This is a genomic window from Pseudomonas sp. FW305-25 (assembly GCF_017351415.1).
GTDB classification, from domain to species: domain Bacteria; phylum Pseudomonadota; class Gammaproteobacteria; order Pseudomonadales; family Pseudomonadaceae; genus Aquipseudomonas; species Aquipseudomonas chlororaphis.
This window is the reverse complement of sequence record NZ_JACNDE010000043.1, coordinates 1-56,022: the sequence shown is the minus strand read 5'-3', so window position 1 is coordinate 56,022 and position 56,022 is coordinate 1. Positions and strand designations below refer to the sequence as shown.

Annotated in this window: 54 protein-coding genes; 25 read left to right on the top strand and 29 right to left on the bottom strand. The window is 63.2% G+C overall.

Annotated features, from left to right (window positions below; all coding sequences use genetic code 11):
* The 11 genes from pcaC to pcaR form a co-directional block, all read right to left on the bottom strand.
* The coding region (gene pcaC, locus J4E58_RS27840) for a 4-carboxymuconolactone decarboxylase (RefSeq protein ID WP_207255343.1) at window positions 1-375 on the bottom strand (375 nt) is incomplete at its 3' end.
* A gap of 10 nt (window positions 376-385) precedes the next feature.
* Entirely contained in the window at window positions 386-1,186 is an 801-nt protein-coding gene (pcaD, locus tag J4E58_RS27835; RefSeq protein ID WP_087089199.1) for a 3-oxoadipate enol-lactonase, read from the bottom strand.
* Between the two features lie 11 nt (window positions 1,187-1,197).
* A complete protein-coding gene (locus tag J4E58_RS27830; RefSeq protein WP_087089200.1) occupies window positions 1,198-2,562 on the bottom strand; it encodes a 3-carboxy-cis,cis-muconate cycloisomerase in 1,365 nt (454 codons plus the stop codon).
* A 47-nt stretch (window positions 2,563-2,609) separates the two neighbouring features.
* The gene (locus J4E58_RS27825; RefSeq protein ID WP_009042502.1) at window positions 2,610-3,905 is read right to left on the bottom strand and encodes an MFS family transporter; all 1,296 of its coding nucleotides are present in this window, start codon (window positions 3,903-3,905) and stop codon (window positions 2,610-2,612) included.
* A 199-nt stretch (window positions 3,906-4,104) separates the two neighbouring features.
* The gene (pcaG, locus tag J4E58_RS27820) at window positions 4,105-4,671 is read right to left on the bottom strand and encodes a protocatechuate 3,4-dioxygenase subunit alpha (protein WP_087089202.1); all 567 of its coding nucleotides are present in this window, start codon (window positions 4,669-4,671) and stop codon (window positions 4,105-4,107) included.
* Between the two features lies 1 nt (window position 4,672).
* Window positions 4,673-5,377 (bottom strand): protocatechuate 3,4-dioxygenase subunit beta, encoded by a 705-nt coding sequence (pcaH, locus tag J4E58_RS27815; RefSeq protein WP_087089205.1) that lies wholly within the window; start codon window positions 5,375-5,377, stop codon window positions 4,673-4,675.
* Between the two features lie 29 nt (window positions 5,378-5,406).
* A complete protein-coding gene (gene pcaF, locus J4E58_RS27810; protein ID WP_172963054.1) occupies window positions 5,407-6,612 on the bottom strand; it encodes a 3-oxoadipyl-CoA thiolase in 1,206 nt (401 codons plus the stop codon).
* Window positions 6,609-7,391, bottom strand: a complete 783-nt coding sequence (locus J4E58_RS27805; RefSeq protein ID WP_172833204.1) for a CoA-transferase subunit beta — start codon at window positions 7,389-7,391, stop codon at window positions 6,609-6,611. Before J4E58_RS27805 ends, pcaF begins: the two co-directional genes overlap by 4 nt.
* Entirely contained in the window at window positions 7,388-8,245 is an 858-nt protein-coding gene (locus tag J4E58_RS27800) for a CoA transferase subunit A (RefSeq protein ID WP_009042497.1), read from the bottom strand. Before J4E58_RS27800 ends, J4E58_RS27805 begins: the two co-directional genes overlap by 4 nt.
* A gap of 298 nt (window positions 8,246-8,543) precedes the next feature.
* On the bottom strand, window positions 8,544-9,890 hold the full coding sequence (locus tag J4E58_RS27795; RefSeq protein ID WP_087089210.1) for an MFS transporter: 1,347 nt from the start codon (window positions 9,888-9,890) through the stop codon (window positions 8,544-8,546).
* Window positions 9,891-10,200: 310 nt separating this feature from the next.
* Window positions 10,201-11,043: a pca regulon transcriptional regulator PcaR gene (gene pcaR, locus J4E58_RS27790; RefSeq protein ID WP_007926599.1), complete on the bottom strand. Its 843-nt coding sequence runs from the start codon at window positions 11,041-11,043 to the stop codon at window positions 10,201-10,203.
* 633 nt (window positions 11,044-11,676) lie between these two features.
* Here pcaR and J4E58_RS27785 point away from each other — a divergent pair.
* Both J4E58_RS27785 and J4E58_RS27780 read left to right on the top strand, forming a co-directional pair.
* Window positions 11,677-11,877 carry a hypothetical protein gene (locus J4E58_RS27785; RefSeq protein ID WP_009042495.1) on the top strand — a complete coding sequence of 67 codons (201 nt, stop codon included), beginning with the start codon at window positions 11,677-11,679 and terminating at the stop codon, window positions 11,875-11,877.
* A gap of 353 nt (window positions 11,878-12,230) precedes the next feature.
* The gene (locus J4E58_RS27780; RefSeq protein WP_007926602.1) at window positions 12,231-13,706 is read left to right on the top strand and encodes an inorganic phosphate transporter; all 1,476 of its coding nucleotides are present in this window, start codon (window positions 12,231-12,233) and stop codon (window positions 13,704-13,706) included.
* A gap of 269 nt (window positions 13,707-13,975) precedes the next feature.
* Here J4E58_RS27780 and ccoM read toward each other — a convergent pair whose 3' ends face one another.
* The 3 genes from ccoM to J4E58_RS27770 form a co-directional block, all read right to left on the bottom strand.
* A complete protein-coding gene (gene ccoM / locus J4E58_RS32130) occupies window positions 13,976-14,092 on the bottom strand; it encodes a cytochrome c oxidase subunit CcoM (RefSeq protein WP_007926603.1) in 117 nt (38 codons plus the stop codon).
* A gap of 145 nt (window positions 14,093-14,237) precedes the next feature.
* The gene (locus J4E58_RS27775; RefSeq protein ID WP_023968072.1) at window positions 14,238-14,396 is read right to left on the bottom strand and encodes a hypothetical protein; all 159 of its coding nucleotides are present in this window, start codon (window positions 14,394-14,396) and stop codon (window positions 14,238-14,240) included.
* A gap of 227 nt (window positions 14,397-14,623) precedes the next feature.
* Window positions 14,624-14,971, bottom strand: coding sequence for a hypothetical protein (locus J4E58_RS27770; RefSeq protein ID WP_007926605.1), 348 nt, complete (start codon window positions 14,969-14,971; stop codon window positions 14,624-14,626).
* A 219-nt stretch (window positions 14,972-15,190) separates the two neighbouring features.
* Here J4E58_RS27770 and rapA point away from each other — a divergent pair, with 219 nt between their 5' ends.
* Window positions 15,191-18,037 carry an RNA polymerase-associated protein RapA gene (gene rapA, locus J4E58_RS27765; RefSeq protein ID WP_007926606.1) on the top strand — a complete coding sequence of 949 codons (2,847 nt, stop codon included), beginning with the start codon at window positions 15,191-15,193 and terminating at the stop codon, window positions 18,035-18,037.
* Window positions 18,038-18,112: 75 nt separating this feature from the next.
* Here the strand turns inward: rapA and J4E58_RS27760 are convergent, their stop codons facing one another.
* Entirely contained in the window at window positions 18,113-19,459 is a 1,347-nt protein-coding gene (locus J4E58_RS27760) for an MFS transporter (RefSeq protein ID WP_087089212.1), read from the bottom strand.
* Window positions 19,460-19,797: 338 nt separating this feature from the next.
* Between J4E58_RS27760 and J4E58_RS27755 the strand changes: the two genes are divergently transcribed.
* Window positions 19,798-20,157, top strand: a complete 360-nt coding sequence (locus J4E58_RS27755; protein WP_007926609.1) for a YkgJ family cysteine cluster protein — start codon at window positions 19,798-19,800, stop codon at window positions 20,155-20,157.
* Between the two features lie 143 nt (window positions 20,158-20,300).
* Window positions 20,301-22,589 (top strand): bifunctional diguanylate cyclase/phosphodiesterase, encoded by a 2,289-nt coding sequence (locus J4E58_RS27750; RefSeq protein WP_087089216.1) that lies wholly within the window; start codon window positions 20,301-20,303, stop codon window positions 22,587-22,589.
* Here the strand turns inward: J4E58_RS27750 and J4E58_RS27745 are convergent.
* On the bottom strand, window positions 22,480-23,376 hold the full coding sequence (locus J4E58_RS27745; protein WP_087089218.1) for an NAD(P)-dependent oxidoreductase: 897 nt from the start codon (window positions 23,374-23,376) through the stop codon (window positions 22,480-22,482). The two genes, J4E58_RS27750 and J4E58_RS27745, sit on opposite strands and share 110 nt — an antisense overlap.
* Window positions 23,377-23,568: 192 nt before the next feature.
* Between J4E58_RS27745 and J4E58_RS27740 the strand changes: the two genes are divergently transcribed.
* Entirely contained in the window at window positions 23,569-25,752 is a 2,184-nt protein-coding gene (locus J4E58_RS27740; RefSeq protein WP_087089220.1) for a hypothetical protein, read from the top strand.
* A 327-nt stretch (window positions 25,753-26,079) separates the two neighbouring features.
* Here the strand turns inward: J4E58_RS27740 and J4E58_RS27735 are convergent, their stop codons facing one another.
* Window positions 26,080-26,391 (bottom strand): DUF2288 domain-containing protein, encoded by a 312-nt coding sequence (locus J4E58_RS27735; RefSeq protein WP_007926613.1) that lies wholly within the window; start codon window positions 26,389-26,391, stop codon window positions 26,080-26,082.
* Window positions 26,392-26,730: 339 nt separating this feature from the next.
* Here J4E58_RS27735 and J4E58_RS27730 point away from each other — a divergent pair, with 339 nt between their 5' ends.
* The 9 genes from J4E58_RS27730 to J4E58_RS27690 all read left to right on the top strand — a co-directional run bounded on the left by J4E58_RS27730 (window position 26,731) and on the right by J4E58_RS27690 (window position 34,541).
* Complete coding sequence (locus J4E58_RS27730) at window positions 26,731-27,858, top strand: branched-chain amino acid ABC transporter substrate-binding protein (RefSeq protein ID WP_007926614.1); 1,128 nt, start codon at window positions 26,731-26,733, stop codon at window positions 27,856-27,858.
* A 231-nt stretch (window positions 27,859-28,089) separates the two neighbouring features.
* Window positions 28,090-29,013, top strand: a complete 924-nt coding sequence (gene livH / locus J4E58_RS27725; RefSeq protein ID WP_007926616.1) for a high-affinity branched-chain amino acid ABC transporter permease LivH — start codon at window positions 28,090-28,092, stop codon at window positions 29,011-29,013.
* On the top strand, window positions 29,010-30,266 hold the full coding sequence (locus J4E58_RS27720) for a high-affinity branched-chain amino acid ABC transporter permease LivM (RefSeq protein WP_007926619.1): 1,257 nt from the start codon (window positions 29,010-29,012) through the stop codon (window positions 30,264-30,266). Before livH ends, J4E58_RS27720 begins: the two co-directional genes overlap by 4 nt.
* Window positions 30,263-31,030, top strand: coding sequence for a high-affinity branched-chain amino acid ABC transporter ATP-binding protein LivG (livG, locus tag J4E58_RS27715; protein WP_009047385.1), 768 nt, complete (start codon window positions 30,263-30,265; stop codon window positions 31,028-31,030). The genes J4E58_RS27720 and livG overlap by 4 nt, the downstream gene beginning before the upstream one ends.
* Window positions 31,031-31,732, top strand: a complete 702-nt coding sequence (locus J4E58_RS27710) for an ABC transporter ATP-binding protein (RefSeq protein ID WP_007926621.1) — start codon at window positions 31,031-31,033, stop codon at window positions 31,730-31,732.
* 302 nt (window positions 31,733-32,034) lie between these two features.
* A complete protein-coding gene (locus J4E58_RS27705) occupies window positions 32,035-32,340 on the top strand; it encodes a DUF2282 domain-containing protein (RefSeq protein ID WP_007926622.1) in 306 nt (101 codons plus the stop codon).
* 28 nt (window positions 32,341-32,368) lie between these two features.
* Window positions 32,369-33,253 carry a DUF692 domain-containing protein gene (locus tag J4E58_RS27700; RefSeq protein ID WP_238437528.1) on the top strand — a complete coding sequence of 295 codons (885 nt, stop codon included), beginning with the start codon at window positions 32,369-32,371 and terminating at the stop codon, window positions 33,251-33,253.
* Window positions 33,250-34,035, top strand: coding sequence for a DNA-binding domain-containing protein (locus J4E58_RS27695; RefSeq protein WP_087089331.1), 786 nt, complete (start codon window positions 33,250-33,252; stop codon window positions 34,033-34,035). Before J4E58_RS27700 ends, J4E58_RS27695 begins: the two co-directional genes overlap by 4 nt.
* A 2-nt stretch (window positions 34,036-34,037) precedes the next feature.
* Window positions 34,038-34,541, top strand: coding sequence for a DoxX family protein (locus tag J4E58_RS27690; RefSeq protein ID WP_087089222.1), 504 nt, complete (start codon window positions 34,038-34,040; stop codon window positions 34,539-34,541).
* 190 nt (window positions 34,542-34,731) lie between these two features.
* Here J4E58_RS27690 and J4E58_RS27685 read toward each other — a convergent pair whose 3' ends face one another.
* On the bottom strand, window positions 34,732-35,640 hold the full coding sequence (locus J4E58_RS27685; RefSeq protein ID WP_085530004.1) for a LysR family transcriptional regulator: 909 nt from the start codon (window positions 35,638-35,640) through the stop codon (window positions 34,732-34,734).
* Between the two features lie 106 nt (window positions 35,641-35,746).
* Between J4E58_RS27685 and J4E58_RS27680 the strand changes: the two genes are divergently transcribed.
* The 3 genes from J4E58_RS27680 to J4E58_RS27670 all read left to right on the top strand — a co-directional run bounded on the left by J4E58_RS27680 (window position 35,747) and on the right by J4E58_RS27670 (window position 38,923).
* On the top strand, window positions 35,747-36,346 hold the full coding sequence (locus J4E58_RS27680) for a short chain dehydrogenase (protein ID WP_007923343.1): 600 nt from the start codon (window positions 35,747-35,749) through the stop codon (window positions 36,344-36,346).
* 169 nt (window positions 36,347-36,515) lie between these two features.
* Entirely contained in the window at window positions 36,516-37,199 is a 684-nt protein-coding gene (locus tag J4E58_RS27675; protein WP_009042479.1) for a COG3650 family protein, read from the top strand.
* Between the two features lie 110 nt (window positions 37,200-37,309).
* Window positions 37,310-38,923, top strand: a complete 1,614-nt coding sequence (locus J4E58_RS27670) for an NAD(P)/FAD-dependent oxidoreductase (protein ID WP_087089224.1) — start codon at window positions 37,310-37,312, stop codon at window positions 38,921-38,923.
* A 66-nt stretch (window positions 38,924-38,989) separates the two neighbouring features.
* On the opposite strand, the gene J4E58_RS27665 is transcribed toward J4E58_RS27670, so the two are convergent.
* Entirely contained in the window at window positions 38,990-40,084 is a 1,095-nt protein-coding gene (locus tag J4E58_RS27665; RefSeq protein ID WP_087089226.1) for a PLP-dependent cysteine synthase family protein, read from the bottom strand.
* Between the two features lie 324 nt (window positions 40,085-40,408).
* Between J4E58_RS27665 and nhaA the strand changes: the two genes are divergently transcribed.
* A complete protein-coding gene (nhaA, locus tag J4E58_RS27660; protein ID WP_087089228.1) occupies window positions 40,409-41,596 on the top strand; it encodes a Na+/H+ antiporter NhaA in 1,188 nt (395 codons plus the stop codon).
* A 79-nt stretch (window positions 41,597-41,675) separates the two neighbouring features.
* Here the strand turns inward: nhaA and J4E58_RS27655 are convergent, their stop codons facing one another.
* Entirely contained in the window at window positions 41,676-42,140 is a 465-nt protein-coding gene (locus tag J4E58_RS27655) for a glycine zipper 2TM domain-containing protein (protein WP_007923357.1), read from the bottom strand.
* A 174-nt stretch (window positions 42,141-42,314) separates the two neighbouring features.
* On the opposite strand from J4E58_RS27655, the gene J4E58_RS27650 reads away from it, so the two are divergent.
* Entirely contained in the window at window positions 42,315-42,551 is a 237-nt protein-coding gene (locus tag J4E58_RS27650) for a hypothetical protein (RefSeq protein ID WP_087089231.1), read from the top strand.
* A 13-nt stretch (window positions 42,552-42,564) separates the two neighbouring features.
* Here the strand turns inward: J4E58_RS27650 and pdxH are convergent, their stop codons facing one another.
* The 5 genes from pdxH to dinG all read right to left on the bottom strand — a co-directional run bounded on the left by pdxH (window position 42,565) and on the right by dinG (window position 50,592).
* Window positions 42,565-43,212, bottom strand: a complete 648-nt coding sequence (pdxH, locus tag J4E58_RS27645) for a pyridoxamine 5'-phosphate oxidase (protein WP_007923081.1) — start codon at window positions 43,210-43,212, stop codon at window positions 42,565-42,567.
* 31 nt (window positions 43,213-43,243) lie between these two features.
* Window positions 43,244-44,422: an OmpA family protein gene (locus J4E58_RS27640; protein WP_087089233.1), complete on the bottom strand. Its 1,179-nt coding sequence runs from the start codon at window positions 44,420-44,422 to the stop codon at window positions 43,244-43,246.
* Between the two features lie 140 nt (window positions 44,423-44,562).
* Window positions 44,563-45,708 carry an EstA family serine hydrolase gene (locus J4E58_RS27635; RefSeq protein WP_009042473.1) on the bottom strand — a complete coding sequence of 382 codons (1,146 nt, stop codon included), beginning with the start codon at window positions 45,706-45,708 and terminating at the stop codon, window positions 44,563-44,565.
* A gap of 220 nt (window positions 45,709-45,928) precedes the next feature.
* A complete protein-coding gene (locus tag J4E58_RS27630; protein WP_087089235.1) occupies window positions 45,929-48,352 on the bottom strand; it encodes a beta-galactosidase in 2,424 nt (807 codons plus the stop codon).
* A gap of 95 nt (window positions 48,353-48,447) precedes the next feature.
* Window positions 48,448-50,592: an ATP-dependent DNA helicase DinG gene (gene dinG / locus J4E58_RS27625; protein ID WP_087089237.1), complete on the bottom strand. Its 2,145-nt coding sequence runs from the start codon at window positions 50,590-50,592 to the stop codon at window positions 48,448-48,450.
* Between the two features lie 99 nt (window positions 50,593-50,691).
* Here dinG and J4E58_RS27620 point away from each other — a divergent pair, with 99 nt between their 5' ends.
* Window positions 50,692-51,156, top strand: coding sequence for a CopD family protein (locus tag J4E58_RS27620; RefSeq protein WP_087089239.1), 465 nt, complete (start codon window positions 50,692-50,694; stop codon window positions 51,154-51,156).
* 118 nt (window positions 51,157-51,274) lie between these two features.
* Here J4E58_RS27620 and J4E58_RS27615 read toward each other — a convergent pair whose 3' ends face one another.
* The 4 genes from J4E58_RS27615 to J4E58_RS27600 all read right to left on the bottom strand — a co-directional run bounded on the left by J4E58_RS27615 (window position 51,275) and on the right by J4E58_RS27600 (window position 53,937).
* Window positions 51,275-52,033: a hypothetical protein gene (locus J4E58_RS27615; protein ID WP_087089241.1), complete on the bottom strand. Its 759-nt coding sequence runs from the start codon at window positions 52,031-52,033 to the stop codon at window positions 51,275-51,277.
* Window positions 52,026-52,304 carry a DUF1145 domain-containing protein gene (locus J4E58_RS27610; protein ID WP_007923058.1) on the bottom strand — a complete coding sequence of 93 codons (279 nt, stop codon included), beginning with the start codon at window positions 52,302-52,304 and terminating at the stop codon, window positions 52,026-52,028. Before J4E58_RS27610 ends, J4E58_RS27615 begins: the two co-directional genes overlap by 8 nt.
* Before the next feature lie 118 nt (window positions 52,305-52,422).
* Window positions 52,423-53,142 (bottom strand): OmpA family protein, encoded by a 720-nt coding sequence (locus J4E58_RS27605; RefSeq protein WP_053259850.1) that lies wholly within the window; start codon window positions 53,140-53,142, stop codon window positions 52,423-52,425.
* A gap of 102 nt (window positions 53,143-53,244) precedes the next feature.
* Window positions 53,245-53,937 carry an OmpA family protein gene (locus J4E58_RS27600; protein WP_007923054.1) on the bottom strand — a complete coding sequence of 231 codons (693 nt, stop codon included), beginning with the start codon at window positions 53,935-53,937 and terminating at the stop codon, window positions 53,245-53,247.
* Window positions 53,938-54,132: 195 nt separating this feature from the next.
* On the opposite strand from J4E58_RS27600, the gene J4E58_RS27595 reads away from it, so the two are divergent.
* The 4 genes from J4E58_RS27595 to J4E58_RS27580 all read left to right on the top strand — a co-directional run bounded on the left by J4E58_RS27595 (window position 54,133) and on the right by J4E58_RS27580 (window position 55,876).
* Window positions 54,133-54,630, top strand: coding sequence for a DUF6231 family protein (locus J4E58_RS27595; protein ID WP_007923053.1), 498 nt, complete (start codon window positions 54,133-54,135; stop codon window positions 54,628-54,630).
* A gap of 4 nt (window positions 54,631-54,634) precedes the next feature.
* Window positions 54,635-55,111 carry a YchJ family protein gene (locus tag J4E58_RS27590; RefSeq protein WP_009042467.1) on the top strand — a complete coding sequence of 159 codons (477 nt, stop codon included), beginning with the start codon at window positions 54,635-54,637 and terminating at the stop codon, window positions 55,109-55,111.
* 73 nt (window positions 55,112-55,184) lie between these two features.
* Complete coding sequence (locus J4E58_RS27585; protein WP_087089243.1) at window positions 55,185-55,679, top strand: LEA type 2 family protein; 495 nt, start codon at window positions 55,185-55,187, stop codon at window positions 55,677-55,679.
* Entirely contained in the window at window positions 55,676-55,876 is a 201-nt protein-coding gene (locus J4E58_RS27580) for an SEC-C metal-binding domain-containing protein (RefSeq protein WP_007923047.1), read from the top strand. Before J4E58_RS27585 ends, J4E58_RS27580 begins: the two co-directional genes overlap by 4 nt.
* Window positions 55,877-56,022 lie beyond the last annotated feature (146 nt).

Below are 56,022 nucleotides of genomic sequence, written 5' to 3'. Positions count from 1 at the left end.
GCCCAGTTCGTCCCACACCGACTCGGCGAGGTGGAAGGTCGCGTTGGCCGCCGGAATGCCGCAGTAGATCGCGCTCTGCATGATCACTTCCTTGATCTCGGCGCGGCTCACGCCGTTGTTGGCGGCGGCGCGCAGGTGCAGCTTGAGCTCTTCGTTGCGGTTCATGCCGATCAGCATGGCGATGGTGATCAGGCTGCGGGTATGGCGTGGCAGGCCCGGACGCGTCCAGATATCGCCCCAGGCGTGCCGGGTGATCATTTCCTGGAACTCCGAGTTGAACTCGGTCAGGGTGCTCAGGCTGCGATCGACATGGGCATCGCCCAGCACCGCGCGACGCACTTGCATGCCTTCGGCGTAACGTTGTTTCTCGTCCACGGGGGGCTCCTTAAATACGCTGGTCGGCCAGCAAAAATGCCACGACCCGCTCGCTGAACGCAGCGCCAGCCTGGACGTTGGACAGGTGCGCCGCATGGAACTCGGCATATTCGGCGCCGCGCACGCGCTCCTGGATGAAATGCCCGCCCGAGGGCGGCGTGACCGCGTCTTCAGTGCCGGACACCACCAGGGTCGGCGCCTCGATCGCCGACAATTGATCACGGAAATCCGCATCGCGCACCGCCGCGCAGTTGGCGGCATAACCCTCGGGCGAGGTGGCCGCCAGCATGTCGGTGATCAGCTTGGCCTGGTCCGGGTGCGCCGCGGCGAAGTCCGGGGTGAACCAGCGGGCGATCGAGGCGTCGCGCAATGCGACCATGGCCGCCTGGCCGTCGCGCAGCACGGTTTCGATGCGTGGATTCCATACCGATGGGTCGCCGATCTTCGCCGCGGTGTTGCATACCACCAGCTTGTTCAGGCGCTCGCCGGCATTGATGCCCAGCCACTGGCCGATCAACCCGCCCATGGACAGGCCGCAGAAATGCGCGCGCTGGATATGCAGGGCGTCCAGTAGCGCCAGCACATCGTGCCCCAACTGCTCGATGCTGTAGGGGCCTTCGGTGACCAGGGATTTGCCGTGGCCACGGGTGTCGAAACGCAGCACCCGGAAGTGCTTGGTAAAGGCCGGAATCTGGATGTCCCACATGTGCAGGTCGGTACCCAGGGAGTTGGACAGGACCAGCACCGGCGCATCGGCCGGGCCGTCCAGTTGGTAATGCAGTTCGCCATCGGCGAGTTGTACGAATCCCACGGCAGTCTCCTTCAGGCGTTCAAGGCTAAATGTTCGGCCACGGCGCGCTCGACCCAGGCGTGTGCCTGACCGAGGTAATGCGCCGGGTCCAGCAGGCGATCCAGTTCCGCCGCCGACAGCTCGGCGGTCACTTGCGGCTCATCCCCCAGCACCGCGCGCAGATGCCGCTGTTCGGCCACTGCGCGCTTGCAGCATTGCTCCAGCAGATGGTGCGCGGTCTCGCGGCCCAGGCGCTGGGCCAGAGCGATGCTCACGGCTTCCGCCAGCACCAGCCCCTGGGTCAGGTCGAGGTTCCTGGCCATACGCGCGGCGTCGACTTCCAGCCCATCGGCCACCAGCAGCGCCTGTTGCAAGGCGCCGGACACCAGGCAGCAGATCTCCGGCAGGGTTTCCCATTCGGCGTGCCACAGGCCCAGGCTGCGTTCGTGCTCCTGGGGCATGGCGCTGAACATCGTCGCCAGCAGCCCGGGAACCCGGGTCGCCGCGCCGATCAACACCGCCGCGCCCACCGGGTTGCGCTTGTGCGGCATGGTCGAGGAACCGCCCTTGCCCGGCGCCGACGGCTCGAAGACTTCCGCCGCCTCGGTCTGCATCAGCAGGCTGATGTCACGGCCGAGCTTGCCGAGGCTGCCGGCGATCAGGCCGAGCACCGAAGCGAACTCCACCAGCCGGTCGCGCTGGGTATGCCAGGGCTGTTCCGGCAAGCTCAGTTGCAACTCCTCGGCCAGGGCCTGGGCAATCGGCAGGGCCTGCTCGCCCAGGGCCGCGAGGGTGCCGGAGGCCCCGCCGAACTGCAGCACCAGCAGGCGTGGCTTGAGCTGCGCCAGACGCTCGCGGCTGCGGGTCAACGCCCCCAGCCAGCCGGCGATCTTCATACCGAGGGTGACCGGCGTGGCATGTTGCAGCCAGGTGCGGCCGGCCATGGGCGTGTCGGCATAGCGCTGGGCCTGGGCGGCCAGGATGCCGCCCAGGCGCGCCAGGTCATTGTCGATCAAGCTCAGCGCCTGCCGCACTTGCAGGACCAGCCCACTGTCCATCACATCCTGGCTGGTGGCGCCCAGGTGCACATAACGCTCGGCGCTGGCGTCGCTCTTGGCGATCTGTTTGCCCAGGGCCTTGACCAGTGGAATCGCCGAGTTGCCCGCCGTGGCGATGGCCTGGCCCAAGGCGGAAAAATCATAGAGCCCGGCCCGGCAGGCCGCCTCGATCGGCGCCACCGCAGCGGCCGGGATCACCCCGACCCGGGCCTCGGCCCGGGCCAGCGCGGCCTCGAAGTCGAGCATGGCCTGGACCCGCCCCTGGTCGCAGAACACCGCGCGCATATCGCGGGTGGTGAAGTAGGCATCGAACAGTTGGTTGCTCGCCGGTGTGCTCATAAACAATCCTTTGGGGCGTGCGTCCGCGACGGACGCACGCGGACAGGTCACAGATCGTGGTGCAGGTACGCCGCCTGTTTCGGCAGGCGCAGGCTGAACAGGAAGGCAATCGCCATCATCGCCGTCACGTACCAGTAGAAGGTGTTTTCCATGCCCAGGGATTTCAGGCCCAGGGCCACGTATTCCGCCGAACCGCCAAACAGCGCATTGGCCACCGCATAGGCCAGGCCGACCCCCAGCGCCCGCACTTGCGGCGGGAACATCTCGGCCTTTACCAGGCCGCTGATGGAGGTGTAGAAACTGACGATCGCCAGGGCCAGGGTGATCAGCACGAAGGCCAGGAACGGGCTGGTGATGGTTTTCAGGGTCAGCAGGATAGGCACGGTGCACAGCGTGCCCAGCGCGCCGAACCAGAGCATCGAGTTACGCCGACCGATCTTGTCCGCCAGCATGCCGAACAGCGGCTGCATGCACATGTACAGGAACAGCGCGCCGGTCATGATGTAGCTGGCGGTCTTGGCATGCATGCCGGCGGTGTTCACCAGGTATTTCTGCATATAGGTGGTGAAGGTGTAGAAAATCAGCGAGCCGCCGGCGGTGTAGCCAAGCACGGTGACAAAGGCCTTCGAGTGATGCTTGAACAGCGCGGCCACGCTGCCGGCGTCCTTGTCTTCACGCATTTCCTTGCTGGTGGTTTCTTTCAGCGAGCGCCGCAGCAGCAGGGAGATCAGGGCAGCGATGGCGCCGATCACGAACGGAATCCGCCAGCCCCAGGCCTTGAGTTCCGCCTCGTCGAGAAACTGTTGCAGGATCACCACCACCAGCACCGCCAGCAATTGCCCGCCGATCAGGGTCACGTACTGGAAGGACGCGAAGAACCCGCGCTGGCCCTTGAGCGCGACTTCGCTCATGTAGGTCGCGGTGGTGCCATATTCACCGCCCACCGACAGGCCCTGGAACAGCCGCGCCATCAACAGCAACGCCGGCGCCCAGGCGCCGATGCTGGCGTAGGTCGGCAGGAAGGCGATGACCAAGGAGCCGGCGCACATCATCAGCACCGAAATCATCATGGAATTCTTGCGCCCGTGCTTGTCGGCCACCCGGCCGAACAGCCAGCCGCCGATAGGACGCATCAGGAACCCGGCGGCGAACACGCCGGCGGTATTGAGCAGTTGCACCGTGGGGTCGTCGGAGGGGAAAAACGCCGGGGCGAAATAGATCGCGCAGAAGGCGTAGACGTAGAAGTCGAACCATTCGACCAGATTGCCGGAGGAAGCGCCGACGATCGCGAAGATCCTCTTGCTGCGCTCCTCGGTCGTGTAGTGACTGGTTAACGTTGTCATGGCTTTTCACTCTTTGGGGACGTGGTGAGTCTAGACATACTTTGTAACAGTCCCGTTCCGCAAGACGACCTTGGAGGTGTCGGCCTATTCGGCCTTATCGCGAGCAAGCTCGCTCCTACAGGATATGGGTCGGTCACGATGCCGTGATTCAACTGCGGTCATGTAGGAGCGAGCTTGCTCGCGATCCCCCCAGGCACACTCAATAATCGAAGAACACCGTTTCCGCGTCGGTACCCTTCAGGATCACGTTCCACTGGTAGTGGCCCGGTGCATCCGCCTTGGCCAGCAAGGTGACGCGACGCTCTTCAGGCACGCAGGCCAGCAGCGGGTCGGTGGCGTTGGCCGGCTCGCCGTCGAAGTAGATACGGGTCAGCAGGTGCTTGACCAGGCCTCGGGCAAATACCAGTACCACCAGGTGCGGCGCCTGGGTCGAGCCTTTCAGGCCAGGTACGGTACCCGGCTTGATGGTGGTGAAGCGGAAACGCCCTTCTCCATCCACCGGCACCCGGCCGAAGCCCTGGAAGTTCGGGTCCAGGGCCTTGGCCTGATCGTCTTCCGGGTGGTCGTACTTGCCGAGCGCGTTGGCCTGCCAGATTTCCAGCATGGCGTCGTTGACGAAATCGCCGTTGCCGTCCACCACCTGGCCGCTGATTGCCACCCGCTCGCCGAGGGTCTCGGCCCGGGTCAGGTCTTCGCGGTTCAGCCAGGTCAGGCCGATGTGGTAGTACGGGCCGACGGTGTGGGATGTGGTCGCAGTCAGCGTCATCTTATTTCTCCATCGGCGTGGCATCGCGGCCGCGCAAGACGATGTCCCAACGGTAGCCGAGGGCGTAGGACGGAATGGTTTTCTCCAGGTCGAAGCTGGCGATCAGGCGTTCCTTGGCGCGGGTGTCCGGCACGCAGTTGTAGATCGGGTCGTAGGCCAGCAGCGGGTCGCCGGGGAAGTACATCTGGGTCACCAGGCGCGTGAGAATGCTCGGGCCGAACAGCGAGAAGTGGATATGCGCCGGACGCCAGGCGTTGTGGTGGTTACCCCAGGGGTAGGCACCGGGCTTGATGGTCTGGAACTGGTACCAGCCATCGACATCGGTGACGGTACGCCCGGTGCCGGTGAAATTCGGGTCCAGCGGTGCGTCATGCAGGTCGCGGTCGTGGTTGTAGCGACCGGCGGCGTTGGCCTGCCAGATCTCCACCAGGATCCCCGGCACCGGCAGGCCGTTCTCGTCCAGCACCCGGCCGTGAATGATGATGCGCTCGCCCTGGGGCTCGCCGGCATGCTGGGCAGTCAGGTCGTTGTCCTTGTCCTGCAGGTAATCGGCGCCGATGGTCGGGCCGGTGATTTCCGACAGCGAATGGGGCAGGAACACCAGCGGCTTGGACGGCGAGCGGGTGTTGGTGGATTTGTAGGCCGGGTGCAGGTAATCAGGCTGAGTACCTGGTTGCGGGCGCCGGTAACCGGGCTTGTCGGTCATGCTCGTTCCTCGTTCTTATAAGAAGCGCGTCAGACGCGCTCGATGGCCAGTGCCAGGCCCTGGCCGACACCCACGCACATGGTCGCCAGGCCTTTTTGGCCACCGGTCTTTTCCAGGTGGTGCAGCGCGGTCAATACCAGGCGCGCGCCGCTCATGCCCAGCGGATGGCCGAGGGCGATGGCGCCGCCGTTGGGGTTGACCTGTGGCGCGTCGTCCGCCAGGCCCAGTTCGCGCAATACTGCCAGGCCCTGGCTGGCGAAGGCTTCGTTGAGTTCGATCACATCGAAATCGCTGACCGCCACGCCCAGGCGCTCGGTCAACTTGCGCACCGCCGGCACCGGGCCGATGCCCATCACCCGTGGCGCCACGCCGGCGCTGGCCATGCCCAGCACCCGGGCACGGGCGGTCAGGCCGTGCTTTTTCACCGCCTCGGCCGACGCCAGGATCAGCGCCGCCGCCCCGTCGTTGACGCCCGAGGCGTTGCCGGCGGTGACGGTCTTGTCCGGGCCGTTGACCGGCTTGAGTTTGCTCAGGGTTTCCAGCGAGGTATCGGCCCGCGGGTGCTCGTCCTGCTCGATAACGGTCTCGCCCTTCTTGTGGACGATACGCACCGGGACGATTTCCTCGGCGAAGAACCCGGCGGCCTGCGCCGCGGCGGTGCGCTGCTGGCTGCGCAGGGCGAACGCATCCTGGTCGGCACGCGACACCTGATAATCGTCGGCGACGTTGTCGGCGGTCTGCGGCATCGCATCCACGCCGTACTGAGCCTTCATCAGCGGGTTGATGAAGCGCCAGCCGATGGTGGTGTCTTCCAGCTTCATGTTGCGCGAAAAGGCGGTGTCGGCCTTGCCCATGACAAAGGGCGCGCGGGACATCGACTCGACGCCGCCGGCGATGGCCAGCTCCATCTCACCACTGGCGATGGCGCGGAAGGCGGTGCCGATGGCATCCATGCCCGAAGCGCACAGGCGGTTGAGGGTCACGCCCGGAATGGTTTCCGGCAGCCCGGCCAGCAGCAGCGCCATGCGCGCCACGTTTCGATTGTCTTCGCCGGCCTGGTTGGCGCAGCCGAGGAACACCTCGTCCACCGCGCTCCAGTCCACCGACGGGTTGCGCTCGATCAGCGCCTTGATCGGCGCGGCGGCCAGATCGTCGGCCCGCACCGTCGACAAACCGCCACCAAAGCGGCCGATGGGGGTACGAATGGCGTCACAGATAAACACTTCGCGCATCAGGCTTCTCCCGGGGTTTGGCCATGGGCCGCGGCGGTGCGGGCTTCCAGGTCACGCAGGGCGGTCAGTTCGATCTCGGTCGGGGCGGCGGTTTCCGCCACCTGGTCGGCGAAACGGATCGCCCAGCCGGTGGCGGCGACCACCTGCTCGCGGGTCACGCCCGGGTGCAGCGAGGTCACCACGAATTCATGGGTGCCGGCTTCCGGCTCCATGATGCACAGGTCGGTGATGATCCCCACCGGCCCGGCCCCTGGCAGGCCCAGGCGCTTGCGCGAGTCGCCGCCTTCGCCGTGACCGACCGAGGTGATGAAGTCGAGTTTGTCGACAAAGGAACGCGACGACTGCTTGAGGATGATCAGCACGCTCTTGGCCGAACCGGCGATCTCCGGCGCACCGCCGGCGCCCGGCAGGCGGACTTTCGGCTGGTGGTAGTCGCCGACCACCGTGGTGTTGATGTTGCCGAAACGGTCGACCTGGGCGGCGCCGAGGAAACCGACGTCGATCCGCCCGCCTTGCAGCCAGTAGCGGAAGATCTCGCCGGTCGGCACCACGGTGTCCGCGGTCTCGGCCAGCTCGCCGTCACCGATGGACAGCGGCAGTACGCTGGGCTTGGCGCCGATCGGGCCGGATTCGTAGATCAGCACCACGTCCGGCGACGAGGTCAGGCGCGCCAGGTTGGCGGCCTTGGACGGCAGGCCGATCCCGACAAAACACACCGAGCCGTTCTGCAGGCGGCGGGCGGCGGCAACGGTCATCATTTCATTGGTGGAGTAAGTCATTATTTGGCCCCCGTTGCTGCGGCCAGCTTGGCCTGGAATTCGCTGAAGTCAGCACTGCCGCGGATGTATTCGTTGATCCAGGCGGTGAAGGTTTCACGGTCGCGGGCGATCGGGTCCCAGGCCTGGTAGAAGATGTTGTCGCGCTCGGTATAGCCGTGGGCGTAGGACGGATGGGCGCCGCCCGGCACATGGCAGACCGCGCTCAGGGCCCAGGTCGGCAGCACGCAGGCATTCATCGGGGCGTTCAGGTCGTCGACGATTTCTTCCACGGTGACGATGCAGCGCTTGGCGGCCAGGGCGGCTTCCTTCTGTACGCCAAGAATGCCCCACAACAGCACGTTGCCCTTGCGGTCGGCTTTCTGCGCATGGATCACGGTGACGTCAGGACGTACCGATGGCACCGCCGCCAGCACTTCACCGGTGAATGGGCAGGTCACGCTCTTGATCAGCGGGTTGACCTTCGGCAGGTCGGAACCGGCATAAGCGCGCAAGACCGCGAATGGCAGGCCCGAGGCGCCCGCCACGTAGGCATTGGCCAGGTCGGCGTGGCTGTGTTCTTCGATTTCCAGGGGGTGCGGCCATTGCTTCTCGACCGCATCCCGCAGGCGATGCAGGGAGCCGACGCCCGGGTTGCCGCCCCAGGAGAAAATCAGCTTGCGGGCACAACCGGCACCGATCAACTGGTCGTAGATCAGGTCAGGGGTCATCCGTACCAGGGTCAGGTCTTTTTTGCCCTGGCGAATGATTTCATGACCCGCGGCCGTGGGGATCAGGTGGGTGAAGCCTTCGAGCGCGACGGTATCGCCGTCATTGACGAACTGCTTCACCGCGTCGTGCAGCGAAAGGATTTCAGCCATGGGGGATCTCCCGATTGTTATTGAGCGACTGGAAGAAAAAGGCGCCGAAGGATGCGCCGGAGTGACTGAAGATTAAGCCGAGGGAAAAACCCAAACAATCCGATAATCGACTGAGCGTTCGTTTATCGAACAGATTGTTGTCTGACTATCGATTGTGCTATGGCCGCTGCCGCAGGCTGCGATCGAGCGGAACGGTCGCGAAGATCTCAGGATCGCTGAAGGCCTTCGGCCTTATCGCAGCCTGCGGCAGCGGCTACAGGTATTCAGCGCTCCCTTGAGGAGCGCCTTGCTGATTCGATCAGGTCGCATCCGCATGGCTGACCATGCCCTTGATCACCACCGCCGTAGTCGCCAGTGCGGCCGGGATCACCAGCGCGGTCAGCACTTGCTCGAAATTCCAGCCCAGCCCCAGCAGCGTGGCGCCCATCCAGGCCCCGAGGATCGCCCCGAAGCGACCGATGCCGAGCATCCACGACACGCCGGTGGCGCGGCCCTGGGTCGGATAGAAACGCGCGGCCAAGGATGGCATCGCCGATTGCGCGCCGTTGACGCACATGCCGGCGATCAGCACCAGGGTCGCCAGCAAGGTGATGTTGCCCAGGCTTTGCCCGACCGCGTAGGCGAAGACCCCGGCCAGCAGGTAGAAGGTGCCGATGACCTTGTGCGGGTTGAAGCGGTCCATGGCCCAGCCCACCGCCACGGCGCTGAGTACCCCGCCGAACTGGAACAGCGCACCGATAAAAGCCGCCTGCTCCATGCTCGCGCCGCTGTCGCGCATCAGGGTCGGCAGCCAGCTGGTCAGCAGGTATACGATCACCAGCCCCATGAAATAGGTCAGCCACAACAGCAAGGTACCGACGCTGTAGGTCCCGGAAAAAATCACCGCGAACACATTGCGCGCCTTCACCGTCTTCTGCTCCGGCACGCTGAAGCTCGCGACCTGGCCGACCGTGCCCGGCTCGATCGGCGCCAGGGCCTTGCGCACCTTGTCGGTGCCACGATTGCGCACCACCAGGTAACGCGCCGACTCCGGCAGCCAGACCAGCAGCACCACTGCCAGGATCAACGGCAAAATCCCGCCGATCAGCAACAGGCTGTGCCAGCCGAACGCCGGGATCAGCTTGGCAGAAATGAAACCGCCGCCGGCCATGCCCAGGTTGAAACCACAGAACATGCTGGTCACCAGCAACGACTTGTGGCGCTCGGGGGTGTATTCGGAAAGCAGCGTGGTGGCATTCGGCATGCCGGCGCCCAACCCCAGGCCGGTAAGGAAACGCAGCACCAGCAACTGGTCGACATTGCTGCTATAGGCCGACGCCAGGCTGAAGGCACCGAACAACAGCACCGCCCCCACCAGCACCACTTTGCGCCCGAAGCGGTCAGCCAGAGGGCCGGAGCCCAGCGCCCCGAAAACCATGCCGATCAGCGCGGCACTCATCACCGGGCCGAGGCTGGCGCGGTCGATGCCCCAATCCTGGGACAGCGCCGGCGCAATGAAACCCATGGCCGCGGTATCGAGGCCATCGAGGAAGACAATCAGGAAACACAGGATCACCACCCGCCACTGATAGCGCGACAGCGGCTGGGCATTGATAAAGGACTGCACATCGAGGCAGTTCCCTACAGCGGATTGAGGCTGGTTCATTATTTTTATTCCACGCGAAAAACGCAGGCGCACAGGTGCCAGCCAGAGCTGGTCGGTTCAGATCGAAAAGGGTCTTGCGGGATCAGGCCGTCGGCAGGCGAAGGCACGATAGAGGAGCGCGGCTGGGCGCGCGGGCGATGCTCATGGGGAGTTGGCCTCTTCATTATTATGGGGGCGTCACGCGGCCATTGCAGAGGCAGTGCTCCAGTGGCCGGATGACGCTGCCGCGACATTAATGAGGCAAGGGAAAGAGCGTCAATTCAGCAAGCGCGTATCTGTGCGTTTATCGAACAGCTTAAGCAGACAGCCCTCAAGCGAACAATTGGGCGCTGAGGTCGCGACTGGCGCTGAGCAGGCCCGGCAAGAAGCGCTGCTCCAGTTCCGCGCGGCTAACGCGACCGGCATGGGTACTGACGTTGAGCGCGGCCAGTACCTGGCCCGAAGCGTCGTACACCGGTACGGCGATCGAGCGCAGGCCTTGTTCCAGTTCCTGATCGACGATGCACCAGCCCTGCTGCCGGACCTGTTGCAGGCATTCGAGCAGCGCCTGCGGCGTGTGCAGGGTACGGCTGGTCTTGGCTTGCAGGTCGGCATGGTCGAGGTATTCGCGCAACGAGGCGTCATCCAGCGCCGCCAGCAGGATCCGCCCCATGGATGTGCAGTAGGCCGGCAGGCGCCCACCCACCGAGAGATCGACCGAGATCAGGCGCTGGGTGGTGGCCGAACGGGCGATGTACAGAATGTCGTCGCCTTCCAGGGTGGCCATGTTGCAGGCTTCGTGCAGTTGCTCGCTCATGCGGTCCAGGTAAGGCTGGGCCGATACCGCCAGCGGTGTGGAAGACAGATAGGCATGCCCCAGCGTCAGCACCTTGGGCAGCAACGAATAGGTGCGGCCATCGGTGGTGGCGTAACCGAGCTTGATCAAGGTATGCAGGCAGCGGCGCACGGCGGCACGGGGAATCTCCGTACGGTGGCTGATCTGGGCGATGGTCAGATGGCGCTTGCGCTCCTGAAAGGCCTGGACCACCGCCAGGCCGCGAGCCAGAGAGGTCATGAAATCCGGATCACCCGTCAGCGCCTGAATCCGCTTGGCCGGCGAAGCGACAATCGGCGGCGCGGCGGAAGCGAAGGAATTACGCAATTGATCGTTCATTTCAGGTTCTCTGCGACGGAAGTCCGGCTTATTACAAGCCGTACTGGAGAGGATGCACAAGCCTGCACGGCCAACATTGGGCGATTATCGAACCATCGACCGATAATCGCAATCCATTGCGATAAATGCCTGCCAGGCGATGTGCCGCTTTTTCGTCGCCAATAAAACTCTCATTTCTTCCGCATTAGTCCAGGCAACTTGTCAGGCCTTGTTACAGAACTGCTCTCGTCATCCGGATTAAAACTTTCGTGTAACAAAACCCTGATATCAAGTTGATGATTTTTAACTTATTGCCGATAGAGTTATTCATGGCCGCCGCTATAATGAGCAAAGTGATCACCGGCGCTTTTCTGCGTCCGGCAGCATCATCAGGCTGCGTAGAGTAAATGACGCCTCCTGCAGCAAGCGCTTGACGCTCATCTCAATATGCCCGGCCAATGCGTTTGCAAAAAAGTAACTGTTGCTACGACAGCTGTTCTTGTCCGGTGGCGTGGCCGCATGCAACAAGAAGCGGTTTGGCGAGCCCCATCGCAATCCTGGCTCCTTTAATCGAGTCGAGTACGAGGCGGTTTGATAAACCCGATCTAGGCAATGCGTATCATCGGGATAATCTCAACTCAGTTAGGTAACACTGTGACGAAAGACGAACTGCGCGCGGAACTTGAGCGCCAGGAACAACGTTACAAGGAAGTTTACGGAGGCGAAGTCACCACCTACGCCGCCCAGCCTGAACCGGAACGCAAACCCTGGCGCAAGCGCGCCAGCGTTCTCGACCAGGCCTTCACCCAAGAACTGCAAAAGATGGAAAAAGAGCTCAAGGCAGACCAGCCGTGACGCTGTTCGCCTGAAACTTTCGCACGGCTCAATGCCCTTGCAGATAAAGGTCGATCGCAAGGTCGGCCTGGCATCCGCCGTGTTGCAGCGAATGGCCCCAAAGGGCTCAAAAAGTGTCATGGCACTGAAATTTCATACAAGCGTTTGAGACGTTTGGCTCAGCGTTGTGCTCCTGACCTTGAGGATGAGCCCCAGTAAAATCAATGGCTTGCCCATGCCCCGAAAAAAGGCATGGCCATTGGCCTGCCTCCGGCTTTTTCGTTGAAGAATGTTACCAACCAGCACCTAGTGCATCGATTACCAGGGTTTTCTGGCATAATCGCGCCCCCTTATGACCGGGTCAGAAAACCTTCATGATCGATTTATTCAGCGGACTGGATGCTTGGGTGCTTGTGAGCCTCTTGCTCGCCCTGGCTTTTGTCCTCGCCTACGAGTTCATCAACGGCTTTCATGACACCGCAAATGCGGTTGCCACTGTTATCTACACCAAAGCCATGCCGCCGCACCTGGCCGTATTCTTTTCCGGTGTATTCAATTTCCTCGGCGTGCTGCTGGGCGGTGTCGGCGTGGCCTATGCCATCGTCCATCTGCTGCCGGTCGAGCTGCTGATCAATGTCAACACCGGCCACGGCCTGGCCATGGTCTTCTCGTTGCTGGCCGCGGCCATCACCTGGAACCTGGGCACCTGGTACTTCGGTATTCCCGCCTCCAGCTCCCACACCCTGATCGGTTCGATCCTCGGTGTCGGTCTGGCCAATGCCCTGCTCAACGATATCCCGCTGGGCGATGGCGTGAACTGGCAGAAAGCGATCGACATCGGTGCTTCCCTGGTGTTCTCGCCCATGGCCGGCTTCCTGATTGCCGCCCTGGTGCTGATCGGCCTGAAGTGGTGGCGCCCGATCTCGAAGATGCACAAGACCCCGGAACAACGCCGCAAGGTCGACGACAAGAAACACCCGCCCTTCTGGAATCGCCTGGTGCTGGTGATCTCGGCCATGGCCGTGAGCTTCGTGCACGGTTCCAACGACGGCCAGAAAGGCATCGGCCTGATCATGCTGGTACTGATCGGTATCGTGCCCGCGCAGTTCGTGCTCGACCTGAACAGCACCACCTATCAGATCGAGCGTACCCGCGACGCCACCCTGCACCTGAGCCAGTTCTATCAGCGTAACGAGGACTCCCTGGGCGAGTTCCTGGCCCTGGGCAAAAGCGTGAAAGACGACCTGCCAGGCAAGTTCCGCTGCAACCCGCAGCAGACCGAACCGACCATCGCCGCGCTGCTGGGCACCCTCAAGGGTGTCGCCGACTATCATTCGCTGCCGGCCGAAAGCCGTATCGAAGTGCGTCGCTACCTGCTCTGCCTGGATGACACCGCGAAGAAAGTCGGCAAGCTGCCGCACCTCGCGGCCCGTGAAAAGGCTGACCTGGACAAGTTGCGCAAAGACCTGACCGCCACCACCGAGTACGCACCGTTCTGGGTGATCCTGGCCGTGGCCCTGGCCCTTGGCCTGGGGACCATGATCGGCTGGAAACGTGTGGTACAGACCATCGGCGAGAAGATCGGCAAGCAAGGCATGACCTATGCCCAGGGCATGTCGGCGCAGATCACCGCCGCCGGCCTGATCGGCATGGCCAATATCTTCAGCCTGCCGGTATCGACCACCCATGTGCTGTCTTCGGGCGTGGCGGGAACCATGGTCGCCAACAAAAGCGGCCTGCAAAGCGGCACCATACGCACCATCCTGCTGGCCTGGGTGCTGACCCTGCCGGCAACCGTGGCGCTGTCGGCCGGTCTGTTCTGGCTGGCCTCGAAAGCCCTCGGGACCTGATTCGCTCGGTCCGCGACAAAAAAGGTGCGCCCCTCGGGCCGCACCTTTTTTTGTGCCTGAAATAAATGATCGACTTCTGTAGGAGCGAAGCTTGCTCGCGATGGGCTGCAAGGCAGCCTTGAAACCTGATTCCGCGTTCTACCTGGAGACCTGTATCGCGCAAACGGACGCCATCGTGGGCAAGAGCCTCGCTCCGACAAAACACACAGGCAAAAAAAAGGGCAACCGAAGTTGCCCAAAATGCCTTGCGTGCTCGTTACCGGAAAGACTTAAGGTTTTTTGCGTTTATGCGCATCTTTCCAGATGAAAAATCCAAACCCGGCGAAAAACAGAACCATGAGGCCGACAGTCAGCACTCCGGCGATCACCACATTGTCGAAAAACATGACTGGCCTCCTGCTCTTGCCCTGTTGCGATGGGGCTAAGTTAACCAAAGAGGCGGCGGGGAAAATTGACCGGGGTCAATGGTCGACCCAGACAGGACGACAGGGAGGGGAAATAACTGACTTACATCAACAGATCGCGCCCGGTTCAGCGCTTTTTCGGCTTTTTCGGTTTCTTCTTCGGCTTGCCCAAAGGCATTGCCTGCTCGAATGCCTGACGCACTTCGTTCAGGCGCTTTTCCTTCAAGTCATGCACACGCTTGGCACGTTCGGCGTTCAGGTCGATCAGGTTGTCGTCTTGGCTCATGGCGTTGGCTTGCATCGTTCAGGTCTATGTCGACCGGAGCCTCTATATAGCGATAGCGCGGCTGCGGCCCTTGCGGGTTTGCCAATAATGCGGCGTGACGCGGCGCCTGACCAGTGATCGGCGGATATTGAGCGCAATTAAAGGGGGGCCGCCGTTTGGCCAGCATCGCGCGAATTGCACCCTGTGATCCCTTGCGCGCCACTGTTGCAGGCATTAAAGGACAGCATCTAGACCTCGACGTCGACCCACAGCCCCTGGCGTGGCGCGTCCTCGATCAGCGGCGCCACCGGCACGGTGTTGTCGGCATTCAACTCGTCCCCGGGCACGGCCAGGTGCAGTTCGGGATCGTCCGCAGCCTCGGCTTCGCGCTGGCGTTTGTGCCTTTGCTGCTGGCGCTGCTGTTCTTCGCGCAGCAGCAGCGCCGACTGTTCGGCATCACGCTTGTGCAGGTCGATGGTGCTTTCGTTGGAACTCTGTTGCACCGGTACCACCGGCGGGATATCCGGGCGCGGCCGGATCGGATCCTGCTGGGAGGTCACGGGCACGGCACTCAAGGGCAACATCGGGGGCAGCATATTATTGGTCTCCTGTCGGCAGGCTGTCGGCTGCTGCGGGGGCGACTTGAGCCATCGGTCGCAAACTTGTGACCCAGTCGTCACCCGATAGTGCCCCGAGCCCCGACAAATGCGCCCGATACGCTACCTTCCAGCGTAGTTGTTTTTGTTAGAGTCCTTTGGCCTGAGGCCGCCGATCCGTTAACATAGTCGGCTTTTTCAAGGCGGGAGTCAGGCAGCATGGCGCAGCAGTATCAACCGGGGCAACGCTGGATTAGTGACAGCGAAGCCGAGCTAGGTCTAGGCACCGTTCTGGCACAGGACGGCCGCTTGCTGACCGTGCTCTATCCGGCCACTGGCGACACTCGCCAGTATGCGCTACGGAATGCGCCCCTCACTCGCGTGAGGTTTTCCCCGGGTGACACCATCACCCACTTCGAAGGCTGGAAAATGACCGTGCGCGAAGTCGATGACGTCGACGGCCTGCTGGTCTACCACGGCCTCAACGGGCAGAACGAAGTCGTCACCCTGCCGGAAACCCAACTCTCGAACTTCATCCAGTTCCGCCTGGCCAGCGACCGTCTGTTCGCCGGGCAGATCGACCCGCTGGCCTGGTTCTCCCTGCGCTACCACACCCTGGAACACACCAGCCGCCAGCTGCAATCGTCGCTGTGGGGCCTGGGTGGCGTACGTGCCCAGCCGATCGCCCACCAGTTGCACATTGCCCGTGAAGTCGCCGACCGTATCGCGCCGCGGGTTCTGCTGGCGGACGAAGTGGGCCTGGGCAAGACCATCGAAGCCGGCCTGGTGATCCACCGCCAGCTGCTGTCGGGCCGCGCCAGCCGCGTGCTGATCCTGGTCCCGGAGAACCTGCAGCACCAGTGGCTGGTGGAAATGCGCCGGCGCTTCAACCTGCAGGTTGCGCTGTTCGACGAAGAACGCTTTATCGAAAGCGATGCCGCCAACCCCTTCGAAGACACCCAGCTCGCCCTGGTGGCCCTGGAATGGCTGGTGGACGACGAGAAGGCCCAGGACGCGCTGTTCGCCGCCGGCTGGGACCTGATGGTGGTCGACGAAGCGCACCACCTGGTGTGGCACGAAGACCAGGTCAGCCCGGAATACGCGCTGGTGGAACAGCTGGCCGAGGTGATCCCCGGTGTCCTGCTGCTCACCGCCACCCCGGAACAACTGGGCCAGGACAGCCACTTCGCCCGTCTGCGCCTGCTCGACCCGAACCGCTTCCACGACCTGGCCGCCTTCCGCGCCGAGAGCGAAAACTATCGCCCGGTGGCCGAAGCCGTGCAGGAGTTGCTGGATAAAGGACGCCTGTCGCCAGAAGCGCACAAGACCATCCACAGTTTCCTCGGCAACGAAGGCGAAGCCCTGCTCGCCGCCGTCAACGACGGCGACACTGAAGCCAGCGCGCGCCTGGTGCGCGAGTTGCTGGACCGCCACGGCACCGGCCGCGTGCTGTTCCGCAACACCCGCGCCGCGGTGCAAGGCTTCCCCGAACGCAAGCTGCACCCGTACCCGCTGCCATGCCCGGACGAGTACCTGGAACTGCCGCTGGGCGAGCACGCCGAGCTGTACCCGGAAGTCAGCTTCCAGGCCCAGCCGGACGCCAGCGAAGAAGAACGCTGGTGGAAGTTCGACCCACGCGTCGAGTGGCTGATCGACCAGCTGAAAATGCTCAAGCGCACCAAGGTCCTGGTGATCTGCGCCCACGCCGAAACCGCCATGGACCTGGAAGACGCCCTGCGCGTGCGCTCCGGTATCCCGGCCACGGTATTCCACGAAGGCATGAACATCCTCGAGCGCGACCGCGCCGCCGCCTACTTCGCCGACGAAGAGTTCGGCGCCCAGGTGCTGATCTGCTCGGAAATCGGCAGTGAAGGTCGCAACTTCCAGTTCGCCCACCATCTGGTGCTGTTCGATCTGCCGTCGCACCCGGACCTGCTGGAGCAGCGGATCGGCCGTCTTGACCGGATCGGCCAGAAACACGTGATCGAGCTGCATGTGCCGTACCTGGAAACCAGCCCGCAAGAGCGCCTGTTCCAGTGGTACCACGAAGCGCTGAACGCCTTCCTCAATACCTGCCCGACCGGCAACGCCCTGCAGCATCAGTTCGGCCCGCGCCTGCTGCCGCTGCTGGAAGAAGCCGACGACGGCGAGTGGCAAGCGCTGATCGACGAGGCGCGCACCGAGCGCGAGCGCCTGGAAGCCGAGCTGCACACCGGCCGCGACCGTCTGCTGGAGCTCAACTCCGGCGGCGCCGGCGAAGGCGATGCACTGGTGGAAGCGATCCTCGAGCAGGACGACCAGTTCGCCCTGCCGATCTACATGGAAACCCTGTTCGACGCCTTCGGCATCGACAGCGAAGACCATTCGGACAACGCGCTGATCCTCAAGCCGAGCGAAAAAATGCTCGACGCCAGCTTCCCGCTGGGCGACGACGAAGGCGTGACCATCACCTACGACCGCAACCAGGCGCTGTCTCGCGAAGACATGCAGTTCATCACCTGGGAGCACCCGATGGTGCAAGGCGGCATGGACCTGGTGCTGTCCGGTTCCATGGGCAACACCGCCGTGGCGCTGATCAAGAACAAGGCGCTGAAACCCGGCACCGTGTTGCTGGAACTGCTGTACGTCAGTGAAGTGGTGGCACCGCGCTCGCTGCAGCTGGGCCGCTACCTGCCACCGGCCGCCCTGCGCTGCCTGCTGGACGCCAACGGCAACGACCTGTCGGCGCGCGTCGCCTTCGAGACCCTCAACGACCAGCTGGAAAGCGTGCCACGGGCCAGCGCCAACAAGTTCATCCAGGCCCAGCGCGACCAGCTGACGCCGAAGATCAACGCCGGCGAAGCGAAGATCGCCCCGCGTCACGCCGAGCGCGTGGCCGAGGCGCAACGGCGCCTGGCCGCCGACACCGACGAAGAACTGGCGCGCCTGACCGCGTTGCAGGCGGTCAACCCGACCGTGCGCGACAGCGAACTGGTGGCCCTGCGCCAACAACGCGAACAAGGCCTGGCGATGCTTGAGAAAGCCGCGCTGCGCCTGGAAGCGATCCGGGTATTGGTGGCGGGCTGATCCCCCTGCTCTGCCAGTAAATGAAAAGGCCCGCACAATGCGGGCCTTTTTTATCTGCTTCTGTAGAAGCACTGTTCAAGCCGCCACCGCCGCCCCCGCCGGCTCGCCCGGTACCAACCCGTCCTTCATCCGCTGCGCATCGCGCACGAAGCAGCGCGAGGCCAGGAACAGGAACAGCATGGTCAACAGCAACGCCACCGGGATCAGGTACATGGCGTCATGCAGGCCGACTGCCTTGAACGCCTCGGTCATCTGCCCGGCTCCGGCGGCGTACATCGCCGCATGGGCGAAGTGATCGGACAGCGCCCCCACTACCACCGGCCCCAGGCCTCCGCCCAGCAGATACAGGCCGGCGAAGAACAGCGCCATGGCCGTGGCCCGCAGACGTGGTTCGACCACATCCTGGATCGCCGTGTAAACACAGGTATAGAAGTTGTAGGCGAACAGCCAGCCGACACTGAACACCGCGACGAACACCCCGATCTCGATGCGCCCGGCATGCAGGGCCCAGGCGGTGCACAGGGTCGAGATCAACATGCTGAAGGCGGCGAATAGCAACCGGCCATTGGCGACACGCTGGTGAATCTTGTCGGCGACCCAGCCGCCCAGGGTCAGGCCGAACAGGCCGGTCACCCCGACTATCACCCCGGTCGCTACCGCGGCTTCCTGCAAGGGCATCAGGAAGTAACGCTGCAGCATCGGCACCAGGAACGAGTTGCAGGCGTAGGAGGCGAAGTTGAAGGTCAGCCCGGCCAGCACCAGCCAGAGAAAGGTCGGAATCGCCAACACCCGGCGGATCGGCCGGTCGACGCGCTCCTGGGAGACCTTGACGGCTTCCGCCGCCCCACGCTTGGGCTCCTTGATAAAGAACATGAACACCGCCAGCAACAGCCCCGGCACCGCGGCGATAAAGAACGGCGCGCGCCAGCTGTCGAAGGCCTTGACCATGGCGCCGATGGTGAAGAACGCCAACAACAGGCCCAGCGGCAGGCCAAGCATGAAGATGCCCATGGCCCGGGCCCGGCGATGGGCCGGGAACAGGTCGCCGATCAGCGAGTTGGCCGCCGGCGCGTAGCTGGCTTCGCCGATGCCAACGCCCATGCGCACGAGCAGGAAACTCCAGAAACTGCCCACCAGGCCGTTGACCGCGGTCAGCCCGCTCCACACTGCCAGGCCCCAGCCCATGAGTTTGCTGCGCGAGCCGGTATCGGCCATGCGCCCCAGGGGCAGGCCGGCAATGGCGTAGACGATGGTGAAGGCGGTGCCGATGATGCCGATCTGGAAGTCGCTCAGGTGCCACTCCATACGGATCGGCTCGATGATGATGGCCGGAATGGTGCGATCGAAGAAGTTGAACAGGTTAGCCAGGAACAACAGGAACAGAATGCGCCAGGCATTCGCCGCTTGGGTCGAGTTCTGCATGGGTCGGTCTCTTTATTGTTATTCGGCCAGACGCAACCGAGCCTGGAAGTTGCAATCTAGTCAGCCCCGCCGCGCTTGTCTGTAATGATTCGTAAGGCTGATACCAGGCAATCCGAAGCACAGGTCGTCAACCGCGCTCGACGGCCGCCCGAACAACGCCATCGCCCCCCGCCGAAACCGCCGCAAGTCCCCGGATACCGGGGCTAAAGCTCGATTTTTCAAGGGCTTGCGCAGGGCCTGAAAAATACCTCGCGCGCCCCCTTCCCAAGGCCGTTGCGAAGCCTAGAATAGCGGCCTTGCTGCCCCCCTCATCAACCTCCTCCCCTTTGAATACGCCCATGTCCGAAGCCAGTCCGTGTCTGAATTGCGGTGCCTGCTGTTCACACTTTCGTGTGTCTTTTTTCTGGGGTGAATGCGCCTCTTCCGGCGGTACGGTCCCCGACGATCTGGTGGCGTCCATCAGCCCCAGCCGGGTCGCCATGCTCGGTACCGATTGCAAGCCGACCCGCTGCACTGCGCTGACCGGTGAGGTCGGCAAGGAAGTCAGCTGTTCGATCTATCACCAGCGTTCCAGCACCTGCCGCGAGTTCGAGGCGTCCTGGGAAAATGGCCAACAGAACGTCGATTGCGACGCCGCGCGCGCGGCATTCGGGCTCGCGCCCCTGGAGCCGACGCTGTACTTCGAACAGAGCGCTTAGCTCGATTGGCTATGGGCTGAATTCCAAAATCATTTAAGTCAATCTGCCACCATCGCTTCCGGCCTTGCCTCGGCTTCCTATACTCAGTCCCATTGGTCAGCCATCAGGGCTGGCCCTGGATGACTCAAGAAACGGGGCCTGCGATGGAATGGCTTGGTCTGCATTTTTTTACCGAGCTCCCCGAAGGCGGGCAGGTATTACTCACCTGCAGCCACAACCCCGTGCTGGTGATCCTCGCCTATCTGGTGGCCTGCGCTGGCAGCTTCGCCACCCTGGATATGGCCGAACGGGTGCGCCACGTCGACCTGGCAGCCGCCCAGCAACGCTGGCGCTGGATCGGCGCCTTCTGTCTGGCCGGCGGCATCTGGGCCATGCATTTCATTGGCATGCTGGCACTGCAAATCCCCATCGAAACCCATTACGACCTGCCGATGACCCTGCTGTCGCTGCTGATCGCGGTGATTGCATCCTGGCTGGCGATGAAGACCCTCAGCCATACCCGGCTGCAACTGTGGCGCTACCTGCTGGCGTCGATCTGGATCGGCCTGGGCATCTGCGTCATGCATTATGTCGGCATGGCGGCCATGCGCTCACAAGCCACGGCCTACTACCAACCCGACCTCTTCGGCCTGTCGATTGCCATCGCCATCAGCGCGAGCCTGGTCGCCTTGCTGCTGTCCCGCTACCTGAGCAATGGCAGCGGCGTGCTCCACCAGTTGCTCAAATACGCGGCCAGCCTGCTGCTGGGGGGCGGCATAGTCGCCATGCATTTCACCGGCATGTGGGCGCTGAAACTGGTGATGCCAGTGGCGGGCACGCCTTCGATAGCGGTGGACGACAACCCCTTGCAACTGGGCCTGACCATCGCCGTCATCGCCCTGTTGATCATTGGCAGCAGCATCAGCGCGGCCCTGGCGGACAAGAAACTCCAACACAAGGAACAGGACCTGCGCCGGGTCAACACCCTGTTGAGCCAACTGGACCAGGCTCGGGTGGCGTTGCAACAGGTGGCGCATTACGACGCCCTGACCAACCTGATCAATCGTCGTGGCTTCAATCAGCTGTTCGCCGAAAAGCTCATCGAAAAGACCGTGCAGGGCGGCATGCTGGCGGTGATGTTCCTCGACATCGATCACTTCAAGCGGATCAACGACAGCCTCGGCCACGATGCCGGCGACCAACTGTTGAAGGTGATTGCCGGCCATATCAAAAGCTCCACCCGCAGCCATGAAGACGTGGTGGCGCGTTTCGGTGGAGACGAGTTCTGCATCCTCATGAGCTTGAGCCACCGCGACGAAGCCCAGCACATGGCGCAACGCATCATGAGCAAGATGAAGGAGCCCATCGAGCTGGCAGGACGGCGCATGGTGATGACCACCAGTATCGGCATCAGCGTCTTTCCCGACGATGGCGAAACCTGCGAAGAACTGCTCAAGCATGCCGACCTGGCGCTCTATCAATCCAAGGGCAGCGGTCGCAACAGCCTGCATTTCTTCAGCACCAACCTGAAAACCCGGGCGAGCCTGGAACTGCAACTGGAGGAAGAGTTGCGCAACGCCCTGCGCCACGAAGCCGGATTGACCCTGTATTACCAACCCATCTACGACCTGGGCAGCCGCAAGGTCAGCAAGCTCGAAGCGCTGGTACGATGGCGGCATCCGTTGCACGGGCTGCTGGCCCCGGATCGTTTCATCGGGATCGCCGAAGCCAACGGGTTGATTGCCGAACTGGACAACTGGGTCCTGCGCAAGGCCTGCGAGGACCTGGCCGCCCTGTCCCGCCATGGCTTTGCCGAGATGAAAATCGCGGTGAACTGTTCGGCCCTGAACCTGGCGCGGGAGGAGTTGGCCGAGGAGATCGCCAACACCCTGAGCAACGCCGGTGTCGCGCCCCAGCGCCTGGAACTGGAAGTCACGGAAAACGCCCTGATGGGTAACATCGACAGCACCGTGGCCCTGTTGCGGCAGATCCGCAATCTTGGGGTGTCGCTGTCGATCGACGACTTCGGCACGGGTTATTCGTCCCTCGCCTACCTCAAGCGCCTGCCGCTCAACACCCTGAAGATCGACCGCTCGTTCATCCAGGACGTGCCCCAGTCGACCCAGGACAAGGAAATCGTCCAGGCGATTATCGTCATGGCCCATACCCTGCACCTGCAGGTGGTGACCGAAGGCGTCGAGAGCCTGCAGCAGTACGAGTTCCTCGCCCAATACGGCTGCGACTTCATCCAGGGTTACCTGCTCAGCCGGGCGCTACCCTTGGAAGAGTTGCCCGGGGTGATCGACGAGATCGAGCAGCGCATGCTGCCCGCCGTCGCCGCGGTCAGCCCTCTGACGCCGGTTCGCGATACAGGCGGATCAGGGTCGCGGGATCCTGCTCCAGATAGCCCTGGCCGCCATGCAGGCGCATCAGTTGTGCAGCCAATCCGCTGATCGGCGTGGCCGAGCCCTGCTCGCGGGAGAACTTCACCGCCCCGTCCAGATCCTTGAGCAGGGTGCGCACATGCCATTTGATCGGTTCGAAGCGGCTTTCGGCCATCTGCGGGGCGAGAATCTGCAACGGCCTGGAATCGGCGAAACCACCGGCCAACGCCTCGGCCAGCAATGACGCATCGACCCCGGAACGCTCGGCCAGCGCCACCACTTCGGCGATCACCAGGGCATTGCAGGCGACGATCATCTGGTTGCAAGCCTTGGTCACCTGGCCGGCGCCGACGCCGCCCATATGAGTCACCCGTTGCCCCAGATTGAGCAGGACCGGGCGCACCCGTTCGATATCCGCCGCCTCGCCGCCGACCATGATTGCCAGGCTGCCGGCCTCGGCACCGGGCGTGCCGCCGGACACCGGGGCATCGACCCAGCCCATGCCGGTGCTGCTGGCCAGTTGCGCGGCCATTTCCCGGGTGGCGGTCGGCTCCAGGCTGGAAAGGTCCACCAGCAGTTGGCCGGCCCGGGCTCCCTGGGCGATACCCTCGGCACCGAACACCACCTCGCGCACCACCTCGGTATTGGCCAGGCACAGCAGCACCAGGTCCGCTGCCTCGCATAGCCGGGCCGGGGTCTGCGCCAGTCGCGCGCCCGCCTCCAGCAGCGGCGCGCATTTTTCCCGGTTGCGATTCCACACCACCAGGGGATAACCCGCCGCCAGCAGACGGCGACACATGGGCAAGCCCATCAGGCCAATACCGGCGAACCCTAGGGTGGGTAACGTTGCCATCATCTTGCCTCCTTTTGATTAAAGATCACCAAAAACTGGCCGATTTATCTGAGCTTAGGAAAGGATTCCCCCTAGCGGCCATCAGACTTATCCCTATCGCTGGGGCCAATATCGCGCTGTAAAGTCGCGAGATCCCACTTGATGGCTCTTTGACACCTTGTCACCGAGCCGACCAGTCCAGACACACGGCGCACAATGACTTCTAAAAACAATTCTGCCAACGCAGTATCCGAACTGACGCTGACCCCGGGCAGCCAGAGCTTTTCAGATTCGAAGCCATTGTCCAGCTCGCGCCCACAGGCGCCCCAGCAATACCTCTACTTCACCGAAACCAACACCGACCGCATCCTCGACAACCTCGACGGCCTGCGCGACTCGGTATTTCCCCGCGCGCCGCACCTGGAAGACGAACTCGAGTCACGCCGCGAGCAGGAGTTTCCCTCGGTCTGCCTGATCGGCCTGGGCCGCTGCGGGTCGAACATCGCCCTGGATGTGGCGGAGCTGGTGTACAACGCCCGCAAGTTCTACCTCAACGAATTCAACACCGACGACAAGGCCTATGCCGACAAGGGCTACAGCCCCGCCCAGTGGATCCGCCACAACCTGCGCCTGGGCCAGAGCAAGGCCAGCAAACCGGTGTTCCTGGTCGAGCCGCTGGTGATGCTGGGCGACCTGGACAAGGACATCGCCGGGCGCATCCGCTTCTCGCGCAAGGGCGAAAAAAGCGGCTTCATCCGCGACTACAGCAAAATGAAGATCATGGACCTCTCGGAAGTCCATGCCGGCGGCGCCGGTAACGCGCCGATCCTCGGCCAGTACCTGGCCAAGATCATCCTCAACAAGGACACGCAGCGCTTCTCCAGCCCCGACTGGAAAATGATCCACTCGTACCTGATCGACTCCTGCGGCATCAAGGCCAACCAGTCGCGCCTGTACTTCTCGATCTTCAGCGCCGGCGGCGGTACCGGTTCGGGCATGGCCTCGGAGTTCGGCCTGGCCCAGCAGTACTCGTACATGAACAAGACGTTCGACACCAAGCCAATCGACGAGCACGACAGCAAGAGCGGCCACTCCTTCGTCTTCGAGCCGATCTTCACCAGCGGCATCTGCGTACTGCCGAACATCTCCGATCACCGCAGCGAAATGTCCGAAGCGTTGCACATCAACGCCGGACGCTTGCTGTGCAAATACCTGTCGGAAGAATGGGACTTCTCCTACAACTTCGATAACGAAGACAGCAGCGAAGCCAGCGTCATGGGGCGCATCCGCCCATGGAACGCGATGATGCTGATTTCCAACGACATCATGCGTTATGCCGAAGAAAGCGATGACGGCAACATCCAGAACATCGACGTCAATGCCATGGAGAAGCACGCCAACCAGTACATCTCCCAGCAGATCTTCAACATCCTCACCGCCCAGGCGGTGACCACCGACTACGACCAGAACTACTTCCGCCGCGCCGGCATCGACATCGGCGAGACCATCCGCCTGGATGCCAACGACCTGTTCATGAGCCTGGCCGGCCCGGTGGCGATCGCCTATGCCGAGTCCGTGGTCCCGGAAACCCCGGTGCCGAGCGGCGACAAGTTCAAGGTGTTCGAGAAAGAGCCGCAGCGCCTGAACATCGACGACCTGTTCTTCCGCTCCATCGACCTGCCGCACTTCAACAAGGTGACCCAGGCCATCGAAGGCATCAGCCTGCTGCCGATCGAGTCCAAGCGTTATCGCGCGGCGCTGGAGCAATACAAGGCTTCCGGTTACGACGCCGCCGCGCTGCACGACCTGCACTTCTTCAAGAACTGCTCGTCGGTGGTGTCGATCGTCTCCCTGCCCAAGGACTACAAGCTGTCGTACATGGACCTGAACCGGCTCAAGACCCACCTCAACAGCCTGTTCCCCAATACCACCCTCAAGCGTTACGCCCTGGTGATCGGCGCCTCGGCCAACCTGTCGCTGACCACCCTGATCGCCAAGAGCCCGTGCCTGTCGGACGACTTCCTGACCCTGATCGTGGCCTTTATCAAGCGTTGCTTCGCCCGCAACCCGTACCGCTTCGACGAGACCCTGGACAACTCGATCCTCGACTTCATCGTCAGCGAGGCATTCGATGAAAGCCGTATCGACGAGTTGCTCAACGAGTTCGAGAACCCGGCGAAGATCCTCGATACCAACTGGTACGCGATCAAGCCGATGTACGAGAAGAAGTACCGCGAGCTGATCAACGACAAGGACAAGTTCGTCTCGATCAACGACATCCGCCTGTCCCGCGATTGCGTGAAGAAGGCCATCAAGTACCTGCGCGAGATCTACCGCCACCGCATCGGCAAGACCAAGGTGATCTCGCTGAACAACCATACGGGCAGGACGGCTTACTAACAGCTGCCCCTCTTCTGTAGGAACAGCCGGTCGACGCTCGATTGCTCGCGATCAGCGGCATCGAGCTGAAGCGATGTCGACTGGCTGGACGCCATCGCGAGCAAGCTTCGCTCCTACAGGGGAAATGGCGTTTACAGGGAAGTGATGTTAATCCCCTGAAACAATCAGGCAGCCCTCGGGCTGCCTTGCAAACTGTTCCCATTCCGCTTACGTCACCGTCAGCCTGAAATGGGTGGGGCCTTTCTCCACGGGCAACTTGCCATCACCCTGATCGCGGTTACTCGGCTACACACTTTCAACCGGAAAAACCAGGCACTATTTTGGTGCTCAGTCTTCGCCCTGCGCCCTTTCCTGGACCAGAATCCACGGCGAAACCACCACTGCCCACAGCAGCGGATCGCGCTCCACCAGATCCAGCGCCCGCGTCGCAGACACCTTGCCCACCTTCTCGGCGGCCAGCCAGGCAGAGACTTTCTCGGCCTGGTTCTCGGCCATGGCCTCGGCTGCCTCGATCAAATCCAGGCTGGCGTCGACCCACAATAGGGCACCCTTGGCGAAGAACGGTTCCAGCTCCTTCCAGGTAATGGATGCGGTTTCACCAAGCAGCTTGGCATAGAGGGTGCTAGGTTCTTGAGTCATGGGCCTGTCCCGAAAAGAAATCGGCGCAATGATAACGTCGGTGCTCTGGCAGACAAACCCGGTTGCAATTGCGTCAACGATAGAGAAGTGCAGGAGAGCCAGGGATTGCTCGCTGAATACGGTCAAAACCCCGCCGCGATTCTGTCTTTTTCTTTCAATAAAGCGACACCCCCTGATTTTGCCCCCTGGCGCCAGCTTCCCAGGCTAACAATCGGCGCTCTACACTGTACCGGTACAGTTGCCGGGGGCATTTTCCGGGGATATCCAAGAGATATCTGACCCGGTTCTGCTGCTACGGCGCCAGGACTATAAAAATTACAACAGTAAGAGTGGAGCACTATGAATAAGGCTACTAAGCAGATTTCCAAACTGTTTGCCGCTATGGTTCTGGCCGGAGTCGCCAGCCATTCGTTCGCAGCTGACACCATCAAGATCGGCATCGCCGGCCCCAAGACCGGCCCTGTAGCCCAGTACGGCGACATGCAGTTCAGTGGCGCCAAAATGGCCATCGAACAAATCAACGCCAAGGGCGGCGTCGATGGCAAGCAGCTCCAGGCCGTCGAATACGATGATGCCTGCGATCCGAAACAAGCCGTCGCCGTAGCCAACAAAGTCGTCAACGACGGCGTCAAGTTCGTGATCGGTCACCTGTGCTCCAGCTCCACTCAACCGGCTTCGGACATCTACGAAGACGAAGGCGTGGTCATGATCACCCCCGCCGCCACCAGCCCGGACATCACCACCCGTGGTTACAAGATGGTGTTCCGCACCATCGGCCTGGACAGTGCCCAGGGCCCTGCCGCCGGTAACTACATCGCCGACCACGTGAAGCCGAAAATCGTTGCCGTGCTGCACGACAAGCAGCAGTACGGTGAAGGCATCGCCACCGCCGTGAAGCAGACCCTCGAGAAGAAAGGCACCAAGGTTGCCGTGTTCGAAGGCATCAACGCCGGCGACAAAGACTTCTCCTCGATGATCGCCAAGCTCAAGCAAGCCAACGTCGACTTCGTCTACTACGGCGGCTACCACCCGGAGCTGGGCCTGATCCTGCGCCAAGCCCAGGAAAAAGGCCTGAAAGCCAAGTTCATGGGTCCGGAAGGCGTGGGTAACGACTCCATTTCGCAGATCGCCAAGGACGCTTCCGAAGGCCTGCTGGTGACCCTGCCGAAATCCTTCGACCAGGATCCGGCCAACGTGGCCCTGGCGGATGCCTTCAAGGCCAAGAAAGAAGACCCGAGCGGTCCGTTCGTGTTCCCTTCCTACTCGGCTGTCCAAGTGATTGCCGAAGGCATCAAGGCCGCCAAGTCCGAAGACGCCACCAAAGTGGCTGAAGCCATCCACGCCGGTACGTTCAAGACCCCGACCGGCGACCTGAGCTTCGACACCAAGGGCGACCTGAAAGACTTCAAGTTCGTGGTCTACGAGTGGCACTTCGGCAAACCTAAAACCGAAGTCTCGCCTCAATAAGGCCCTGTCTGACTGACTGCCAATAAAGCCCACGGCGTGCCGTGGGCTTTGTTTTGCGAACGTATTGGGCCTGTTTTCCGTGATCCGGAAGCCCGCCCACCTGAAAATCTCAAAACCGTCATCAGCGGTTCGCTGGCAAAACCTGACCCGAAGTGGATGCAGATCCACGGGGCACAGGCGGGAAAATGACTCCACCAGTGAAATGCGTATCAGGTTTTTAGGAGCGCTGTAATGCCTGACCTCTATCACTTTTTCCAACAGCTGGTTAACGGTCTCACCGTTGGCAGCACGTATGCCCTGATCGCCATCGGCTATACGATGGTTTACGGCATCATTGGAATGATCAACTTCGCCCACGGCGAGGTGTACATGATCGGTTCCTATGTGGCGTTCATCGCCATCGCGGGCCTGACCATGATGGGACTCGACAGCGTCCCGCTCTTGATGACCGCGGCCTTCATCGCGACCATCGTCGTTACCAGTGCCTACGGCTACAGCATCGAACGGATCGCCTACCGCCCCCTGCGCGGCAGCAACCGTCTGATCCCGCTGATCTCGGCCATCGGCATGTCGATCTTCCTGCAGAACACGGTTCTGCTGGCGCAAGACTCCAAGGACAAATCCATCCCCAACCTGATCCCGGGCAACTTCTCCATCGGGCCAGGTGGCGCACATGAAGTGCTGATCTCCTACATGCAAATCGTGGTGTTCGTGGTGACCCTGATCGCCATGCTCGGCCTGACCCTGTTCATCTCCCGTTCCCGCCTGGGCCGTGCCTGCCGTGCCTGCGCCGAGGACATCAAGATGGCCAACCTGCTGGGTATCAACACCAACAACATCATCGCCCTGACCTTCGTGATCGGTGCCGCGCTGGCAGCGATCGCGGCCGTGCTGCTGAGCATGCAATACGGCGTGATCAACCCCAACGCCGGCTTCCTGGTCGGTCTCAAGGCCTTCACCGCCGCGGTACTGGGCGGCATCGGCAGCATTCCGGGCGCCATGCTGGGCGGCCTGGTACTTGGGGTGGCGGAAGCCTTCGGTGCCGATATCTTCGGCGACCAGTACAAGGACGTCGTGGCGTTCGGCCTGCTGGTTCTGGTGTTGTTGTTCCGGCCAACCGGCCTGCTGGGCCGTCCGGAGGTTGAGAAAGTATGACTAGGAATCTTCGACAGGCGTTCTTCAGCGCCTTGCTGGTGTGGGCCGTCGCCTACCCGATACTCGGTTTGAAACTGACCATCGTCGGCATCAACCTGGAAGTCCATGGCACCAGCCCCACCACCCTGATGATCATCGCCGCGTGTTCGGTGTTGATGTTCCTGCGGGTGCTGTTCGACCAGCAGATCAGCGCGGCCTGGAAGTCCTCGCCCAATATGCCGGTAATCCCGGCCAAGGCCAGCAACTTCCTGACCCTGCCGACCACCCAGCGCTGGATCATCATTGCGTTGATCATCGGTGCGCTGGTCTGGCCGTTCTTCGGCTCCCGCGGCGCGGTGGACATCGCCACCCTGGTGCTGATCTACGTGATGCTCGGCCTGGGCCTGAACATCGTAGTCGGCCTGGCCGGCCTGCTGGACCTGGGGTACGTCGGCTTCTACGCCGTGGGCGCCTACAGCTACGCGCTGCTGTCGCACTACTACGGCTTGAGCTTCTGGATCTGCCTGCCTATCGCCGGCCTGATGGCGGCCACTTTCGGCTTCCTGCTGGGCTTCCCGGTATTGCGCCTGCGCGGTGACTACCTGGCGATCGTGACCCTGGGCTTCGGCGAGATCATCCGCTTGTTCCTGCGTAACCTGACCGACCTCACCGGTGGTCCGAACGGTATCAGCAACATCGATAAACCGACGTTCTTCGGCCTGACCTTCGAACGCCGGGCCGCCGAGGGCATGCAGACCTTCCACGAGTACTTCGGCATCGAATACAACTCGATCAACAAGGTGATCTTCCTCTACCTGGTCGCGCTGTTGCTGGCGCTGTTCGCCCTGTTCGTCATCAACCGCTTGCTGCGTATGCCCCTGGGACGTGCCTGGGAAGCCCTGCGTGAAGACGAAATCGCCTGCCGCGCACTGGGCCTGAACCCGACCGTGATCAAGCTGTCGGCCTTCACCCTGGGTGCCTGCTTCGCCGGTTTCGCCGGCAGCTTCTTCGCCGCGCGCCAGGGCCTGGTGACGCCGGAGTCCTTCACCTTCATCGAGTCCGCGACCATCCTCGCCATCGTCGTGCTGGGCGGCATGGGCTCGCAGTTGGGCGTGGTCCTGGCGGCCACCGTGATGATCCTGCTGCCTGAACTGATGCGCGAATTCAGCGAATACCGCATGTTGATGTTCGGCGCCATGATGGTGCTGATGATGATCTGGCGTCCTCAAGGCCTGCTGCCCATGCAACGTCCCCACATGGAGCTGCGCAAATGAGCCGTGAGATCCTCAAAGTAACGGGCCTGAGCATGCGCTTTGGCGGCCTGCTGGCGGTCAACGGCGTGGCCCTGACCGTCAAAGAGAAACAAGTGGTATCGATGATCGGCCCGAACGGCGCCGGCAAGACCACGGTGTTCAACTGCCTGACCGGCTTCTACCAGCCCACCGCCGGCAGCATCCTGCTCGACGGCGAGCCGATCCAGGGCCTGCCCGGGCACAAGATCGCCCTCAAGGGCGTGGTACGCACCTTCCAGAACGTGCGGCTGTTCAAGGACATGACCGCGGTCGAGAACCTGTTGATCGCGCAGCACCGTCACCTGAACACCAACTTCCTGGCCGGCCTGTTCAAGACCCCGGGGTTTCGCAAGAGCGAGCGCGAGGCCATGGAATACGCCGAGTACTGGCTGGAAAAGGTCAACCTCAAAGAGTTCGCCAACCGTCCCGCCGGCACCCTGGCCTACGGTCAGCAACGGCGCCTGGAAATCGCCCGCTGCATGATGACCCGTCCGCGGATCCTTATGCTCGACGAACCGGCCGCCGGCCTCAACCCGCGGGAAACCGAAGACCTCAAGGCGCTGATCGGCGTGTTGCGCGAAGAGCACAACGCCACGGTGCTGCTGATCGAACACGACATGAAGCTGGTCATGAGCATTTCCGACCACATCGTCGTGATCAACCAGGGCACGCCCCTGGCCGACGGCACGCCAGAACAGATCCGCGACAATCCTGAAGTGATCAAAGCCTACCTGGGGGAAGCGTAAATGCTGCAGTTCGAAAACGTTTCCACCTTCTACGGCAAGATCCAGGCGCTGCACAGCGTCAACGTCGAGATCCGCCAGGGCGAGATCGTCACCTTGATCGGTGCCAACGGCGCCGGCAAATCCACCCTGCTGATGACCCTCTGCGGTTCGCCGCAGGCCCACAGCGGCAGCATCCGTTACCTGGGTGAAGAGCTGGTGGGGCAGACCTCGGCGCAGATCATGCGCAAGAGCATTGCCGTGGTGCCGGAAGGTCGTCGGGTATTCGCCCGCCTGACCGTGGAGGAGAACCTGGCCATGGGCGGGTTCTTCACCGACAAGGGCGATTACCAGGAGCAGATGGACAAGGTCCTGGGCCTGTTCCCGCGCCTCAAGGAACGCTTCAACCAACGCGGCGGCACCATGTCCGGCGGCGAACAGCAGATGCTCGCCATCGGCCGCGCGCTGATGAGCAAGCCCAAGCTGTTGCTGCTCGACGAACCGTCCCTGGGCCTGGCGCCGATCATCATCCAGCAGATCTTCGACATCATCGAACAGCTGCGCCGTGACGGCGTGACGGTGTTCCTGGTGGAACAGAACGCCAACCAGGCGCTGAAGATCGCCGACCGTGCCTATGTACTGGAAAACGGTCGGGTGGTGATGCAAGGCACCGGCGAAGCCCTGCTGACCGACCCCAAGGTGCGCGAAGCCTATCTGGGCGGCTGAGCACTTGCTGCAAACAAGAACGGCCCTGCGGGGCCGTTTTTTTTCGCCTGGAAATCTCCCCTCCTGTAGCCGCTGCCGCAGGCTGCGATCGACGGCGAAGCCCTCGCAATCACTGGCAGCGCGGTGTACCGAGCCTTCCGAGTGCTCAGCCTTTGCGGGGCGTTGCCCCGATCGCAGCCTGCGGCAGCGGCTACAACTGGATTTTTTTCGCCTGGGCTGTAACAAACCCCAGCGACCTTTCTCTAGAGGGGTAAGCAGGCACGAATGCCTGCCTACACCACTACCTTTTCTGGAGAAACACCATGACCGCTACCACTCGCACCCTGTCCGCCGCCGCCCTGGCCCTGGCCCTCGGTTCTGCCTTGAGCATCGCCGCGCTGCCGACCACCGCCCAGGCCGCCGACGACATGGAGAAATGCTTTGGCGTCGCCATGAAAGGCAAGAACGATTGCGCGGCAGGCGCGGGCACCACCTGTGCCGGTACCGCCAAGGTCGACCACCAGGCCAACGCTTGGAAGCTGGTTCCTAAAGGCACCTGCGAGAAAACCGCCAGCAGCACCTCGCCTACCGGTTTCGGCCAACTGCAAGCCTACAAAGCCAAGTCGTAAGCAACCTGCCTGAGTGTCGATGATGAACATGGCCGTACCACTCCCCCTCCATCCCGCCACTCAGGCGACCGTCTCCAGCCTGCCGCAACGCGCCGGGCTGGGGCTCAAGACCGAGCACTTTCGCCAGGTCCTGAAGGAACAGCCCGATATCGGCTTCTTTGAAGTCCATGCGGAAAACTACATGGTCGCTGGCGGGCCGTTCCATCACTACCTGGGGCTGATCCGCGAACAGTATCCGCTGTCGCTGCACGGCGTCGGCCTGTCGATCGGCGCCGAAGGTCCGCTGGACCAACAGCACCTGAAACGCCTGGCCGTGCTGATCGAGCGGTATCAACCCCAGTCCTTTTCCGAACACCTGGCCTGGTCCAGCCATGGCCCGGTGTTTCTCAATGACCTGCTGCCCCTGGCCTATGACCGGCCGACCCTGAACCGCGTCTGCGAACACATCGACCAGGTGCAGAGCACATTGCGCCGCCCCATGCTGCTGGAGAACCCGGCGACCTACCTGGAGTTTCGCCAGTCGAGCATGGCCGAGGCCGAATTCATCCGCGAGGTGATACGCCGCACCGGCTGCGGCCTGTTGCTGGACGTGAACAATGTCTACGTGTCGTGCATCAACCACCGGCGCGACCCGCTGGCCTATATCGATGCCCTGCCGCTGCACGCGGTGGGCGAGATCCACCTGGCCGGGTTTGCCGAAGACACCGACAGCCTGGGCGACCGGCTGTTGATCGACGATCACGGCGCGCCGATCGATAACGCCGTATGGGCGCTGTACCTGCGGCTGCTGGAACGGATCGGAGCGACCGCGACCCTGATCGAGCGCGACAACCAGGTGCCGGCGTTTTCCGTGCTGCACGCTGAAGTACGCCAGGCGGATGAGCTGCTGCAATGCGCCAGGAGGCTGCCGTGAACACACAAGCCAGCTTCGCCAGCGCCCTGTTCGACTCCGAGCAACCCTGCCCTGCGGACCTGTACTGCGGCAACGGCGCCGACCCGGCCAGCCGCTTCGCGGTGTACCGCAACAATGTGCAGAGCTCGTTGATCAACGCCCTTGCCGATGCCTATCCGGTGGTGGCGCAACTGGTGGGCGATGAGTTCTTCCGGGCCATGGCCGCGCTCTACGTCAGGCGCTTCCCGCCCACCAGCGCCGTGCTCAGCGACTATGGCCATGACTTCGCCGATTTCATCGGCGGTTTCCCTCCCGCCGCCGGCGTGCCTTACCTGGCCGATGTCGCGCGCCTGGAACGCCTGCGGATCACCGCCTATCACGCCGCCGACACCTGCCCGGTGCCACTGGCGCAGCTCGCGACGGCCATGGCCGAGCCGCAAACGCTGGGGCAATTGCGCCTGGAACTGCATCCCTCGCTCAGCCTGCTGAACTCGCCCTATCCGGTGGTCGATGTATGGGCCGCCCACCAGGGCGATGGCGACTGGCAAGGCGTCGACCTAAAGAGCATCGACCTGTGCCAAGGACAAGACGCCCTGGTGCTGCGTCACGACCTGGAGGTCGAGGTGTTCGCCATCGACGCCGGGGTCGCCTGCTTCATCCACGCCCTGCGCCACTCGCAGCCACTGCAAGCCGCCGCGGCCAATGCCTTGGCTGTCGATCCGGCGTTCGAGCCGAGCCAAGCCCTGGCGCTGCTGATCGGTCGCGGCGCCATCACTCGCCTGTCCCCCCATTCCGAGGTCTGAACATGCACACCCACTGCACCAATCACCACCCGCTCACCCATGGGGTGAACCGGCTCATCCAACTGCTGGGAAGCATTCCCCACAGCCTGATCGCCTTTATCGCGCGCTTCTCCATTGCCGCGGTGTTCTGGAAGTCCGGCCAGACCAAAATCGAGGGCCTGGCCATCGACCTGTTCTCCGGGACGTTCGAGCTCGGCATGCCGCGCCTGGCCGACTCGACCATTCCGCTGTTCCAGAGCGAGTACCAGGTACCGCTGCTCTCCCCTGAACTGGCCGCACACCTGGCGGCATTCGCCGAGCATCTGTTCCCGCTGCTGCTCCTGGTCGGTTTCGCCACGCGCTTCTCGGCGCTGGCGCTGCTGGGCATGACCCTGACCATCCAGCTGTTCGTCTACCCCGACGCCTACCCGACCCACGGCACCTGGGCGGCGGTCCTGCTGTACCTGATGGCCCGCGGCCCCGGCAAGCTGTCCATCGACCACCTGATCGCCCGCCGCTATCGCTGAGCCGCCGCTGTAGCGCTGTAGCCGCTGTAGCCGCTGTAGCCGCTGTAGCCGCTGTAGCCGCTGTAGCCGCTGTAGCCGCTGCCGCAGGCTGCGATCGGCCCCGAAGGGGACGCAAGGTTTTGAGATCGCTGAAGGCCTTCGGCCTTATCGCAGCCTGCGGCAGCGGCTACAGGAGGCGCAAACCGTCAAGTCAAAGGCGATCCAGCGCTTCGCCACTGCGCTTGAACCAGCCGATCAAGTAATCCGCCAGGACCTGGGTGCGCTTGGGCAACCCGCCCTGATACGGATGCACCAGATACATCGGCATGCTGCGGGTCTGGTAATCGCGCAGCAGCCCGCGCAAACGCCCGTCGGCCAGTTCCGCCTGCAGCAGGTAGGACGGTAGCCGGGCGATTCCCGCCCCCACCAGCGCGGCCTTTTTCAGCAGGTTGTAGTGATTGCTGGCGAAAGGTCCCGAAACCCGTACTCGAAACAGTTCGTGCTGCTGGTGATAGAGCCACTCCTCACGGCCGCTGTAATGGCTGTTGAGCAGGCAGCGATGTTCGGCCAGGTCCCTGGGCGCCTGTGGCTCGCCATACTGTTCCAGGTAAGCCGGGCTGGCGCAGGTCATCTCGTGCCAGGCCAGCAGCGGCCTGGCCACCAGTCGTTGGTCATTGGCCACTTCCGAACGGATCGCCAGGTCGAAACCGTCCCGGGACAGATCGCGATAGTTGTTGTTCAGCTCCAGCTCGATCTGCACCTCGGGGTACTGCCGGGAAAACTCCAGCAGCAGGCCTTCGAAGAAGGTCTCGCCCAGGGACACCGGCACCGTCAGCCGCACCGGCCCGGCCATGTCGTCCTTGAGCCGCGCCAGCGCCTGGCGCGCCCGCTCGACCTGAACCAGCAGCGCCTGGGCCTGGGGCAACAAGGCGGCGCCCGCCGCGGTCAGGCTCAAGCGCCGTGTGGTGCGCTGCAACAACACCACCGCGAACTGCGCCTCCAGGGCGCTGATGCGCTTGGACAATTGCCCCTTGCTGCACCCCAGTTGCTGGGCGGCCAGGGTGAAACTGCCGGCCTCGATCAGCACAGCGAACGCCGCCAAGTCATCCATCTCGCTCATGGATTGTTTCCATTTGAAAACCAAAGGTTGCCAATTAGCGCGCTAATCAACAAGAAAAACCAGCACTAGACTGCAACCTCGTTCAACCCACGCGAGGAACCACCCCATGAAAATCCTTCTGATCGGCGCCAACGGCACCATTGGTTCGGCCGTCGACAAAGAGCTGTCGCAACGCCATGAAATCATCCGCATCGGCCGCAACAGCGGTGATTTCCAGGTGGATATCAGCGACAGCGCCTCGATCCGCGCACTCTTCGAGCAAACCGGCACATTCGACGCACTGATCTGCGCCGCGGGCAATGTCACCTTCGCGCCGCTGGGCGAGATGAGCGCCCAGCACTTCGCCCTGGGCCTGCAGGACAAGCTGATGGGCCAGGTCAACCTGCTGCTGATCGGCCGCGAGTTCGCCAACGACGGCGCCTCGTTCACCTTCACCTCCGGCATCCTCAACCGCGACCCGATCCGCAGTGGCGCCTCGGCGGCCCTGGTCAACGGCGCCATCGACGGCTTCGTCCGCGCCGCCGCCATCGAACTGCCACGCGGCCTGCGGGTGAACTCGGTGAGCCCAACCGTGCTGGAAGAAGCCATGGACAGCTACGCCCCGTACTTCCGTGGCTACAAACCGGTTCCCGGCGCCGACGTGGCGCTGGCCTACGCCAAGAGCGTGGAAGGCCTGCAGACTGGCCAGACCTATATCGTCGGTTGACCCACATGCCTCTGCAGGAGCGAAGCTTGCTCGCGATAACGCTGCACCCGGCATACCGCAGCGCCTGGATCGCCGGCAAGCCTGGCTCCTACAGAGACATGAGTGGATCCAGGGTTGTGATGAACGGTCAGGCTGCGTAACGTGGCGGCACTTGATTGGAGACCCGACGATGCGTGCCGCCCGTTCCCTTGTTTGTATTGCCCTGCTCCCCCTGTTTGCCGGTTGCCAGATGCTGTCGGTGTTTGATGGCCAGTCCCGGACGCAGTCCCAGGCCGGCCAGACCCGCATGCAGGGCACGCTGACCGCCGCCGACGGCCAGTTGCTGTTCAAGCCCTGCGTCGGCGAGCAGCGTTATGTGGTCAAGGACAACGGCGGTACCAGCATCCTCCAGGAAGCCGCCAGCCTGGCCGACCAGCAGGGCACGCTGTTCGCCGACCTGCGAGGGCACTTTTCCCCGAGCAAGTCCGGCGGCGCCGACAGTGAAGTGGCGCTGAGCCAGCTGTATCGCGTCGAACGCTCGAACGACGCCTGCAGCGATCCCGACTTCCCGCGCCTGATCCTGCGGGCCAGTGGCAAGGCCCCGGACTGGAACGTCGACGTCAGCGCCAAGGGCATGCGCATCGAACGCGCCGGCCAGCCGGCGCTGGCGCTGCCCTACCTGGAAGAGCAACTGGGCGACGGCCGTTTCAACCTCAGCAGCGAAGCCAACAACCGCCACGTCGAACTCTGGGTCGCGCCGCAGCGCTGCGTGGACAGCAAGACCGGCAGCGTGCAGCACCTGACGGCGGAACTGCGGGTCGATGGCCAGGTCCAGCGCGGTTGCGCCTATTTCGGCGGCTCGCGCAGCGACTGAGGCGACGGGCAACCGTTTTAACCTCACGGGGTCCGGGCTTTGCGGCTTATAATCGCCGGTTTGTAAAACCGCCCTGACGCATTGGTGCGTCCCGCGAACCGGACCCTGTCATGTTACGAATCACCGAACTCAAGCTGCCGATCGACCATCCCGATGAAGACCTGCGCCCTGCCATCCTGCAGCGCCTGGGCATCGCCAGCGAGGACCTGCTCGACTTCACCCTGTTCAAGCGCAGCTACGACGCGCGCAAGAAGTCGTCCGAGCTGTGCTTCATCTACACCCTCGATCTGAACGTGCGCGACGAGGCCAGGCTGCTGCACAAGTTCGCCGACGACCGTAACGTCAACCCGGCGCCGGATGTCAGCTACAAGGTCGTCGGCCAGGCGCCCGCCGACCTGGAACAGCGCCCGATCGTGGTCGGTTTCGGCCCCTGCGGGATTTTCGCCGGCCTGCTGCTGGCGCAGATGGGTTTCAAGCCGATCATCCTCGAGCGCGGCAAGGAAGTGCGCCAGCGCACCAAGGACACCTGGGGCCTGTGGCGCAAAAGCGTGCTCAACCCGGAATCCAACGTGCAATTCGGCGAAGGCGGCGCGGGGACCTTCTCCGACGGCAAGCTGTACAGCCAGATCAAGGACCCGAAACACCACGGCCGCAAGGTCCTGCACGAGTTCGTCAAGGCCGGCGCGCCGGAAGAGATCCTCTACGTCAGCAAGCCGCACATCGGCACCTTCCGCCTGACCGGCGTGGTCGAGAACATGCGCCAGCAGATCATCGCCCTGGGCGGTGAAGTGCGTTTCGAGCAACGAGTGACCGACGTGCTGATCGAAGACAGCCAGCTGGTCGGCGTCGAGCTCAACAGCGGCGAACAGATTCACTCGAAACACGTGATCCTGGCCCTCGGCCACAGCGCCCGTGACACCTTCCGCATGCTCCACGGCCGTGGCGTGTACATGGAGGCCAAGCCGTTCTCCGTGGGTTTCCGCATCGAACACCCGCAGTCGCTGATCGACAGCGCGCGCCTGGGCAAGTACGCCGGTCACCCGAAGCTCGGCGCCGCCGACTACAAGCTGGTGCACCACGCGAAGAACGGCCGTTCGGTCTACAGCTTCTGCATGTGCCCGGGCGGCACCGTGGTGGCGGCGACCTCCGAGCCAAACCGCGTGGTCACCAACGGCATGAGCCAGTACTCGCGTAACGAGCGCAACGCCAACTCCGGCATCGTGGTCGGCATCACCCCAGAAGTGGATTACCCGGGCGGCCCGCTGGCCGGTATCGAGCTGCAGGAACGCCTGGAATCCCACGCCTTCGTGCTCGGCGGCAGCAACTACGAAGCCCCGGCGCAACTGGTAGGCGACTTTATCGCCGGCAAGCCGTCCACCGCCCTGGGCAGCGTCGAGCCGTCCTACAAGCCGGGCGTCGCCCTGGGTGACCTGGCCCTGGCCCTGCCGGACTTCGCCATCGAGGCGATCCGCGAAGCGCTGCCGGCCTTCGAGCGGCAGATCAAGGGTTACTCCCTGCACGACGCGGTGCTGACCGGGATCGAGACCCGCACCTCGTCGCCGCTGCGCATTACCCGCGACGAATCGATGCAGAGCCTGAACGTGAAAGGCCTGTACCCGGCCGGTGAAGGCGCCGGTTATGCCGGCGGCATTCTGTCGGCCGGTGTCGACGGGATCCGCATCGCCGAAGCGGTGGCACGCAACATCCTCGGGATCGAGGCGTAAAAAAAGGCCCCTTTACAGGGGCCTTTTCACAGGCAGGCTCGCTCCCCAAGGAGCGGGCTTGCAGCCTCAGATGCCGGCGCGCAATACGCTGGCCGGCAACGCCTCGCCACGTTCCACACTCGCCGCCACGCTCTCGATCAACTCACTCAATTCGTAGCCCTGAGCGGCCAGCCAGTCCTGATCGTAATAGGTGGTCGCATAACGCTCGCCACCGTCACACAGGATGGCGACGATCGAGCCACTCTCCCCGGCCTGTTTCATCTGCTGCGCCGCCATCAACGCGCCGATCAGGTTGGTACCGCTGGAACCGCCCACCCGCCGCCCCAGGCGCTGCGCCAGGTAATGCATGGCCGCCAGCGACAGGGCATCCGGCACCTTGACCATGGCATCGATCACCTTGGGCAGGAACGACGCCTCGACCCGTGGCCGGCCGATCCCTTCGATGCGCGAACCGCAATCCAGGCGCAGGCTGGCATCACCGCTCTGGTAGTAATCGAAGAACACCGAACGCTCGGCGTCGGCGCAGAGTACCCGGGTGCAATGCTGGCGATACCGCACATAACGCCCCAGGGTGGCGGTGGTGCCGCCGGTACCCGGGCTGGAGATCAGCCATTTGGGCTCCGGGTAACGCTCGAAGCGCAGCTGCTGGAAGATCGACTCGGCGATGTTGTTGTTCGCCCGCCAGTCGGTGGCGCGCTCGGCATAGGTGAACTGGTCCATGAAATGCCCGCCGCCCTCCCGGGCCAGGCGCTCCGACTCGGCGTAAATCTGCGTCGGGTCCTGCACCAGGTGGCTCTTGCCGCCGTAGAAGGCGATCTGCGCGATCTTTTCCTGGGACGTGGTGGCCGGCATCACCGCAATGAACGGCAAGCCCAGCAGGCGCGCGAAATAGGCCTCGGAAATCGCCGTCGAACCACTGGACGCCTCAATCACCGGCGCCCCGGGCTTGAGCCAGCCGTTACACAGCGCATAGAGGAACAACGAACGCGCCAGGCGATGCTTGAGGCTGCCGGTGGGATGGCTGGACTCGTCCTTGAAATACAGCTCGATGCCCGGCAGGCCCGGCAGGGGCAAGGGGATCAGGTGGGTGTCGGCGCTGCGCTGGAAGTCGGCTTCGATGATCCGGATGGCCTCGCGGGCCCACTGACGGTTGTCGCTCATGGTGTTTTCTCGTTGGCTCGAACGCCACACAGGACGCAGAAAGATGAAGTGCACCCAGCATAGGCGATCCAGGCACAAGGAAAATCAGGCGCTGCAACAGGCAAAAGTCCCCGGCCCGTCGGGCTGGGGCCGGACATGTTAGGAAACATCCCCGGTCTCTCACAGGTACAGTTTTGAATCAATTGGATACACAACTGCTAGGCTGGTTTTCCAGCAGGCCGCTGCCGCACTGCATATAACAAAAAAGAATATAACTTTTGTTTTAACAACTAACAGTACGGGTTAGGGTGTGCCACCTTTTTGGTTTTTTGATGGAGAGCGACCTTGCCTCTGCGTAGCACTTTCACGCGTTTCTTTCAGTTGGAAGCTGCCAGCGGTCTGTTATTGATTGCCGCTGCCGTGCTTGCCCTGATCATCAACAACTCACCGCTGTCCTGGCTGTACAACGGCCTGCTGGACACTCCCGTGGTCGCCCAGATCGGCGCCCTGAAAATCGCCAAGCCCTTGCTGCTGTGGATCAACGACGGCCTGATGGCCATGTTCTTCCTGCTGATAGGCCTGGAGGTCAAGCGCGAGCTCCTCGACGGCCACCTGTCCAAGCCTTCGCAGATCGTCCTGCCGGGCGCCGCCGCCATCGGCGGCATGGTGGTACCGGCGCTGATCTACTGGTTCCTCAACAAGGACAACCCGCCGGCGCTCAGCGGCTGGGCGATCCCCATGGCCACCGACATCGCCTTCGCCCTCGGCGTGCTGGCCCTGCTGGGCAAGCGGGTTCCGGTGTCGCTGAAGCTGTTCCTGATGACGCTGGCGATCATCGACGACCTGGGCGCCATCATCGTCATCGCGATTTTCTACTCCGGCGCCCTGTCGACCCTGTCGCTGGTACTCGCGGCTGCCTGCCTGGCGGCGCTGGTGGCGATGAACCGCCTGGGGGTGGTCAAGCTCGGGCCGTATATGATCATCGGCCTGATCCTCTGGGTCTGCGTGCTCAAGAGTGGCGTCCACGCGACCCTGGCCGGCGTGACCCTGGCGTTCTGTATCCCGCTGCGCACCCGCAATGCCGAGCCTTCGCCGCTGCTGAGCCTGGAACATGCGCTGCATCCGTGGGTCGCCTACGGCATCCTGCCGCTGTTCGCCTTCGCCAATGCCGGCCTGTCGCTGCAGGGCATCACCGTGGAAAGCTTCACCCACTATGTGCCCATGGGCATCGCCATCGGCCTGCTGCTGGGCAAGACCGTCGGCGTGTTCGGCCTGACCTGGCTGGCGGTGAAGATGGGGCTGGCCGCCCTTCCCGGCGGCGCCAACTGGGGCCAGGTGCTGGGCGTGGCGATCCTCTGCGGGATCGGCTTCACCATGAGCCTGTTCGTGGGTTCCCTGGCCTTTGTGCCCGGCAGCAGCGAATACGCCGGCATGGACCGCATGGGCATCCTCACCGGCTCGCTCTTCGCCGCCCTGATCGGCTACGCGGTGACGGCCGCGGCTAGCCGCAAGAACCCACAACTGCCGGCATAACCGCCGGCGTTGCCAGGGCTGAAAACACAAAACCCCGACCAGTTGCCTGGCCGGGGTTTTGTCTTGTCGCGGTTAACGCTTAGTGGGCGACACGGCTGGTGCCGTTGACGCTCATGATGCGTACGCGCTCGCCAACGCGGAACACTTCGTTTTGTTCAACTTGTTGTACATAGGCACGCATGCTGCCGTCGTCTTCACGCACGGTGATTTCCACGCCCTGGGTACGGGTCAGGCCTTCCTCGGTGGCGGAACCGATCAGGCCGCCCGCCACCGCACCGATGACCGCCGCCACGATGCTGCCTTTGCCGCCGCCGATGGCGCTGCCGCCAACGCCACCGACCGCTGCGCCGGCGAGGCCGCCGATCGGGGTCTTGGTGCCTTCGATTTTCACCGGACGCAGGGATTCGATGGTGCCCATGCGAACGGTCTGTACGCGACGCGCCTCGTCACGGGAGTAAGAGTCACCGGACAGATTGGATTGGCAACCGGTGAGCAACATGGCCATCGTGGAAAAGGAAGCAACCAGCAAAACAGACTTACGCATAGGATCAACTCCAAAGGACAGATAATCATTAAACTCCGCAGCTTGACGCCTGTCACGGCGTCGCCCGGATAAAATGTGTTCCATTCAGCAGCAGTACAGACTGCTTGAATATAAAAAACTCTTCACACGGTAGCGCTTATTTCCCGAGTTGCGCCACCGGCCAAAGGATTTTCCATGGATTACTTCATCATCGTCGTGACCACCGTTGCCGGCCTGTACTTCCATTGGTGGCTGTATGTACGGATCAAGCGCTGGATGGACCGGGACCTGGCGCTGTCGCTGGCCGACGGGGACGAGAAGAAGAAATCCTTCATGCTGCAACAACTGGCGAATGCCCATCGCCAGAAAGTAAAACGCCGGGACCTGCCACGGTGGCTTAAAGCCGCCGCGGCCGGTTATCCCGGCGAATGACCTGATTCCTGGTTCAGGGGGCCAGGCGCTCACGCACCCAGTCGGCACCTTGCAGGCGGTAGTTCAAACGATCGTGCAAACGGCTGGCGCGCCCTTGCCAGAACTCGATGCGCTCCGGTAACAGGCGATAACCACCCCAGTGCTCGGGGCAATGGGGCTGGGTATCGCTGAAGCGCTCCTCGGTGTTCTTGAGCAAGGCTTCCAGCTCCTGGCGATCGGCGATCACCTGGCTCTGCGGCGATGCCCAGGCACCCAGGCGGCTGCCCAGCGGGCGGACCTGGAAGTAGGCATCGGACTCCTCTGCGGTGACCTTGACCACCCGCCCTTCTATACGCACCTGACGCTCCAGGGCTGGCCAGAAGAAGGTCATGGCGGCAAAAGGCCGTGCGGCCAGTTGCTGCCCCTTGGCGCTGTCGTAGTTGGTGAAAAAGGTGAACCCCTGCGCATCCAGCCCCTTGAGCAGCAGGATGCGGCAATGGGGGCGCCCCTCTTCGTCAACGGTTGCCAGGGTCATCGCATTGGCCTCGACCGGCGGCTGCTCGGTTTTCACCGCCTCCGCGAACCACCGGTGAAACAGCGTGAAGGGCTCGACCGGAGCCTGGGCTTCGGTCAGTCCGTCACGGGTGTAGTCGCGGCGCATGTCCGCCAGTCCCTGGGTCATTGCAGGTTCCTTTTGCCCGATGCCTGATGAATCAGTTCTTCGCCTGTTCGGTCGCTGCCTTGGCTGGAGCCTTGGCAGTGGTGGTTTTCTTGGCGGTTTCTTTCTTCGCTACAGGCTTCTTGGCTGGGGCTTTTTTCGCCGGAGCGGCTTTCTTCGCGGCGACGGCTTTCTTCGAGGAAGCAGCAGGAACGACTGGTTTCACATCCTGCACGGCAACCAGTTCAGCCTCGGATGGAGTCGGCTGGTTGTACTTGCTCAGCAGGGCCAGCATGGTGCTGCGCTGGGTGACGATGATTTCCACGCGACGGTTCAGCGCACGCCCTTCGGCGCTGTCGTTGGCCGCACGAGGCATCACCGAACCCATGCCACGCAGCATCAGGCGATCGCGCTTCAGGCCAGTGAGGCTGAAAATCGCGGCAACGGACTGCGCACGGTCACGGCTCAGCTTCTGGTTGGCCGCCGCGGCACCGGTGGTGTCGGCATGGCCCAGTACCAGCACGGAAGTCTTGGCGTCGGTACCCACGGCCTTGGCCACGCGGGTGAACGGGCTCAGGGTGACCGGCAGCAACATGGCCGGGCGATCCGGGTTGAACGAACCGTCGACCGGGGCGGTCACCACCAGGGTGTTCTCGCGACGTTCCAGTTGCAGGCGGCTGTCCTTGATGGCTTCACGCAGGCGCGGCTCGTAGTCGTCCAGCCAGGCCTGGGTGATTTTTGGATCCGGCATCGGGATGTCTTTAACATCTGCCTTGGTCGGAGACGTGGGCTGCTGATTGAAAGGCCACCACCAGTTGCCGGTCTCGGTCTTGGCGACCTTCGGAGCCGCAGTCGCGGCATCCGCCTTGGCCTTGGCGTCGGCTACTGGCTCTTTGACTGCGTCTTTGCTCGTGTCCTTGGAAGGGAATGGCCACCACCAGTTGGTGGTCTCGGCCTTGGCGGCCGGAGCAGCGGCGGAAGCGGTCGCGGTTGCGTTTTCGACCTTGGCCGCTGCAGGAGCGGTCGCGGACTTGGCGGTGGATGTGGCGGCGGACTTGGCCGCGGAAACCTCGTTGGCAGCTGCTTTTGCTGCCGGTTGCACCGCTTCCTTGCTGGCGGCCTTATCGGAACCGAAGGACCACCAATGCCCACCTTCTGCGTCATTTTGTGGAGTTTGTGCACAACCGGTGACAGTGAGGCAAAGAGCCAAGGCTAAAGACTTGTTCGACGACATGGGATATCCACAAAATGAGATCAAAAATTACGGTCTCTACGAACCGTACAAACAGACGCTTTGAAAGTATAAAAGCCACAGGGTTCCTTTCTGATGCCTTTACTCATGTTTAGGCAAAAAAAATCCTGACAGCAACTTTTTTACAGACAATCCGACAGAACCCTCACCAACTTCTGCGCCCTTGGATCCATCAGCACGTACGGCCCCAGGGTATTGGTGACAAAACCGAAGGCCACATCGTACTCAGGATCGGCAAAACCGATGGAGCCACCCGCTCCCGGATGGCCGAAGGCGCGTGGGCCGAGACCGAAGGTCGCGTTGGCCACCTGCGGCTGGTCAAGCATGCAACCCAGGCCGAAACGGGTCTGGGTCAACAGGGTCTTGTCCATGCCGACGCTGTGTTCGCGCGTCAGCTCTTCGAGCATGTCCGCTTCCAGCAGGCTGCCATCGAGCAGGCCGCTGTAGAACCCGGCCAGGCTGCGGGCATTGCCATGGCCATTGGCCGCTGGCTGTTGCATGCGCCGCCATTCCGGCTTGTTGGTACTGGTCATGATCGACGGCGGGTTGGTGAACGCCCGGGTGGTCATGGCCGTGGGTTCGCGCATGGTCACTTGCAGCAGGCGCTGCGCGGCCGCGTCACCGACATTGCCCTTGCCCCGGGCGATGTGCGCCACGCGGTAAAACTCCTCGTCCGCCAGGCCGACATGGAAATCCAGCCCCAGCGGCCTGGCGACCCGTGCCACGATGGACTCGCCGGGACCACGCCCGTCAGCCCGCCGCAGCAGCTCACCCACCAGCCAGCCGTAGGTAATGGCCGCATAACCATGACCTTCACCCGGAGTCCACCAAGGAGCCTCCGCCGCGAGGGCATCGACCATGGTTTGCCAGTCGTAGAGCGCTTCCGGCGCCAACAGCTCACGCAAGGCCGGCAGCCCGGCCTGATGGCAGAGCAACTGCCGCAGGGTGATCGCTTCCTTGCCGGCCGCGGCGAACTCAGGCCAATACCGGGCAACTGGCGCGTCCAGTTGCAACTTGCCTTCGGCCACCAGTTGCAGGGCGGTGACCGCGGTAAAGGTCTTGGTGCAGGAAAACAGGTTGGCGATGGTATCGCTGTGCCAGGCCTCGCTGCCGTCCTTGTCGGCGGTGCCGGCCCAGAGGTCGAGCACGGTTTCCCCGCCGATCTGAATGCACAACGCCGCGCCGCGCTCCTGGGGATCCTCGAAGAGTGCCGCGAAGGCTTCGCGCACCGCCTCGAATTTAAGCTCGTAATGACCCTGAATCTGCACCCGTGACTCCCCCAGACCATGCTCTACAAAGTGGTGCGCATTGTTCCAGCCCTTGAGGGTTTTGGGAACAGAAGCGAGCCCGGTGGCGATCCACCGGAAGAATTGTTCAGAAAATCGACGGACATTGAACGCAGCGCGGGCCGGTCAGCCCCTACGGGTGACAGCAGAGGCGGACCGGCCCGCGTGAGGGAAGTCGTACCCTAAAGGCCTGGCTCAGCGATCAATGGCCATTCGCCGAATGACCACCCGCATGGCCGCCGCCCTGCCCTGCGCCCTTGCCATCATGGCCCGGCTTGCCACCATCGGCATGACCAGCGGTCTTGTCGGCCTCTGCCTTGGCCTTCCCGGCTTCCTTGCCCAACTGCTCAAGGGCCTGCAGGTTGCTCTTGCGCACGCTGTCGACAAACCCCTGGAACGGCACATCGGTGATGCCCACCAAGCCGAAATGGCCGTTCTCGCCGTCCAGCAGACGGCCGGTGACCGGTTGATCGAGGTACTGGAACCAGTGCACGCCGACAATCGACGGCTCGTTCAGCGCCTGCTTGAGGAATTGGGCATAGGCCGGGCCGCGATCCTCCTCCCGCACCAGCTCGGTCACACCACCCCAGAATGGGCCGCGATCCCGGGAGCCGAAGTTGAACTCGGTGATCAGGACCGGCTTGTCCAGCGTGTTCAGCCGGGCAAAGTCGTAACCGTCCTGTGGCTTGAGGGTGTACATGTTGAAACTCAACACATCGCAATACTGGGCGCAGGACGCCACGGCCTCGGGGGTGCTGATGGCGAAGCGTCCACCCAGCAGCAGATGATTCGGCGCGTGCCACTTCAGCGAATCGGAGATGGTCTTGAAGTAGGTGTCGGCAAAGACCTTCTGGAAGTATTTGAAGTCAGCTTCAATCTCCGGATGTTCCGGGCTAGGCAAAGGCGGCTCGAACCCCGGGTCCTCCATCAGTTCCCAGGCGCTCAGGTTGATGCCCCAGGCCTTCGACAGGCCCTCCTGGTTACGGTACTTGTCGCGCAGTTGCTTGAGGAACGCACGCTTGGCCGGGACATCGGTGGTCATGCGCAACGTGCCGTATGCCAGGGCATAACGCGACTTGGGGTCATCGCCGGGGCCGGCCCAGGCCAGTTCGTTGTCGGCGAAGTAGCCGATCAGCCAGGGATCGTCGCGGTGATCGCGGGCGGCAATGGCCACGGCGCGCTCGGTGGCCATGGCAAAACGCGGATCGAACGGATCGGGCATGCCGCCCCACCAGTCGGTGCCGGTGCTGATGCTTGCATAGTCGCCGACGATCGACAGCGGCAAGGTGTAGGGCACGCGGTCGTTCAGGCCCAGCGCCGGCGCGCTCCAGTTGCCGATGGTGTTGAAACCCCAGGCTTGCAGGCGATCCAGGGTGTGACTGGCCCAGCGTTTCTGGTCCAGGGCCGCGGCAGGGCAAGCTGGCGCGGCTGGCGGCTCGGTGCCCGGCCCGGCCTGGGCCTCCTGGGCGTCGGCCTTGGCGGCATCCGCCACACCGGCCTTGGTTTCGCTGCCCGGGGTGCAAGGCACGCCGTAGGTGCGCTGCAGATTGGCGCCATAGAAGTCGTACCAGCGACCGGCGTTGTAGGCGCGGCCCTGGTCGGCGCCATTGCCGCCGCGGCTGTCGCCTTCGCCGTAATAACCGGCCAGCGGCTCGCCGACGTTAGGCAGTGTCGCGAACATCCACTCACGACCGGCGACGTAGGTCTGGCTGTTGTCCGCCGCGACCGCATTGACCCCCAGGGAATAGAACGGATGCCCCTGGGGCGTCACCAGATACCAGCGCCCATCGCGCTTCTCGGTACGGAAGAAACCACTGGCCTTGAAGGCCGGTCCGTTGCTCCAGCCACCGAAGGTGTCCAGGGAGGCGCGCTCACGTTCGGCCAGCCAGGTTTTCAGTTGCTGTTGTTCCTTGCTCGCGGCGGCCTTGAGCTGCTCGTCGCTGGAGATTTTTTCCGGCCACTTGGCGCGGGTCGACTGGCCATAGGCATCCACCAGACCACCGTAGGCCGCCTTGGCCACCGCCTCGCCGTCCTGCACGCCGAAACGTTCGAGCAGGATGCTCTGGGCGGCTTTCGGTTGATCCATGGACAAGGTCACCGAGACCACCTGGCTGCGGTCCAGCTCGCCTTCGCTGCTGGCCAGCAGTACGCGCTGGCCTTCGAAGGTCATCGGCATCGGCGGACCGGCCTTCATGCCCTGGCTCAGCGGCGAACTGGCAACCAGCGGCACCAGCAGGGTCTGCGCCGGGCCGGCCGGCAGGTCGATGCGACTGACCAGGGTCTTGCCGTCATTGCTCTGGATCTTCACGTACAGGGTCAGGGCCCAGTTCATCGCACTCTGGATCCGCAGGCTCATGACCCCGGACTGCGACCAGTCCCAGGCACCGGTCTGCGGGGTCAGGCGCAGGCTGGGTTGAATTGCCGGATTGAAGGTCACCCGGCGCAGCACTTCGCCCTCGGCTGTCTGCTCCGCGTTGGCTTGCGGCAGGCTGGCATCCACTGTCGCCACCTGCACCACATCGGCAGGCCGGACAAAGTTGAACAGCGTCTGTTGCCCCGCGGGCGCGGCGAGCAGCGGCGTGGCGAACAACAGAGCAAAGACAGCGGGTAACGAACGGCGAATCATAGGGACCTGGTGCTCCTTAACGGCCGATGAGCGGCCTGTGTGCAATCAGAGGGATATGCAATGGACAACGCGACCGGCCCACAGGCCGGCCGCGCTCAGGAAATTTCCCGGCGGAACGGCGGCAACGCATTGAGAATAGCCTTGCCATAACGCTGGGTGACCAGGCGCCGGTCCAGCAGGGTGATCGTGCCGCGGTCCTGTTCGGTACGCAGCAGGCGACCGCAGGCCTGGACCAGCTTGAGCGAGGCGTCCGGCACCGAGATTTCCATGAACGGATTGCCGCCCCTGGTTTCGATCCACTCTGCCAGCGCGGCCTCCACCGGATCGTCCGGCACCGAGAACGGGATCTTGGCGATCACCACGTGCTCGCAGTAAGCGCCGGGCAGGTCCACACCCTCGGCAAAGCTGGCCAGGCCGAACAGCACGCTGGAATCGCCGCCATCGACCCGCGCCTTGTGCTTGTTCAAAGTTTCCTGTTTCGACAGGTTGCCTTGAATGAACACCTGCTTGCGCCAGTCGCGGTCGAGGCCGTCGAACACGTCTTGCATCTGCTTGCGCGACGAGAACAGCACCAGGGTGCCCCGCGAGCCCTCCACCAGTTCCGGCAGGTCGCGGATGATCGCCGCGGTGTGGGCCGGCGCATCCCGTGGGTCGGCGCGCAGGTCGGGGACCCGCAGCACCCCGGCATCGGCGTGATGGAAGGGGCTGGGCACCACCGCCGTCACGGCCTTTTTCGGCAGCCCGGCACGCATGCGGAAACGATCGAAGGAGCCCAGGGCAGTCAGGGTGGCGGAGGTCACGAGCGCGCCATAGGCCACGTTCCACAGGTTGCGACGGAGCATCTCCGCGGCGAGGATCGGGCTGGCGTTGACCTCGATGTCGAACAGCGAGCCGCTTTCCGCCAGGGTCAGCCAGCGTGCCATCGGCGGGTTGTCTTCCGGGTCTTCGGTGGTGAAGGCGGTCCACAGTTCCCAGTTGCCCGAAGCGCGGGACAGCAGGCTGCCGAACAGCGGGTACCACTCTTCGGCCTGGTTGCTGGCGATGCCAATGTTGACCTCGCCGTCCATGCCTTCCTTGAGCAGGTCGGTCAGGCGGGTGAACAGGTCGGTCAGGCGCGAGAAGCCTTTTTTCAGCTCGATGCCCATTTCGCGCATATGGTCGGGGATCAGCCCGCCGACAAAACGATGGCGCGGCCGCTCGCGGCCTTCCATGTCTTCGCCGGTCTTGAAGTCGGCCAGTTGTTCGCAGGCGGTGAACATGAACTGCTGCTGGGTCTTGATCTCCCGCGCCAGCTCCGGCACCTGCTCGATCAGCTTGCCCAGATCGCCCGGCAACGGGTGCTGGGCCAGCAGTTTGGTGAGGTTCTTGGCGGTCTGCTCCAGCCAGTCGGCGGTGGAGCGCAGGCGAGTGTAATGGGCGAAGTGGCCGATGGCCTTGTCCGGCAGGTGGTGGCCTTCGTCGAACACATAGAGGGTGTCGCGCGGGTCCGGCAACACCGCGCCACCGCCCAGGGCCAGGTCGGCCAGGACCATGTCGTGGTTGGTGACGATCACGTCGACCTTGCCCATGCCTTCGCGGGCCTTGTAGAAGGCGCACTGGCCGAAGTTCGGGCAATGGCGGTTGGTGCACTGGCTGTGATCGGTGGTCAGGCGCGCCCAGTCAGAGTCCTCCAGGGTGGTGGGCCAGCTGTCGCGGTCGCCGTCCCATTTATTGCCGGCGAGCTTCTCGATCATGCTGGTGAACAGCTTCTGGCTGGCCTCGTCGACCTCGATCTTGAAGCCTTCTTCTTCGAACAACTGGGCGGTGGCGGTTTGCGCGTGGCCTTCCTGCAGCAGCATGTCGAGCTTGGACAGGCACATGTAGCGGCCACGGCCCTTGGCCAGGGAGAAGGTGAAGTTCAGCCCGCTGTTGCGCATCAGGTCGGGCAGATCCTTGTAGACGATCTGCTCCTGCAGGGCGACGGTGGCGGTGGCGATCACCAGGCGCTTGCCGGCGGCCTTGGCGGTCGGGATCGCCGCCAGGCTGTAGGCCACGGTCTTGCCGGTACCGGTGCCCGCTTCCACGGCCACCACGGCCGGGTCGCCGGAGCGCCGGCCTTCGTCATCGGTGTCGACATCGCCCAGGACCTTGGCCACTTCGGCGATCATCAGGCGCTGGCCGTAACGCGGTTTCAGGCTCTTGGCTTCGAGAAAACGCGAGTAGGCGCCCTGGATCGTGGTTTTGAGTTCGTTGCTGATCATGGTTCTTCGGGCGCGAGAAACGCTGGATAAATTTTCAGTGGTTCGGATCGGCCGCTATCATACCCCGCTAATTCATCCCGCGCAGAACGGAGTACCCGAATGACAGCCTTTGCCCTTGCCTACACCCTGCATGTCCTGGCCGCCCTGGTCTGGGTCGGCGGCATGTTTTTCGCCTGGATGGTGCTGCGCCCCGCGGCGGTGGCGGCCCTTGAGGGGCCGGCGCGATTGAAGCTGTGGGCAGAAGTGTTCCCACGGTTTTTCGTCTGGGTCTGGGTCGCGGTGGTGCTGTTGCCGATCAGCGGCGTCGGCCTGATCCACCTGCGTTTCAGCGGCTTCGAGACCGCGCCACGTTATGTGCAGGTGATGATGGGCCTGTATGTGGTGATGACCGCGCTGTTTATCCGGATCCAGTCGTTGCAGCTGCCAGCGCTGCGTCAGGCGGTGGCGGCCGAGGACTGGCCGACGGGGGCCACGACCTTGGGCAATATTCGGAAATTGGTGGGGATCAATCTGATCATCGGCCTGTTGCTGGTGGCGGTCGCGGCGGCCCGGCCGATGTTCTAAAAGCCGATACCGGAAAAAGCATCGCGGGCAAGCCTCGCTCCTACAGACAGCACCATCGTGTAGGAGCGAGGCTTGCCCGCGATAGCGTCAGAGTCAGCAGCGCCTGTTCGAAGGCCGCCTACAGGCGTTGCACGGTTACCGAACCCGCGGGGCCTGCCGGCCCTGCATGGCCTTCGGCACCAGGACGGCCACTCTTGCCACCGTCGGCACGATAGACGAAGCAGCCTTTGGACTTGCCACCGGCCCCGGGTTTGCCGCCCGCACCGGCCACACCGCCGGCCCCACCATCGACTAAGACCTTGATCTGCTCCGCCGGATAATCCCGCGGCAGTTCGACCCGCACCTGGGCACCCGCCGCCCCCGGCTGGCCATCACCGCCGTTGTCGCCATCGGCGCCACGCCCGGCCTGGCCCCAGGTGCAACCCGGCTCCTCGCCGTTGGCGCCATCGAGGCCGACATAACCCGGCGCGCCGGTGCCACCGCGCGCATCCACCGAGAGTTCCCCGGCCTGCAGCGAGGTGATGCGCAGCGTCAGGTTACGTCCGGGCTTGGCCACCTTCTCATAGGTCCCCGGAGCCCCGCGGGAGGTGATCTGGCTGCCGGCCTCCAGATCGGCATGATCGATGTCCAGTTGCAGGCTTTGTTCAGCTGGAACGATAGCGATCCGCGCTTCGCGCCCCAGGCGCAACTCGCCGACCTTGACCTCGGTGACCGTGGACGGAATCAGCAAGGTGCCGTAGTCGGCCACTTCCAGGCGTTCCAGTCGCAGGCTGCTGGTGGTGTTGGGCAGGCGCATCAGGGAGTGGGTCTCGACTGTCACCACCTGGGCCAAAACCTGCGGGCTGCACAGTACCGCGAGCAGGCAGAGCTTACGCATGGCCGGCCTCCGCGGGCTTCGCCGCCTTGAAGGTCTGCAGATGGAAAATGCCGGTCAGGAGAATCTGCAGGCGATCGCGCCAAGGGTGGGCGCGGCCTTTGAGGCTGCCGTTGAACAGCAGCAACTCCATCAGGTGGGTCAGCAGCAACAGGCTGCCTGCCAGATTGAGCAACAGATGAATCGGATTGATCAGCGGGCTGACCAGATTAAATAGCACCAGCAACCAGAACAGCAGCGTCAATAGCTTGCCCAGCCCCCAAAACACCTTCATATGCCCCCCTTTGCGAATTTTTCTTTGCGCGCACAGTACCGACTTCGGCGCGGAATAAGCCAGAGGGCGGCGAAAATTCTCCCGCCGCCCCCTGCCAAGCCGCCCTGGCGCCTGCTGCTCAACGCTGAATATGCAGCTCCACCCGGCGGTTCTGCGCCCTCCCTTCTTCGGTGGCATTATCGGCGACAGGCTCGCTCTCGCCCTTGCCCTGGCTGGTCAGTTTGTCCGGCGTCAGGCCCTGGCTCAGGAGGAAGGCGACGACGCTGCTGGCGCGGCGTTCGGAGAGTTTCTGGTTGTATTCATCCGTCCCCTGGCTGTCGGTGTGACCGATGACCTTGATGCTCTGCACGTCGGCGCCCTGCAGCTTGGCCAGCAGCCCTTGCAGCTGGTTTTGGGCTTCGGGGGTCAGCTGCGCCGAGTCGAAGGCAAACAGCACATCGCCCTGATCGCTGAGGGTGATCACCTCGGACTGCGCCGCCGGCTCGGCTGCCGGTGCGGCCGGGTATTGCGGCAGCGGGCAGCCGCGGTTGTCGACCGGGGTATTGGCCGGGGTATCCGGGCAACGGTCACGGCGGTCGAACACGCCGTCATCGTCCTTGTCACCATCCTGGGCGTAGCAGATCAAGCCGCCGGTCACCAGGCCGAGTGCCGCGCCACCCGCAGCCCAGCCACCGCTTTCAATGGCGCCCAGGCCGCCGCCCACCAGGCCGCCGAGCAGGCTGCAGACCGGCCACGTACGCTGGTTGAGGGGGGCAGTGCCGTCGCTGTGGGTAGCACAACCTGTGAGCAGGCTGCCGAGCAGTAGAACCGGCAAGGCGGCTCGCGAGAGAAGACTCATCATGAATGCTCCTGTGTCACCGGCCCATACCGGTCACACAGGAGTAAAGACCCGCATGGGCGGCTGCACAAGCCGCCCATGCCAGGCAATCACGCCGGACAATCAGCGGTTGATTTTGATTTCCGTGCGACGGTTCATCGCCCGGCCATCGGCAGTCTTATTATCCGCGACCGGTTGGCTTTCGCCAGCACCGACGACCGAAACGAAACTGCTGCGAGGTACGCCCGCGCTGATCAGGTACTCGGTCACCGAGCGTGCGCGCTTTTCCGAGAGGCGCTGGTTGTAGGCATCGCTGCCCACGCTGTCGGTGTGCCCGGTCACCCGCAGTTGCGCACTTGGCGCTTCCTGCTTCAGGCGTGTGGCGATGGTGTCGAGCTTGGCCTTGTCGGCAGCGGTCAGCCTGGCCGAATCGAATTCGAAGTGCACATCACGGATAACAATGGTCTCTTCCTTGACCACCACCGCTTCCTCGACCACCGCCACAGGCTCTGGCGGGCAACCGTTGGCGTCCACCTGCACGCCTTTAGGCGTGCCTGGGCACTTGTCGCGACTGTCCGGCACGCCATCGCCGTCTTCGTCGCCATCACCGTGCACCCAGCAATAACCGGCCGCGACACCAGCCCCCAGCAAGGCGCCGTAGCCTGCCCAGGACGAGCTTTCAATCGCGCCCAACGCGGCCCCACCGACGCCCCCGACAGCGGCGCAGGTCGGCCAGTCGGTTTTCTGCAAACCTGCGCAACCAGTCAACACACTGGTTAGCAGAACCAAGGGTAATGCTGTCCGAACTATGCTCATCTAGTTATCTCCTGAGGGAATCGGCTTAGAACCGATTGGGGGAGTAAAGACCTGGCTTTAAATCTCCGCCAGCATCAGGCCGGCGGGCTTTGCCCCTGGATTTACCCAGGATCGGCTGTCATTTCAGACAAAACGGCTCTAGGCCCGCGGGTCCGGGCAGGCTAGTCTTTGCCACTCAAAGAGTGAGGAACTTCGATGACCGCAGGTATTTCTTCGCGCACGCCCCAGCAGGCCCTGGCCGCCCTGCTCGATCGCTACGCCCCGCAACAGCTGCTGCTGATCGGTGCCAGCGGGTTTCCGGCCCTGGAGGCGTTTCGCCAGGCACACCCCGAAACCGTCATTGCCCAGACCGCGCCCGGCCCCTTGCCGGCGGAACTGGCGGCGCGCCGTTTCGACCTGGCGCTGGCGGTCGACTGCCTGGAGCACCTGCCCAAGCGCGACGGCCTGAACCTGCTCGGCGGGATCCGCAACCTCAATGCCAGCCGCATCGCGGTACTGGCCGACCTGAATGCCTGCGGCTGGCAGGAGACCGACTTTTTCTCCCTGGCCCTGCAGGCCAGCGAACGTTTCCAGCGCGACGAACAGGTCCTGACCCTGTTCACCTACGATCTGCTTGAATACAAACAAGTGCCCGACTGGCTCAATTCCAGGTTCTGGGCGAATCCGGAAAACTTCGGAAAGTACTGGTGGTAATGCAATGAGTACCTCTATTTGTCCCTGCGGCAGCGGCAACCTGCTGGATGCCTGCTGCGGCCACTACCATGCCGGCCACCCCGCGCCCTGCGCCGAGGCCCTGATGCGCTCGCGCTACAGCGCCTACGTGCTGGGCCTGGTGGATTATCTGGTGGCCACCACGCTGCCGGCGCAACAGAGCGGCCTGGACCGCCAGTCCATCGGCGACTGGAGCGCGCAAAGCACCTGGCTGGGCCTGGAAGTCGAAAGCTCGGAAGTCTTCGGTGGCCAGCCGGAGCACGCCTTCGTCACTTTCACCGCGCGCTGGCACGACAGCCACGGCGAACACAGCCATCGCGAACGCTCATCCTTCGTGCAGAACAGTGGGCACTGGTATTTCATCGACCCGACCGTGCAACTCAAGGCCGGCCGCAACGACGCCTGCCCCTGCGCCAGCGGGCAGAAATTCAAGAAGTGCTGCGCCAGCTACTTCGCCAGCTGAATACCCGCCCCTGAGCCTGTCCTCGCGTGCGCTCCATGGTTGCTAGACTGGGAGCTCAAACGGAGTAACCCCCATGCTCGTTCAGCTGCGCGCACTACGGACCCTCGGACTGCTCACGGTGCTGGCGCTTTCGGGTTGCGCCTCGTGGTTCGTCGACGACACCCTCGACCCGCAGGTGCACCTGGTCAAGGTCGAGGTGATCAAGGCTAATTTGCTGGAGCAGCGCCTGCTCTTGCACTTTCGGGTCGACAACCCCAACGATGCCGACCTGACCGTCCGCGCCCTGGAATACCGAGTTCATCTCGGCGACGTGTTGCTGGCGGAGGGTGAGCATGAACACTGGTTCACCATCGGCCCCAAGCACAGCGCCTACTTCCAGGTCCCCGTGCGCACCAACCTGTGGCCGCAGATACACCAGGTGGTGAAATGGCTGAAGGAACCGCAGCAACCGATCCCCTATCGCCTGGACGGTTTGCTGGAAACCGGATTATTCATCGGCCATGACGTGCACCTGGCGCGCAAAGGCGAGATAATTCCCGCCGATTTTATTCCGGAGCAACCTCGATGACCCAGCAACCCCATGTCCATGGCCCTGACTGCAACCACGATCATGACCACCACGATCACGACCATGGCCATGTTCACGGTCCGCATTGCAACCATGCTCACCAGGAGCCGGTGCGCAACGCCTTGAAAGATGTCGGCCGCAACGACCCTTGCCCATGTGGCAGCAGCAAGAAATTCAAGAAGTGCCACGGCGCCTGATGGCGTGACGCACTGCCTTTATCTTCTGTAGGAGCGAAGCTTGCTCGCGATGCAGGCGCCTCGGACCTTGCGGTGCCAAGACGTTCTGAGCAAGCTCGCTTGTATGTCTTAAGGTGGGCCTGTCGGGGTGGAGGGACTTAACTCGC

What these genes read in the sequence shown, in the direction of transcription:
- J4E58_RS27830 (WP_087089200.1), bottom strand. Translation starts at nt 2,562, where the DNA reads ATGAGCACACCGGCGAGCAACCAACTGTTCGATGCCTACTTCACCACC.
- J4E58_RS27825 (WP_009042502.1), bottom strand. Translation starts at nt 3,905, where the DNA reads ATGACAACGTTAACCAGTCACTACACGACCGAGGAGCGCAGCAAGAGG.
- pcaG (WP_087089202.1), bottom strand. Translation starts at nt 4,671, where the DNA reads ATGACGCTGACTGCGACCACATCCCACACCGTCGGCCCGTACTACCAC.
- pcaH (WP_087089205.1), bottom strand. Translation starts at nt 5,377, where the DNA reads ATGACCGACAAGCCCGGTTACCGGCGCCCGCAACCAGGTACTCAGCCT.
- J4E58_RS27800 (WP_009042497.1), bottom strand. Translation starts at nt 8,245, where the DNA reads ATGGCTGAAATCCTTTCGCTGCACGACGCGGTGAAGCAGTTCGTCAAT.
- J4E58_RS27795 (WP_087089210.1), bottom strand. Translation starts at nt 9,890, where the DNA reads ATGAACCAGCCTCAATCCGCTGTAGGGAACTGCCTCGATGTGCAGTCC.
- pcaR (WP_007926599.1), bottom strand. Translation starts at nt 11,043, where the DNA reads ATGAACGATCAATTGCGTAATTCCTTCGCTTCCGCCGCGCCGCCGATT.
- J4E58_RS27780 (WP_007926602.1), top strand. Translation starts at nt 12,231, where the DNA reads ATGATCGATTTATTCAGCGGACTGGATGCTTGGGTGCTTGTGAGCCTC.
- ccoM (WP_007926603.1), bottom strand. Translation starts at nt 14,092, where the DNA reads ATGTTTTTCGACAATGTGGTGATCGCCGGAGTGCTGACTGTCGGCCTC.
- J4E58_RS27775 (WP_023968072.1), bottom strand. Translation starts at nt 14,396, where the DNA reads ATGAGCCAAGACGACAACCTGATCGACCTGAACGCCGAACGTGCCAAG.
- J4E58_RS27770 (WP_007926605.1), bottom strand. Translation starts at nt 14,971, where the DNA reads ATGCTGCCCCCGATGTTGCCCTTGAGTGCCGTGCCCGTGACCTCCCAG.
- rapA (WP_007926606.1), top strand. Translation starts at nt 15,191, where the DNA reads ATGGCGCAGCAGTATCAACCGGGGCAACGCTGGATTAGTGACAGCGAA.
- J4E58_RS27760 (WP_087089212.1), bottom strand. Translation starts at nt 19,459, where the DNA reads ATGCAGAACTCGACCCAAGCGGCGAATGCCTGGCGCATTCTGTTCCTG.
- J4E58_RS27755 (WP_007926609.1), top strand. Translation starts at nt 19,798, where the DNA reads ATGTCCGAAGCCAGTCCGTGTCTGAATTGCGGTGCCTGCTGTTCACAC.
- J4E58_RS27750 (WP_087089216.1), top strand. Translation starts at nt 20,301, where the DNA reads ATGGAATGGCTTGGTCTGCATTTTTTTACCGAGCTCCCCGAAGGCGGG.
- J4E58_RS27745 (WP_087089218.1), bottom strand. Translation starts at nt 23,376, where the DNA reads ATGATGGCAACGTTACCCACCCTAGGGTTCGCCGGTATTGGCCTGATG.
- J4E58_RS27740 (WP_087089220.1), top strand. Translation starts at nt 23,569, where the DNA reads ATGACTTCTAAAAACAATTCTGCCAACGCAGTATCCGAACTGACGCTG.
- J4E58_RS27735 (WP_007926613.1), bottom strand. Translation starts at nt 26,391, where the DNA reads ATGACTCAAGAACCTAGCACCCTCTATGCCAAGCTGCTTGGTGAAACC.
- J4E58_RS27730 (WP_007926614.1), top strand. Translation starts at nt 26,731, where the DNA reads ATGAATAAGGCTACTAAGCAGATTTCCAAACTGTTTGCCGCTATGGTT.
- livH (WP_007926616.1), top strand. Translation starts at nt 28,090, where the DNA reads ATGCCTGACCTCTATCACTTTTTCCAACAGCTGGTTAACGGTCTCACC.
- J4E58_RS27720 (WP_007926619.1), top strand. Translation starts at nt 29,010, where the DNA reads ATGACTAGGAATCTTCGACAGGCGTTCTTCAGCGCCTTGCTGGTGTGG.
- livG (WP_009047385.1), top strand. Translation starts at nt 30,263, where the DNA reads ATGAGCCGTGAGATCCTCAAAGTAACGGGCCTGAGCATGCGCTTTGGC.
- J4E58_RS27710 (WP_007926621.1), top strand. Translation starts at nt 31,031, where the DNA reads ATGCTGCAGTTCGAAAACGTTTCCACCTTCTACGGCAAGATCCAGGCG.
- J4E58_RS27705 (WP_007926622.1), top strand. Translation starts at nt 32,035, where the DNA reads ATGACCGCTACCACTCGCACCCTGTCCGCCGCCGCCCTGGCCCTGGCC.
- J4E58_RS27700 (WP_238437528.1), top strand. Translation starts at nt 32,369, where the DNA reads ATGGCCGTACCACTCCCCCTCCATCCCGCCACTCAGGCGACCGTCTCC.
- J4E58_RS27690 (WP_087089222.1), top strand. Translation starts at nt 34,038, where the DNA reads ATGCACACCCACTGCACCAATCACCACCCGCTCACCCATGGGGTGAAC.
- J4E58_RS27685 (WP_085530004.1), bottom strand. Translation starts at nt 35,640, where the DNA reads ATGAGCGAGATGGATGACTTGGCGGCGTTCGCTGTGCTGATCGAGGCC.
- J4E58_RS27680 (WP_007923343.1), top strand. Translation starts at nt 35,747, where the DNA reads ATGAAAATCCTTCTGATCGGCGCCAACGGCACCATTGGTTCGGCCGTC.
- J4E58_RS27675 (WP_009042479.1), top strand. Translation starts at nt 36,516, where the DNA reads ATGCGTGCCGCCCGTTCCCTTGTTTGTATTGCCCTGCTCCCCCTGTTT.
- J4E58_RS27670 (WP_087089224.1), top strand. Translation starts at nt 37,310, where the DNA reads ATGTTACGAATCACCGAACTCAAGCTGCCGATCGACCATCCCGATGAA.
- J4E58_RS27665 (WP_087089226.1), bottom strand. Translation starts at nt 40,084, where the DNA reads ATGAGCGACAACCGTCAGTGGGCCCGCGAGGCCATCCGGATCATCGAA.
- J4E58_RS27655 (WP_007923357.1), bottom strand. Translation starts at nt 42,140, where the DNA reads ATGCGTAAGTCTGTTTTGCTGGTTGCTTCCTTTTCCACGATGGCCATG.
- J4E58_RS27650 (WP_087089231.1), top strand. Translation starts at nt 42,315, where the DNA reads ATGGATTACTTCATCATCGTCGTGACCACCGTTGCCGGCCTGTACTTC.
- pdxH (WP_007923081.1), bottom strand. Translation starts at nt 43,212, where the DNA reads ATGACCCAGGGACTGGCGGACATGCGCCGCGACTACACCCGTGACGGA.
- J4E58_RS27640 (WP_087089233.1), bottom strand. Translation starts at nt 44,422, where the DNA reads ATGTCGTCGAACAAGTCTTTAGCCTTGGCTCTTTGCCTCACTGTCACC.
- J4E58_RS27630 (WP_087089235.1), bottom strand. Translation starts at nt 48,352, where the DNA reads ATGATTCGCCGTTCGTTACCCGCTGTCTTTGCTCTGTTGTTCGCCACG.
- dinG (WP_087089237.1), bottom strand. Translation starts at nt 50,592, where the DNA reads ATGATCAGCAACGAACTCAAAACCACGATCCAGGGCGCCTACTCGCGT.
- J4E58_RS27620 (WP_087089239.1), top strand. Translation starts at nt 50,692, where the DNA reads ATGACAGCCTTTGCCCTTGCCTACACCCTGCATGTCCTGGCCGCCCTG.
- J4E58_RS27615 (WP_087089241.1), bottom strand. Translation starts at nt 52,033, where the DNA reads ATGCGTAAGCTCTGCCTGCTCGCGGTACTGTGCAGCCCGCAGGTTTTG.
- J4E58_RS27610 (WP_007923058.1), bottom strand. Translation starts at nt 52,304, where the DNA reads ATGAAGGTGTTTTGGGGGCTGGGCAAGCTATTGACGCTGCTGTTCTGG.
- J4E58_RS27605 (WP_053259850.1), bottom strand. Translation starts at nt 53,142, where the DNA reads ATGAGTCTTCTCTCGCGAGCCGCCTTGCCGGTTCTACTGCTCGGCAGC.
- J4E58_RS27600 (WP_007923054.1), bottom strand. Translation starts at nt 53,937, where the DNA reads ATGAGCATAGTTCGGACAGCATTACCCTTGGTTCTGCTAACCAGTGTG.
- J4E58_RS27595 (WP_007923053.1), top strand. Translation starts at nt 54,133, where the DNA reads ATGACCGCAGGTATTTCTTCGCGCACGCCCCAGCAGGCCCTGGCCGCC.
- J4E58_RS27590 (WP_009042467.1), top strand. Translation starts at nt 54,635, where the DNA reads ATGAGTACCTCTATTTGTCCCTGCGGCAGCGGCAACCTGCTGGATGCC.
- J4E58_RS27585 (WP_087089243.1), top strand. Translation starts at nt 55,185, where the DNA reads ATGCTCGTTCAGCTGCGCGCACTACGGACCCTCGGACTGCTCACGGTG.
- J4E58_RS27580 (WP_007923047.1), top strand. Translation starts at nt 55,676, where the DNA reads ATGACCCAGCAACCCCATGTCCATGGCCCTGACTGCAACCACGATCAT.